Annotated in this window: 48 protein-coding genes; 18 read left to right on the top strand and 30 right to left on the bottom strand. The window is 41.3% G+C overall.

Translation table 11 applies throughout. The annotated features are described in order from the left end of the window. Positions 1 to 429 precede the first annotated feature (429 nt). The 5 genes from ABRT01_RS11205 to ABRT01_RS11185 all read right to left on the bottom strand — a co-directional run bounded on the left by ABRT01_RS11205 (position 430) and on the right by ABRT01_RS11185 (position 4,437). Positions 430 to 1,863 carry a hypothetical protein gene (locus ABRT01_RS11205; protein WP_367747172.1) on the bottom strand — a complete coding sequence of 478 codons (1,434 nt, stop codon included), beginning with the start codon at positions 1,861 to 1,863 and terminating at the stop codon, positions 430 to 432. Between the two features lie 209 nt (positions 1,864 to 2,072). Beyond that, on the bottom strand, positions 2,073 to 2,225 hold the full coding sequence (locus tag ABRT01_RS11200) for a hypothetical protein (protein ID WP_269409478.1): 153 nt from the start codon (positions 2,223 to 2,225) through the stop codon (positions 2,073 to 2,075). Between the two features lie 214 nt (positions 2,226 to 2,439). After that, positions 2,440 to 2,763 (bottom strand): hypothetical protein, encoded by a 324-nt coding sequence (locus tag ABRT01_RS11195; protein WP_367747170.1) that lies wholly within the window; start codon positions 2,761 to 2,763, stop codon positions 2,440 to 2,442. A 24-nt stretch (positions 2,764 to 2,787) separates the two neighbouring features. Next, on the bottom strand, positions 2,788 to 3,243 hold the full coding sequence (locus ABRT01_RS11190) for a DUF6884 domain-containing protein (RefSeq protein ID WP_269409480.1): 456 nt from the start codon (positions 3,241 to 3,243) through the stop codon (positions 2,788 to 2,790). A 204-nt stretch (positions 3,244 to 3,447) separates the two neighbouring features. Next, positions 3,448 to 4,437 (bottom strand): DUF2628 domain-containing protein, encoded by a 990-nt coding sequence (locus tag ABRT01_RS11185; RefSeq protein WP_269409481.1) that lies wholly within the window; start codon positions 4,435 to 4,437, stop codon positions 3,448 to 3,450. A 219-nt stretch (positions 4,438 to 4,656) separates the two neighbouring features. Between ABRT01_RS11185 and ABRT01_RS11180 the strand changes: the two genes are divergently transcribed. The 3 genes from ABRT01_RS11180 (at position 4,657) to ABRT01_RS11170 (ending at position 7,652) form a co-directional block, all read left to right on the top strand. Further along, the gene (locus ABRT01_RS11180; protein ID WP_269409482.1) at positions 4,657 to 5,193 is read left to right on the top strand and encodes a YceI family protein; all 537 of its coding nucleotides are present in this window, start codon (positions 4,657 to 4,659) and stop codon (positions 5,191 to 5,193) included. Positions 5,194 to 5,246: 53 nt separating this feature from the next. Further along, positions 5,247 to 5,492: a hypothetical protein gene (locus ABRT01_RS11175; RefSeq protein WP_367747167.1), complete on the top strand. Its 246-nt coding sequence runs from the start codon at positions 5,247 to 5,249 to the stop codon at positions 5,490 to 5,492. Positions 5,493 to 5,702: 210 nt separating this feature from the next. Next, the gene (locus ABRT01_RS11170; RefSeq protein ID WP_367747165.1) at positions 5,703 to 7,652 is read left to right on the top strand and encodes an aconitate hydratase; all 1,950 of its coding nucleotides are present in this window, start codon (positions 5,703 to 5,705) and stop codon (positions 7,650 to 7,652) included. A gap of 57 nt (positions 7,653 to 7,709) precedes the next feature. On the opposite strand, the gene ABRT01_RS11165 is transcribed toward ABRT01_RS11170, so the two are convergent. After that, a complete protein-coding gene (locus ABRT01_RS11165) occupies positions 7,710 to 8,831 on the bottom strand; it encodes a tetratricopeptide repeat protein (protein WP_367747163.1) in 1,122 nt (373 codons plus the stop codon). A 172-nt stretch (positions 8,832 to 9,003) separates the two neighbouring features. On the opposite strand from ABRT01_RS11165, the gene ABRT01_RS11160 reads away from it, so the two are divergent. Continuing rightward, positions 9,004 to 9,360 (top strand): thiol-disulfide oxidoreductase DCC family protein, encoded by a 357-nt coding sequence (locus ABRT01_RS11160; protein WP_269409489.1) that lies wholly within the window; start codon positions 9,004 to 9,006, stop codon positions 9,358 to 9,360. Between the two features lie 7 nt (positions 9,361 to 9,367). Here the strand turns inward: ABRT01_RS11160 and ABRT01_RS11155 are convergent, their stop codons facing one another. Then, positions 9,368 to 10,219, bottom strand: a complete 852-nt coding sequence (locus ABRT01_RS11155; RefSeq protein WP_367747161.1) for a VanW family protein — start codon at positions 10,217 to 10,219, stop codon at positions 9,368 to 9,370. Positions 10,220 to 10,549: 330 nt separating this feature from the next. After that, entirely contained in the window at positions 10,550 to 11,758 is a 1,209-nt protein-coding gene (locus ABRT01_RS11150; RefSeq protein ID WP_269409491.1) for an NAD(P)/FAD-dependent oxidoreductase, read from the bottom strand. 399 nt (positions 11,759 to 12,157) lie between these two features. Here ABRT01_RS11150 and ABRT01_RS11145 point away from each other — a divergent pair, with 399 nt between their 5' ends. After that, positions 12,158 to 12,829 (top strand): DNA-3-methyladenine glycosylase family protein, encoded by a 672-nt coding sequence (locus tag ABRT01_RS11145; RefSeq protein ID WP_367747159.1) that lies wholly within the window; start codon positions 12,158 to 12,160, stop codon positions 12,827 to 12,829. Positions 12,830 to 12,857: 28 nt separating this feature from the next. Here ABRT01_RS11145 and ABRT01_RS11140 read toward each other — a convergent pair whose 3' ends face one another. Then, complete coding sequence (locus ABRT01_RS11140) at positions 12,858 to 13,559, bottom strand: SDR family oxidoreductase (RefSeq protein WP_269409493.1); 702 nt, start codon at positions 13,557 to 13,559, stop codon at positions 12,858 to 12,860. 173 nt (positions 13,560 to 13,732) lie between these two features. Here ABRT01_RS11140 and ABRT01_RS11135 point away from each other — a divergent pair, with 173 nt between their 5' ends. Beyond that, positions 13,733 to 14,047, top strand: a complete 315-nt coding sequence (locus ABRT01_RS11135) for an ArsR/SmtB family transcription factor (protein ID WP_269409494.1) — start codon at positions 13,733 to 13,735, stop codon at positions 14,045 to 14,047. Between the two features lie 20 nt (positions 14,048 to 14,067). Further along, complete coding sequence (locus ABRT01_RS11130; RefSeq protein WP_269409495.1) at positions 14,068 to 14,991, top strand: cation diffusion facilitator family transporter; 924 nt, start codon at positions 14,068 to 14,070, stop codon at positions 14,989 to 14,991. Positions 14,992 to 15,232: 241 nt separating this feature from the next. Here ABRT01_RS11130 and ABRT01_RS11125 read toward each other — a convergent pair whose 3' ends face one another. From ABRT01_RS11125 to ABRT01_RS11115, 3 genes are all read right to left on the bottom strand, one after another. Further along, positions 15,233 to 15,868, bottom strand: a complete 636-nt coding sequence (locus ABRT01_RS11125; RefSeq protein WP_269409496.1) for a YcnI family copper-binding membrane protein — start codon at positions 15,866 to 15,868, stop codon at positions 15,233 to 15,235. 20 nt (positions 15,869 to 15,888) lie between these two features. Then, on the bottom strand, positions 15,889 to 17,511 hold the full coding sequence (locus tag ABRT01_RS11120) for a copper resistance CopC/CopD family protein (protein ID WP_269409497.1): 1,623 nt from the start codon (positions 17,509 to 17,511) through the stop codon (positions 15,889 to 15,891). Between the two features lie 211 nt (positions 17,512 to 17,722). Beyond that, a complete protein-coding gene (locus tag ABRT01_RS11115) occupies positions 17,723 to 18,118 on the bottom strand; it encodes a FixH family protein (protein WP_269409498.1) in 396 nt (131 codons plus the stop codon). Positions 18,119 to 18,382: 264 nt separating this feature from the next. On the opposite strand from ABRT01_RS11115, the gene ABRT01_RS11110 reads away from it, so the two are divergent. Continuing rightward, on the top strand, positions 18,383 to 18,772 hold the full coding sequence (locus tag ABRT01_RS11110; protein WP_367747154.1) for a hypothetical protein: 390 nt from the start codon (positions 18,383 to 18,385) through the stop codon (positions 18,770 to 18,772). 290 nt (positions 18,773 to 19,062) lie between these two features. Beyond that, positions 19,063 to 20,343: a uracil permease gene (uraA, locus tag ABRT01_RS11105; protein WP_269409500.1), complete on the top strand. Its 1,281-nt coding sequence runs from the start codon at positions 19,063 to 19,065 to the stop codon at positions 20,341 to 20,343. Positions 20,344 to 20,584: 241 nt separating this feature from the next. On the opposite strand, the gene ABRT01_RS11100 is transcribed toward uraA, so the two are convergent. Both ABRT01_RS11100 and ABRT01_RS11095 read right to left on the bottom strand, forming a co-directional pair. Continuing rightward, positions 20,585 to 21,142 carry a cysteine hydrolase family protein gene (locus ABRT01_RS11100; protein ID WP_269409501.1) on the bottom strand — a complete coding sequence of 186 codons (558 nt, stop codon included), beginning with the start codon at positions 21,140 to 21,142 and terminating at the stop codon, positions 20,585 to 20,587. 608 nt (positions 21,143 to 21,750) lie between these two features. Next, the gene (locus ABRT01_RS11095; protein ID WP_269409502.1) at positions 21,751 to 22,668 is read right to left on the bottom strand and encodes an aldo/keto reductase; all 918 of its coding nucleotides are present in this window, start codon (positions 22,666 to 22,668) and stop codon (positions 21,751 to 21,753) included. Positions 22,669 to 22,807: 139 nt separating this feature from the next. Between ABRT01_RS11095 and ABRT01_RS11090 the strand changes: the two genes are divergently transcribed. Next, a complete protein-coding gene (locus tag ABRT01_RS11090) occupies positions 22,808 to 23,425 on the top strand; it encodes a hypothetical protein (RefSeq protein WP_269409503.1) in 618 nt (205 codons plus the stop codon). Positions 23,426 to 23,833: 408 nt separating this feature from the next. Here the strand turns inward: ABRT01_RS11090 and ABRT01_RS11085 are convergent, their stop codons facing one another. Together ABRT01_RS11085 and ABRT01_RS11080 are read right to left on the bottom strand one after the other, a co-directional pair. Then, positions 23,834 to 25,444 carry an ABC transporter permease gene (locus ABRT01_RS11085; RefSeq protein WP_269409504.1) on the bottom strand — a complete coding sequence of 537 codons (1,611 nt, stop codon included), beginning with the start codon at positions 25,442 to 25,444 and terminating at the stop codon, positions 23,834 to 23,836. Positions 25,445 to 25,449: 5 nt separating this feature from the next. Further along, positions 25,450 to 26,358 (bottom strand): ABC transporter ATP-binding protein, encoded by a 909-nt coding sequence (locus ABRT01_RS11080; RefSeq protein WP_269409505.1) that lies wholly within the window; start codon positions 26,356 to 26,358, stop codon positions 25,450 to 25,452. A 145-nt stretch (positions 26,359 to 26,503) separates the two neighbouring features. Here ABRT01_RS11080 and ABRT01_RS11075 point away from each other — a divergent pair, with 145 nt between their 5' ends. Continuing rightward, positions 26,504 to 27,091: a TetR/AcrR family transcriptional regulator gene (locus tag ABRT01_RS11075; RefSeq protein ID WP_269412563.1), complete on the top strand. Its 588-nt coding sequence runs from the start codon at positions 26,504 to 26,506 to the stop codon at positions 27,089 to 27,091. Positions 27,092 to 27,233: 142 nt separating this feature from the next. Here ABRT01_RS11075 and ABRT01_RS11070 read toward each other — a convergent pair whose 3' ends face one another. Beyond that, on the bottom strand, positions 27,234 to 29,165 hold the full coding sequence (locus ABRT01_RS11070) for a fructose-1,6-bisphosphatase (RefSeq protein WP_269409506.1): 1,932 nt from the start codon (positions 29,163 to 29,165) through the stop codon (positions 27,234 to 27,236). 343 nt (positions 29,166 to 29,508) lie between these two features. On the opposite strand from ABRT01_RS11070, the gene ABRT01_RS11065 reads away from it, so the two are divergent. After that, positions 29,509 to 31,200 carry a thiamine pyrophosphate-binding protein gene (locus tag ABRT01_RS11065; protein WP_269409507.1) on the top strand — a complete coding sequence of 564 codons (1,692 nt, stop codon included), beginning with the start codon at positions 29,509 to 29,511 and terminating at the stop codon, positions 31,198 to 31,200. 46 nt (positions 31,201 to 31,246) lie between these two features. Here the strand turns inward: ABRT01_RS11065 and ABRT01_RS11060 are convergent, their stop codons facing one another. From ABRT01_RS11060 to ABRT01_RS11025, 8 genes are all read right to left on the bottom strand, one after another. Further along, positions 31,247 to 32,818 carry an FAD-dependent oxidoreductase gene (locus ABRT01_RS11060; protein ID WP_269409508.1) on the bottom strand — a complete coding sequence of 524 codons (1,572 nt, stop codon included), beginning with the start codon at positions 32,816 to 32,818 and terminating at the stop codon, positions 31,247 to 31,249. A gap of 211 nt (positions 32,819 to 33,029) precedes the next feature. Continuing rightward, entirely contained in the window at positions 33,030 to 33,632 is a 603-nt protein-coding gene (locus tag ABRT01_RS11055) for an alpha/beta hydrolase (protein ID WP_269409509.1), read from the bottom strand. 52 nt (positions 33,633 to 33,684) lie between these two features. Further along, positions 33,685 to 34,671: a ring-cleaving dioxygenase gene (locus tag ABRT01_RS11050; protein WP_269409510.1), complete on the bottom strand. Its 987-nt coding sequence runs from the start codon at positions 34,669 to 34,671 to the stop codon at positions 33,685 to 33,687. A gap of 78 nt (positions 34,672 to 34,749) precedes the next feature. Further along, positions 34,750 to 35,205: a MarR family winged helix-turn-helix transcriptional regulator gene (locus ABRT01_RS11045; protein ID WP_269409511.1), complete on the bottom strand. Its 456-nt coding sequence runs from the start codon at positions 35,203 to 35,205 to the stop codon at positions 34,750 to 34,752. A 475-nt stretch (positions 35,206 to 35,680) separates the two neighbouring features. Continuing rightward, positions 35,681 to 36,274 (bottom strand): DUF1541 domain-containing protein, encoded by a 594-nt coding sequence (locus tag ABRT01_RS11040; RefSeq protein ID WP_367747147.1) that lies wholly within the window; start codon positions 36,272 to 36,274, stop codon positions 35,681 to 35,683. Positions 36,275 to 36,384: 110 nt separating this feature from the next. Beyond that, positions 36,385 to 36,591 (bottom strand): copper chaperone CopZ, encoded by a 207-nt coding sequence (gene copZ, locus ABRT01_RS11035; RefSeq protein ID WP_269409513.1) that lies wholly within the window; start codon positions 36,589 to 36,591, stop codon positions 36,385 to 36,387. Between the two features lie 214 nt (positions 36,592 to 36,805). Next, positions 36,806 to 38,941 (bottom strand): type IA DNA topoisomerase, encoded by a 2,136-nt coding sequence (locus ABRT01_RS11030; RefSeq protein ID WP_367747177.1) that lies wholly within the window; start codon positions 38,939 to 38,941, stop codon positions 36,806 to 36,808. Between the two features lie 286 nt (positions 38,942 to 39,227). Further along, on the bottom strand, positions 39,228 to 40,259 hold the full coding sequence (locus ABRT01_RS11025; RefSeq protein ID WP_269409514.1) for a S66 family peptidase: 1,032 nt from the start codon (positions 40,257 to 40,259) through the stop codon (positions 39,228 to 39,230). 281 nt (positions 40,260 to 40,540) lie between these two features. On the opposite strand from ABRT01_RS11025, the gene ABRT01_RS11020 reads away from it, so the two are divergent. Then, a complete protein-coding gene (locus ABRT01_RS11020) occupies positions 40,541 to 41,953 on the top strand; it encodes an MDR family MFS transporter (RefSeq protein ID WP_269409515.1) in 1,413 nt (470 codons plus the stop codon). A gap of 300 nt (positions 41,954 to 42,253) precedes the next feature. On the opposite strand, the gene gntK is transcribed toward ABRT01_RS11020, so the two are convergent. Together gntK and ABRT01_RS11010 are read right to left on the bottom strand one after the other, a co-directional pair. Continuing rightward, positions 42,254 to 43,780: a gluconokinase gene (gntK, locus tag ABRT01_RS11015; protein ID WP_269412564.1), complete on the bottom strand. Its 1,527-nt coding sequence runs from the start codon at positions 43,778 to 43,780 to the stop codon at positions 42,254 to 42,256. A 10-nt stretch (positions 43,781 to 43,790) separates the two neighbouring features. Further along, entirely contained in the window at positions 43,791 to 44,012 is a 222-nt protein-coding gene (locus ABRT01_RS11010; protein ID WP_269412565.1) for a transposase, read from the bottom strand. Positions 44,013 to 44,434: 422 nt separating this feature from the next. On the opposite strand from ABRT01_RS11010, the gene ABRT01_RS11005 reads away from it, so the two are divergent. The 4 genes from ABRT01_RS11005 to ABRT01_RS10990 all read left to right on the top strand — a co-directional run bounded on the left by ABRT01_RS11005 (position 44,435) and on the right by ABRT01_RS10990 (position 47,347). Further along, positions 44,435 to 44,614, top strand: a complete 180-nt coding sequence (locus ABRT01_RS11005; protein WP_269409517.1) for a hypothetical protein — start codon at positions 44,435 to 44,437, stop codon at positions 44,612 to 44,614. A 483-nt stretch (positions 44,615 to 45,097) separates the two neighbouring features. Further along, positions 45,098 to 45,529, top strand: coding sequence for a MarR family winged helix-turn-helix transcriptional regulator (locus ABRT01_RS11000; RefSeq protein WP_269409518.1), 432 nt, complete (start codon positions 45,098 to 45,100; stop codon positions 45,527 to 45,529). Continuing rightward, positions 45,526 to 46,746 (top strand): MFS transporter, encoded by a 1,221-nt coding sequence (locus ABRT01_RS10995; RefSeq protein ID WP_269409519.1) that lies wholly within the window; start codon positions 45,526 to 45,528, stop codon positions 46,744 to 46,746. Before ABRT01_RS11000 ends, ABRT01_RS10995 begins: the two co-directional genes overlap by 4 nt. A 277-nt stretch (positions 46,747 to 47,023) precedes the next feature. Then, a complete protein-coding gene (locus tag ABRT01_RS10990) occupies positions 47,024 to 47,347 on the top strand; it encodes a hypothetical protein (protein ID WP_367747142.1) in 324 nt (107 codons plus the stop codon). Between the two features lie 95 nt (positions 47,348 to 47,442). On the opposite strand, the gene dacB is transcribed toward ABRT01_RS10990, so the two are convergent. From dacB to ABRT01_RS10975, 3 genes are all read right to left on the bottom strand, one after another. After that, positions 47,443 to 48,957 (bottom strand): D-alanyl-D-alanine carboxypeptidase/D-alanyl-D-alanine endopeptidase, encoded by a 1,515-nt coding sequence (gene dacB, locus ABRT01_RS10985; RefSeq protein ID WP_483308154.1) that lies wholly within the window; start codon positions 48,955 to 48,957, stop codon positions 47,443 to 47,445. A gap of 508 nt (positions 48,958 to 49,465) precedes the next feature. Next, the gene (locus tag ABRT01_RS10980) at positions 49,466 to 51,181 is read right to left on the bottom strand and encodes a GMC family oxidoreductase (protein ID WP_269409521.1); all 1,716 of its coding nucleotides are present in this window, start codon (positions 51,179 to 51,181) and stop codon (positions 49,466 to 49,468) included. 23 nt (positions 51,182 to 51,204) lie between these two features. Beyond that, complete coding sequence (locus ABRT01_RS10975) at positions 51,205 to 51,963, bottom strand: gluconate 2-dehydrogenase subunit 3 family protein (RefSeq protein ID WP_269409522.1); 759 nt, start codon at positions 51,961 to 51,963, stop codon at positions 51,205 to 51,207. Positions 51,964 to 52,077: 114 nt separating this feature from the next. Here ABRT01_RS10975 and ABRT01_RS10970 point away from each other — a divergent pair, with 114 nt between their 5' ends. Continuing rightward, the gene (locus ABRT01_RS10970) at positions 52,078 to 52,758 is read left to right on the top strand and encodes a hypothetical protein (protein WP_269409523.1); all 681 of its coding nucleotides are present in this window, start codon (positions 52,078 to 52,080) and stop codon (positions 52,756 to 52,758) included. Positions 52,759 to 52,936 lie beyond the last annotated feature (178 nt).

Genomic DNA, 52,936 nt, shown 5'->3' with positions numbered 1-52,936 from the left:
CTTTGAGCACCGGAGTGTACATAAAAGGTACATGAGGAGCGGAAAAGCAAGCCAACGAGCTTCAAAGGAAGGCCGACTAAAAACGGGCTTGCGCTCAGGCGTCGGCATACCCCTTTTGAAGGGGCATGTCATTTTTACCGGACTTTTTGAACATCCTCTATAAGCAGCAGCCTCGCTGGGTAACACTTTATTTATGATAATGTTCGCATATGTAAATGGTATTTATCAAGTAATTGGATCGCTTTTCTGAATATAATTGTGGGTTGGAAGTATGCCTCATAGAGAGAATGCCACAACGATGTTGACGTTACACCCGTTTTGGTTGATATGACTGTTCCCAAGAAATTGATGGATGTTTCCTGGCGGTTTATCAATCGGGTTATCACCAATTTCGATAAAATGCAGGGACAAAGGAACCACCCTCTGTCCCTACAGCAGGAGTACTGCAACTATGGTAGAGATGACGAGTCCGAGCATAACTGGCAAGAAGTTTTTACGAACGAGGTCCATGACGGATACACCACAAAATCCGGCAATGGCGATGAGTGAGGACCAGGCAACGATTGTTCCGCCACCAGTCCAGATAGCCCCCATTTGGCCAATAGCTGCAAGTGTGCTGGCATCCAATCCATCTTGTTGTAATGAAGCGGCTAGTGCACCTGTTAATGGCAACCCAGAAAAGCCAGAACCATCCAGTCCGGTAATAATCCCGATAATTAAGACACTAAATGCTGCAAGTAACGCACTATGCGGCAGGAATTCCTGTGTTGACTGCACAAGGTCGAATAAAAATGATGGTGGGTTTTTCTCGATTCCCAAAATACTTCCAGCAAAATCCGCACTACCAAGGAAGAAAAATCCCGCAATCGGAATAACCGGGCCCATCGCCTTAAACGCAAACACAAAACCATCTGTTATGTGATTACTAATATAATCCAATGCATGTTGTCTTCCAAAGGCGACTGTTGACAACAGCAATAATATAACAGCCACACCACCGATAAAAGCTGCCCCATCACCACCTTCAAATCCGCTCATTCTGCCTGAAGAAAGTTTCGTGAAGACCATATAAATGACGACACAAATCAATGCCAACGGAACAAGCACGGCAAAAATTTTACTCCACGCTGATAAATGTGTTGCATGCGGTTTATTCGTTGATTCCGTATCTATTTGTAATGCTTCCAGTTCTTTTTCAATACATTTTTGATCAAATTTATTATCCTGATTACGCATGTGTTTACGGTGGAGGAAATAGACGGTGACAATAGCAATTCCACCAGTTATTAGTGATAATATCAATGCCTGATCCGCTACAATACCTGTTTCAATTCCAGCTGATTTTGCAGATAAGCCCGGTGCCACCTGTACAATGTAATCAGACGAAAGTGCCATCCCCTGGCCAGCTAACGCAATCGCAACCGCGGCTGTCATGGCAGGCAACCCTGCTCGAACGGCTGCCGGAACAAGTAAAGCACAAATAAGCGGAACGGCTGGTGTTGGCCAGAAGAACAAGGAAATAACATAAGTGATGGCGACCAGAACAAAATAGGATACATGCCCATTAACCATCATCTTTTGAATCGGTTGCACCATCCGGCGATCCGCACCAAGATCATGCAACGAATGCAACAATGCGATCATAAACGTGATGATCAGGAAAATGTTAAACAATTCTTTAGCAGCAACCAGGTTCGCATGAAAGATGGCTGTAAATCCGTCAATGACATTCCCCTTATACACGAAGGCAACGATAAATGTCCCCAGTAAAGTCGGCAACACAACGCCACGTTTGAAAATCATGGTCAAAATAATTAATAACGTAAAGGTCCCATATAACCAATGCGATATTGTCAGCCCCATTGAACCCTTCCTTTCTCACTACATGTGCTATAGCCTATGCAGCAAAGCACATACAGGTGAGAAAAGCGAGATATGGAGATGGTCCAAAACTACCGCCAGCCCGCAACCCGAACCGTATCTACTTAAACACTCAGATGAACATTTAACGGCGATTTTGTGCCATTTGTCGGCGATTTCAATTCATCATACGGCGATTCTCACTTAATTCCTCAACCCACCTCGTCGTTTTCTTTGGATTTTTCCGATTTTTCAGCACATGAATAACATAATAATTTCCCGTCTATTTGTTCTCCATCAAAAAATCCATTCTCACCATATACGTTTTTCCCACATGATTGACATGATCCAATGAGTTCGCGCACGATTTACCCACCCCATCTATATTGTTCGTACCTCCTCTACTATAACAAATAATGGGAATATTATCATAACATCTGAACAATTCTTTTAAAGAAAAACCAAACTGCCTATACAGCGGTGAAACCATCATGACTTGCTTCTTGTTCACTACTCATCGGCAAGAACAATCATCCTAAGATGGGAAAACCCGTCAGCATAAAAACTAACAGGTTTTTCTCATTGATAAGTATTTTTAACTGGTAAAATTCCATTCGTGATTTTGGCGATGATGATGTTGAAAAAGACCACACCGAAAACCACAACCATAATAGCACTGATAAACTGTAAAATAATGCTGACAATATCATTTGGAATGATATCCGTTACCAAATTCATCCAATAATATAAGAAAACACCACCAATTCCTGTCAAGAGGATAAACGTCAGTACCACACCACTTATCTGTTTAACCGTTAGTTTACGCCATACCTCCTTGTGCTTTAAGGCCGCATAGACTGAATATACAATTAAAACAATCACCAACATTGCTGTACGATTCATATGCTAATTCTCCTTGCTATTTTGCTAGTGAATGGGTATCCCCTCTTGAATGGCTCGCTTTAAACCTTGCTGCATGTACCCGATCCCTTTATATTGTAATAGTGGAAACGTTGCGGGAAACGAGGCACCAAAACTTGCCTCAATCACTTTTTTGTATTTTTTCCCTGTTAAAACAATTAATTCATCATATTGATCCAGCTTTTTCATTTTCACCTGTGCTTGTAAACGTTGGGTGGAGATGATTTCGTCACTCTTTTGATTAAACGTTACATCATAAGGGCCGTCGACGATGTCATCCGGGAATAAAAATCCGTGCTTAGCCGATAAAACGACCCAATCATTGGTAAAAATTTCGGCATACCGGCGACACAATGTGTGAAATGTCCCCACGTATGCTTCTTTCGCTGTAACCGCACCAAGTTCCGGATGTTTATCCCAAACTTTCTTGATCCCACACGGAATAATACTTAATTGTTTCATAGCCATCCCTCGATTTTTTCTTGTCGTCCATGAAATTATAAAGTGAAACTTCAATCAGTGAAGGTTTTCTTTATCTCCTCACTTTTCATTCCCGGATTACCCTTAATTTCTTGAAGTGGGTATTACCGCCAGTTAATGCGGAAAATTTTTTGATTGTGGATAATTGGACAATGAGGATAAACCACGTCCGAACCGTCTTTGCGCTTACAACACATATCCTGGTTCATCCTGTTCGGGTACATATTCCCCATTCAAACCATTACGGAGGATATAGTCCAAAAAATCGTTCGTTTCCAACAAAGACAGTTCCTCATTATCTACTATAACGCGCTCAATACGAAATGCTTTGTCATCTTTTTCAGCAGCAAAGTCAATTTGAATCTCATGTCGCTCATTATCCATTTGTTTTTCCCCATTGTACCTCACAACGGCAGTATCGGAATCATCTGCCACTTCTTCCCATGAACCATGCTCAAATAGATCAGCAAATAATTCATCAACCGTTTTATCCGGTAATTCGTCAAAGGTACCATGTTGAATACTGCTAACTATATCAACCTGCTGAGGAATAAAGGATGTCGGGACGCCATAGACAAGTATCATTATCATAATCGCCAATAAAACACCTAAGAAGCTGGTTCCACCTTTTTGCTTCAACGCTGCCTGCTTTATTTCTGATGGCTGCTCTTTATCCCGAATTATGGAAATCTGTTTCATTGTATGTTTCCGATAAAGGTGGTTTCCATAAAGACCCAGAATCACCATCACGGCAAGGTTAATCTTATAATCAACTGGATCGTAAAATAATCCCGTAGTTTCCGTGGTATACTCATAACCTGCTAGATACAGAATAAAATCAATTGCTAAGAAAATAAGCGCAATCACAAATATTTCACGGTACATTTTTCGGTAGCCCAGCCAGAAAATGCTTAAGAAAAAAGCCGCAAAATTCCGGGAGAAAGAATTACCTTTGTCTTGCATTTGCTTCCATTTACCTGAATAAAAGGGATAATTACTTCCTACAAAATTTTGAACGTCCACTTTCCATAACTGCGAATCATTATTTTCCGTGCTATCTTGTGCTGCATCTGCAGGTGTAACTGTCGCCGCAAGCGAATCCTGTTTTTTTTGGCCGCAATTCGCACAAAAATTTGCATCTCGATCCAGCTCCGTGCCACAATTCGTACAATACACGAAAACCCTCCCTTTCCTTTTTTAACCACCGATAAGCAACCAATCAATCATATTATAGCATTTCCTGATACCATTTTACGATCACAATCTGTTTTTGTTTAAGGGACAGACTTATGTGGAAAAACTAATAGATAAGTTGACAATATTAATTTATCATTTTATACTTGGTGTTGAAAAGTAACCGATGTATTAAAAATCACTTAACCAGGAGGAATACAAATGGCAAAAACAAAATGGACAGTTGATCTAGCGCATAGTTCGTTGGAGTTTGTTGTCAAACACATGATGATTTCGAAAGCAAAAGGGGCATTCAACGAGTTCGAAGCAAACATAGTAGCAGATCCGGAAGATTTGACCGATGCAGAAATCGAATTTACCATTGATGTCAACAGCATTGATACGCGCCAACCCGACCGCGATGATCATTTGCGATCAGCCGATTTCTTTGATGTGGAAAATCACCCTAAAATGACATTCAAAGCTACCGACATCACTAAAAAGTCGGAAAATGAATATGACGTCACAGGTGATTTTACAATTCGTGGCACAACCAAACCAGTAACATTTTCCGTCGAATATGAAGGTCAGCACAAAGATCCGATGAGTGGTGATACAGTTGCCGGTTTTAGTGGAACAACTAAAATAAGCCGAAAAGATTTTGGTTTAACCTGGAACGTCGCCCTGGAAACCGGCGGAGTTCTCGTTGGTGACGAGGTAAAAATCAACATAGAAATCGAAGCACATCAAGCAGAATAAGCGTAGCACAGAGCCGGCCAGCCCGAAAGCGGTACACAAGGGCGGCTCTTCCCTTGCCCAAGCGGGACACAGAGACGGTTCCTTCGTCCCACCAAAAAATGGGAATCGCTGATAGAACACATGAAACCGCTGATAGAAGTGAAATAATCGCTGATAGAACACGCAAAACCGCTGATACAAGTGCAAAAGTCGCTGATAGAACAAACAAAACCGCTGATAAAAAATGCTATACAGCATCAGCGGCTCTACACTACTCCCGCCAACAAGGACAGGAAATTTACTTTCCTGTCCTTGTTTAATCTTTAATTATTCATTCAGACAATCCTCCAGTACTATACATAAGTAATGGGACGTTTGAAAAGCAGATATTTAAGGAATACACACAATAGAATGGTTGTACAAGAAAGCAAGCGTGCCAGTTAAATGATACCGGCTAAGAATGCCACGTCCTGTACGCTAGCCGCTAGGTGCTGAAGCTAACAAAAAGATATAGAAGGAGGAACATGATCATGGGATTGAATGTTGCACAAAAATTAATCCGGGATCATCTCGTTTCCGGAACGATGAACAAAGGAGAAGAAATCGGACTGAAAATCGATCAAACGTTAACCCAGGATGCCACAGGGACAATGGTGATGCTGGAACTGGAAGCGATGGGACTCGATTATGCCAAAACAGAAGCATCTGCACAATATGTGGACCATAACCTCATCCAGGTCGACAACAAGAATCCGGATGACCACCTGTTTTTGGAAAGTGCCGCTCAACGATTCGGACTGCATTATAGTCGGCCAGGCAATGGTGTCAGCCACCCTGTCCATATGCAGCGATTGGCAAAGCCCGGAAAAACATTGTTAGGATCGGATAGTCACACATGTGCCAATGGTTCAATGGGGATGCTTGCGATGGGTGCTGGTGGAATCGATGTAGCCATGGCCATAGCTGGAGAACCAATCTACATTAAAATGCCGGAAATCTTTGGGGTGAAGCTTACTGGAGAACTTCCAGATTGGGTTAGCGCCAAGGATGTCATTCTGGAAATGCTGCGACGCTATGATGTCAAAGGTGGCGTAGGGAAAATTATTGAATATTATGGTCCCGGGTTAAAGCACTTAACCGCTATGGATCGTCACGTTATTGCCAATATGGGTGCAGAACTTGGCGCAACCGCAACAGTATTCCCATCTGATGAAGCGGTAAGAGATTTTTTAAAAGCGCAAAATCGGGAAGATGATTGGATCGAGTTATCCGCAGACTCGGATGCTACTTACGACTTGGAGGATACAATTGATCTTTCCAAATTGGAGCCAATGGTGGCCAAACCGTCAAGTCCTGGAAACGTTGTAAAAGTTAGTGAATTAGAAGAAACACCGATATATCAAGCCTATATTGGTTCATCGGCAAATCCGGGTTATCGTGATTTTGCCATCGCAGCTGAAATGGTTAAAGGAAGAAAAATTGCACCGGGGTTATCATTTGATATTAACCCAACATCAAGGCAAATGCTAACAAATTTAGTACAAGAACTGCATATTGCCAGCCTGCTGAAATCCGGTGCCCGTCTCCATCAAGCTGGCTGTAATGGCTGCATTGGCATGGGGCAGGCACCCGCTTCCGGTCGCAACAGTCTGCGTACGACACCACGAAATTTCCCGGGACGTTCTGGAACCAAAGAGGACAGTGTTTACCTGGCAAGTCCTGAAACAGCGGCAGCATCGGCATTAACAGGAAAAATCACCGATCCCAGAACACTGAAGATACCCTATCCAAAAGTTACCGAGCCAACATCAGGTAACGTTGATGACCGGTTAATGGAAAAACCGCTGCCATATGCTGAGGCGCAAAAGGTCTCTCTTGTGAAGGGTCCAAACATTGTTTCGATTCCGGAAATGGATCAACTTCCTGATACACTAGAATTGCCGGTCTTATTACATGTCGGGGACAATATTTCCACAGACGAAATACTTGCTGGTGGTGCGCGGGTATTGCCATTTCGGAGTAATTTACCGGAAATCAGTAAATTTACGTATGAACAAATCGATCCAACCTATTATGACCGCAGCATGAAAGTTAGAGAAAAAGGTGGCCATGCGATCGTTGGCGGCTACAACTACGGGCAAGGCTCAAGCCGTGAACACGCCGCACTCGCACCACGATATTTGGGACTGCATGCGGTTATCGCCAAAGATTATGCCCGGATTCACTGGCAAAATCTTGTCAACTTTGGTGTATTGCCACTTACATTTGCGAGTGTTGCAGACTATGATCGCCTTGCACAAGGGGATGTGCTTGAATTTACCAATTTGCGGGACACGATTCAGAAGCAACAGGAATTTGAAGTGTCCGTAAAAGGCAGGAATGACAAAATCAAGGTACAGCATTCCTTATCCAAACGGCAGGTGAATATTCTCTTGCAAGGCGGACTCATCAACTGGATTCGGATGAAACAGCAATCTTAAAACGAAAAGCTGGCAGCCATGAAGGGGGCCAGCTTTTCTATCTTTGCACTTTGAAATTTAGCTATTGATCATTTTTACATATTTCTCTTCTATTTTGTGCTTCTTCTTTGTGTCGTTTGTTGCATCAAAAAATGCAATAACATCAGCATACGCATTTTCCAGCAATTCACGGTCACCAGTTTTCTCCAATTGTTCAATAGCCCGTTCATAATTAACCCCCGCACGATGTTTATCAGCTTTGGTCTTATGTTCCAGACAGTAAGCATACTGCATATATACCATTCCCAGTTTACGAACCGATTTATCATGTGATTTTTTGTACATGTCAATCGCTTGTTCATAATAAGGAACAGCTTCATCGAGCAATGATTGGTCAAAGTAATAGAAAGCCATTTCAATTAACGTCTCCGCATGAACAGCGGTGCCCGCCAGTTTGGAGTCGGCAATCAGTGGCAGCACTTCCTGCAAATAGCGGTATGCTTGTTCATCATCATCCCGGGTCCCATGAATCTTGGCCAGACTAACCATGCTATTAATTTTCATTTCGAGATGATCATCGGCTAAGTCCACTGCCTTTTGCAAATACATGATTGCCGGGTCATATTCATTTTTTGCAGAATACAACATCCCGATTTTAAAATGTAAATACAGAATCATATACTGGTCGCGAATATCGTCTTCCTGAAAATAGGTCAACCCCTGTTTGTAATACTTAATTGCTCTGGTGAATTTCTCCAGCTTCTCTTCTGATTCACCTAGTACTAAATAACCACGGGCAAGTTTCATCCGATCCGGTTCTTCTTCATCCTCCATCCGCTTCACTGCTTCAGATAAAATTCTCCTGGCCAGTTTATAATCACACATAAAGGCAAGTTCTCCATATATGACAAGTTCACTCCCCGACAAATCATTTGCTGACGCATACAATTTGTTCATGATGATAGACGCCTGCTTATACTCCCCTATTTGTGCATGACTGACCGCTTCTATCAACAATAACAATTGGACAAGTTGCGGGTCATCACCATATTTTTCCCGGTACTCAGCTGATTTTGCCAACACGTTGGGAAAATGGTCTTGTTTAATTTCCTTAAGAAGTGTCAGCAGATCGGCCTGATTGGTTTCATTTTTTACTTGCTCAAACTGTTCTTCCAAATTTAAAATATCCATATTTGCCATGGCGATATCTCCTATCCGTTACGTAAAAGTTTCCTATCTTTATTGTAACGTAAAATGTCGACTTATTACTCCTATCACCATTATTGTCATGAAATACTCAAGAATTAACTTCATCGTCAAACAGGAGATCCATGTTATAATGAAATAGAAGTAGAGATAGGAGGAATATACCATGGTCATTTATTACGATAGTTTTTGTCCGATGTGTACGAACAGCTCCATTCTTTGGAAAAAATTAGACCTGCATCATCGCCTAACCTTTTTCTCATTTCGTGATTTAGAAAACTATCCGCAAGCAATGGAAGAAAAATTGCATGTGAAGCATGATGGAAAATGGTTTGCCGGATATAACGCCCTTATTCAAATCGTCAAACAGCTGCCATTATTATGGATCATGCTTCCTGCCATGTATTTATTGAAGTGGATTGGGCTTGGGGACTTTCTCTATCAAAAAATTGCTAAAAACAGAAAGCTCATTCCTGTCAACCAATGCCGTGACGAATCATGTCCAATTCCGGATAGAAAATAATTTATGTTTATTGTTTAGGCGTATCCGCAGAATAAACCTGAATCGCCATCTGCCCGTCAATTGCCCTGGTTCTAATCAAAATTGGTTGATGGGATTTATTGGCAAACACAAAATCAGGTCCATACCAACTGACTGTCGCATCCCGTCCAGGCGGAACATATGGCACACTTCTACTGTGAGAATAGCGCTCTACAATCTCAATACCATTAATATCAACCGCATTATATAATGTCGAGGATACTTGGCAAATACCCCCACCAATATCTTCAGCCAATTCACCCTTTACAATCACTGGGGCACGCATATACCCTTTTTCTTTTGTCCGCTTGCCAACCACTTTGTTAAACGAAAAAGTCTCATCCGGAAGCAAAACATAATTATTAATCGCTTCAGCAGCCAACGCAATATTATGAGAACGCTCTTTATTGCTTTCCTGAAACCGTGTCACATAACTGCCAACTTTCTTTTCCCGGATGGTCGATAACAATTCACTATCCACTTTTGGGTATACCAGCCTTTTGGGAATCTCCAATGTGGTTGGCTTTCCCTCATAAAAAAACGCACGAAATTGCCGATTAAATTTTTCTCGATCCAGTACATACCCCGGCTTTTCCGGAATAATTTCGCCCCGATCATTAATCATTGCGTCAACGGGTTCCTTATCAATCTTTTGTGCAATCGTATCAAATAATCGATCCAGCTTTTTCTGTTCAATAAATGGTCCGTCCATAAAAGGAAACGAATAGTGATCCCGTGAGATAGTTGTTGAAATTTTATCATGATCGGTTACCGTTAATTCATTTGCCATAACGGTTATTGGTGTAAATACGAACAGTAAGGAAAATATAATTGATTTCATCGTTCAGCCTCCTGTACGTAGTATGGAGCAAAACGGGGTTTTCATGAGAGAATATTGGGATATAAAAGCAAAAAAGCCCCTCAACCATTCAGTCAAGGAGCTTTTTCAAATGATGTTTTGATGTTTTATTAACGGAAATCACGTGAATCTTCCATGCAACGGCTTGCACATGCATATCCAATGATTGAAGCAATTGCCGCTAAAAGAAAATATAATGTACCTTTTTTCATGCTCATGAGCCTCCTATTTTCTTCATAAAGTGAAACTTCATTCAGTGGTGGTTCCTTTTCTCCCCCACTGGGCTTTTATATTCTTATTGGCTTTTTACGACTAAAACGGACGCACTTTACCTTTTTTAAGCAACAATTTTGGACCGCCTTGCAAGAACAAAGAGCGGTTATCGATTACTTTTTTCATCGTAGCTGCTGATTTGCCGTATAATTTTGTACCAGAAAAGACAGTTCCCATCGCATCTTTTACGCCAAGTGATGCAACCGTACCTTTATCATCAAAGACAAAGTTTGTTAATGGTTGATGATGCAGAAGTGCTGCAATATTATCAGCACAAGTTGTGGCATGCTGCATTGCTGCCTGGGCAGTTGGCGGGAATGGACGACCTTCTTTTTCATTCATTACCCATGCACAGTCACCAAGAATGAAAATGTTATCCTCACCAGGTGCACGCAAATCACCATTAACCGTAACTTTTCCTTTCGTTAATTCAAAACCGGATTTTTTAAGAACTGGGTTACCTGTTACACCACCAGTCCAAACGATGGTACCTGCTTTAATTTCCTCATTATCATCACCAACAACAAAGCAATTCTTTTTACACTCTTTAATTGGTGCACCTTCCCGGAATTCTACCCCGCGTTCCTGCAAGGATTGTTTCGCATAGGCAACCAAGTCTTTATCGAAACCAGGCAGGATCGATGGTGCCGCCTCTACATTGATGATGCGTACTTTACTACGATCGATATCATATTTTTTGCATAGTTGCGGAACACGCTCAGCCAATTCCCCAACATATTCGATACCGGTGAATCCACCACCGCCGACAAGAATGGTTAAACTGTCGTCGTTTTTTTCTCCATTATTTTTATATTGCGCGAACTGATATTCCATATGGTCGCGGATTAACTGACAGGAGTCAATGTCCTGAATAAAGAAGGCATTTTTTTCCATACCTTTAATTCCGAATGTGTTCGTAACGAAACCAAGGGAAATGACTAAGTAATCATAGGAAATCTCACTATTTTCCAGGACAACCAGATTATCGTCTTTTTTCACTTCAACAACGTTATCATAAATCAAACGAACGCGATTTGGATTTATAACATCGCTGATCATGAAACGAGCCTGGTTATGATTAATCGTACCCGCTGCTACCTCATGTAACCAAGTAGTTTCATAATGATAATTGTGTTTATTGACAAGGATAATCTCTGCCTCATCTGCCCCAAGTTTTTGTGTTAATTTTTTTGTTGTCATCATGCCGGCATAGCCTGCACCAAGAACAACAATTTTTGGTTTGTTCATAAACTTGTCCACCTTTCATTTTTTGTAGCTGCAATAGAACATATAATTACAATCTATTTATGTAACAATACATCCATCATATCAAAAATTTTATAATTAGGCTAATGAAATTATATGCTAACTACAAAGGCGGAAGCGCCCGGTTAGCAACGTACAAACTGGAGCACTTCACAATGAGATAAAGGAAACACGGTGAGCTGAAAGCGAGCCGATGTTGACTTATCGTAGTGGAGAAGTGTGAAGTTTGCTAGTTGCTGGGCGCTGTAGCCAGACGAGGCCTGCCTTGGCATGAGCAGGATAGGGGCTAGATTTTATACATTTGCACCCTTGAATAAGGGAAAGTTTGCTATTTTAATTACACCAATAGTTTCAATTTATACCAATTTCGCGAGGTGGATGATGGAAAAATTATATATTAAAACGGATGATCCAGCGGTTGTTCCATTAAGCCAACAAGATCCTATCATGGGGAAATTAATTTCGATTATCGGCAACTTGGAAATCGCATTACGTCCAAACTATTTTCATTCGTTAGTCAGATCCATGATTGGCCAACAAATCTCCGTTGCGGCGGCAAGTGCCATTTATAACCGACTTGATACGCTCATGGAGCATGACATTACCGCTGAAAAATTATTGCTGGCAGATGATCAATCATTAAGTGAGATTGGATTATCCGCACGTAAGGTACTGTATTTGCGTGATCTTGCTGAAAAAGTGTCCAGTAACGTACTAAACCTCGAAGTGCTGGATGGACTGGATAATAATGAAGTGATCAAGCAACTTACCAGTATCAAAGGCATTGGCAAATGGACAGCGGAAATGTTTTTAATTTTTTCGCTCCGCCGAATGGACGTGCTATCACTCGATGACATCGGGATTCAGCGTGGAGCTAAATGGCTGTATCAGGTAGATAAGTCATACCGCCGGCAAATTTTAATCGATAAGGCTAGTTTGTGGGATCCACACTTTTCGATTGCCTCTTTTTATTTGTGGGAAGTCGTGCATCTAAACTTTGAAAAGCTCTATTCATCAATTGACGATATTGGAGATAGTCACCCGCCGCTTTAATGCGGTTAAAGCAGCGGTGATCTCCATTTTAAACAGGGCGGACGGTTATTTCATTCACATTAACATATGCCGGCTGTGTCACCGCATACACAATTGCCCGGGCAATATCCTCAGGCTTCAGTGGCTTGCGATCAGATGGAGCATCAGAGGAAATTTCTGTATCGACCATTCCAGGAGAAATATTCGTTACGCGCACACCGGTCCGAGCCAATTCCTTTTCCATACTCATGGACAATGCCCGCACAGCATACTTGGTGGCACTATATACCGCACTCGTTTTGGCGATTTCATGACCGGAAACGGAGCAAATATTGACAATATGTCCGGCTGAACGCTCCAACATACTTGGTAAGGCTGCATGAACGCCGTAAAGTACCCCCTTAATATTTACATCGATCATCGTTTCCCAAGCTTTGACATCACCTGAACGTATGCTTGAGGAAAGAACCGCTCCAGCATTATTAACGTAAATATCAACTTGTCCAAATTTTTCAACTGCCGCTTGAACCAAAGCATCGACATCACTTTGTTTGGATACATCCGTCACTACTGAAATGGCTTGTCCATCGCCCTTATCGTTGATTAATTTGGCGATATGATCCAACCTATCTTTTCGTCTGGCAGCTAGCACAACATTTACCCCTTCTCCGGCCAAATACTGCGCGGTCATTGCCCCAATCCCACTACTTGCACCTGTTACAATTGCCGTTTTCCCTGTAATATTTTCCATTTATGAAAACCTCCTTTTTTAGGATCAGTCCCCACCTCCCCCATGTTTTAGAGAAGTAAAGATCTGATCCCAATTATGTTATTTTCTTTTGACAAAGGGAAGTAACTTGCATACAATATTAGTATATGAAAATATATACATGTATTGATTATCAATCGAAATGGGGTATCAGGATGGAAAAACAGGAAAAAGCGTACACGGATCTTGATGAAGAAACACTTTTCGTCGTCTCACAAACTTTTAAGGCTTTAGGAGATCCAACGAGAATTCGAATTCTGCATTTGCTGTTTCATAAAGCGTGTTCAGTTAACGAAATTGCCAAGAACCTGCATCTGAGGCAATCAACCGTATCCCATCAATTACGTTTTTTGAAAAATTTACGGCTTGTGACATACCGACGGGAAGGAACGACATTGTATTATTCGCCTGATGATGAACATGTAATGGATATGCTGAAACAAACCATTGAACATGCTTGTCATAGCTAGTTTGGATGGGAGGCTTTTAGATGGGACACGATCACGGTCATGATCATACACATGGCGCTAATAAAAAGGCTTTAACAATTAGTTTCATCATCACAACGACCTATATGATTATCGAAGCGATCGGCGGATTTTTCACCAATAGTCTCGCTTTATTATCAGACGCCGGACATATGCTGAGCGATTCAATCTCATTAGGTGTTGGTGTACTTGCTTTCATTATGGGTGAAAAAATGGCCAATCACAGTAAAACGTATGGCTATAAACGATTTGAAATCCTGGCTGCCCTATTTAATGGAATTACATTGGTTATCATCGCCGGTTATGTGCTTTACGAGGGTATTCAGCGGTTTACTTCACCTGCAACGGTTGCCTCAACGGGGATGTTAATCATTGCTACCATCGGGTTGCTTGTCAATGTTACAGTTGCCTGGATATTAATGCGTGGGGACACGGAAGAAAATTTAAACTTACGCGCAGCATTTCTGCATGTTCTTGGCGATATGTTAGGATCAATCGGTGCAATCCTCGCAGCACTTTTGATCATGCTCTTTCAATGGGAGTGGGCCGATCCGCTTGCTAGTATGATTGTAGCAGTACTTATTCTGATCAGCGGTTTTCGTGTTGCCAAAGATGCCATTCATGTGCTGATGGAAGGTACTCCAAAAAGTATTGTACTTGATGATATCATTGCAACCATTGAGAGTGTTTCCGGCATCGAAAGCATTCATGATTTGCACGTATGGAGCATTACCAGTGGACAAAACGCTTTATCCTGTCACGCTGTCGTTGATGATAAGTTAACGATTCATGACAGTCAAGCTTTATTACGAACCATTGAACATAAGCTGGCACACAAAGGGATTGGTCATGTTACCATTCAAATGGAAAATATCAGTCACCCACATAACAACACGTTAATGTGCCAGCAACAGGATGAGCATTAAAAAGGAGCATCCCCATTACTGAAGGGATGCTCCTTTTTCGATTCTATCGTTTGGGCGTGACTTTCTTGGACTTTCGGAAATTTCTCTTGCGTCAGTATGATTCCCTATTTTGATTAGCGCCACCCGGAACATTTACTATATTCTAGTGATGATTTTCGTCCCGCTCGTTTGACTTTTCCTCGGTCTCGATCAACTTTCGCGTCCGGCTCGATCAACTTGCATCATACCCGATAGAACTACTTTATGCCCGTTTCCGAAATAAGCTTATCAGTGCTAACAAAATCGCTACTACTGATAAAATCACAGGTAACCAGCTGCTCGTACCGGATCCGGATGTTTGCTGGTCGTCAGCTGTTTCATGAGCCGTATCGGTCCCGGCTGTATTGTTCCCATGTGGTGAAACTGCATCTCCTTTGACTACCTTGGTTACAGAAGCCGGTTCATCTGCATCAGGTGCGCCATTCCATTCCACAACCGATCCATCATCATATGTCTGATACGCTTTCCAGCTGAATTCTCCGGGTTCACTCGGGTTGGCCGCAATAAATGGAAACTCGATGAATTCATTTGGTCCGATTCCTTTATCCGCTGCTGTCCAGGTCACCGATGTAATCATATCATTATCATCTTTTTTTAATTGGTAGTCCCAATCTTCCATCGGCTGAACAGAAATAAGATTGATTCCATCCGGGACCTCCAGCTCTACTTTTGTTGTATGAGCATCCTTTTCTACCGGAATCCGTACTGTATATTTTTCGTATGCATTTGTAGAACTTTCGCTTGGGTGCACCGTGACATGGGCTTCAGCGATTGGTGCTATAGCCAACAGGAAAATTACCGCCATAACAGGAATAGTCCATATCGTCTTGTTTTTCATGTAAAAAATCTCCCTTCTTTTCAACTATTGCCATTTCCCGCAATAAAAATATCATCCGTCCATTCTTTTTCCTCTCCATCGGGATATGAAGCAACGATATTAAGGCGCCAGGTTCCTGACATGGAGAACGGTAATGTCACAAAGTAATCACCGGACTTTCCTTTTTTCGCCGGGAACGGACCAGCTTTCATCCCATGATCCGGCATCGAAATTGCAATATTTATTTTTTCAGGCTTCTTTCCGTCTACATTGCCAATGCTGGCTGTCAAGATTTGTTCGCCACGCTGGAGCTTATCAATGTGGATTTGTGCCTCTACTTGATCTGCAGTTAACGTGCTATCATATGATTTGACCGCGACCGGATAGGCGGTTTGACTCATCCACACACCCAATAAGATGACAGCCAAACCAATTATCCATTCCACACGAACGACCTTTTTTGTCGTAAAGCTCCCCCGCTTTTTCCATGTTAACGTTTGGAATAATGCCAAACCCAGCATAACAATAGTGAAAATAACTTTTAGGAGCAACAACGTACTCCAGCCCATCCAATCAGTAATCACCGCCGTCCAGCCTGTTTGAAGAAAGACCATGATGATCCCGGATAAAACGACCAACCCGGATGCAACCATCATCTTATATACAAAAAAAGGTCTGAATTCCTTCCATGAAACATCTGTAGCCTGTTTTCGATGCCAATGGATAAGTAGAATCACATAACCGAGTGCACCAAGCCATAAAGCAATGGATAACTGGTGAATGATCCGGGGTATGACGGCAAGATAGGGGTTTTCGATTCCCCATACATGCCCTCCAAAGGCTGGAATAACAGCTAACGCGAACCACATAAATAAATACCAGCCATTAACCATTCCCGGAATACATAACAAAACAAGGAAAAATAGTTGGGTAAATAGCATAAGTACAAAAGGAAATTCCGTTAATATATCCCATCTTCCGTTAAATACCATTTGCACCAAACCCGGCGGAAGCTCCAGTGCATAAGTAATGAGTTCTCCAATTGTTGCCAGAACAAGCAAAATCATTGCGATAGTTCTGCCCCGTCCAAATAAACTGGTAAGACCAGGAAAACCTTGCCTTTCTGCCAGCCAGCCAAACCAGAATAGGCCAGCTCCAAGTAACAGCAAACCCTGTGCGATCGTCCGGGAAACAATCAGTGATGCCTGTCCCCCATTACCTGCAACAGATTTAACACCGCCTTCTGTCGCCTTCCCAACCGCAAAAACGTAGGAACCACTAACCGGATGGCCGTCCAGTGATACGACGCTCCATTTTACTGTATATGTACCTTCTTTTAATTTTGGCAGGGAAAATTCCAGAAGTGGAGCTCTCACTGATCCACCCCCATCCGGATTTCCGTTAAACACCGGTTTTGCATTCCAATCATAGATGGTAACTGTTGCTAAATCCTGTTCAACTGGCTCATTAAAACGCAATTTCAAGGTCGGTGGGGAATCCTCAGTAACTACCTTCTCCGCTGGCGTTGTTTCCAGTAAAGTAGAATGTGCCTCTGCGGCGGGGGTGTAAAGAAAGGCAAGTCCAAAGGCAAATAAAAGTACGATAAGCATGGCACAACGGTTCATCACCTTCTTATGAAACAAATAAGTTCCTGTATGATTCAATCAGACTCACCTTCCTTCCCTATTCTCGATCAACTTTCGCGCTGTCTCGATCGACTTTCTCGCAGTCTCGATCAACTTTCTCGCAATCTTGATCAACTTCCGCATACTCTCGATCAACTTTCTCGCACTCTCGATCAACTTTCCCGCACTCTCGATCAACTTTCTCGCCACATAACCTGTCCTTCACCAGATAAATTTCATCAATTGAGCTCTATTTCTTTTCAATCGTGATTGATTTTTTCGGCATCGTATGCAAACCTTCCGCGTCGACATGGGAATACATTTCAAAAACACCTTCATGATCAAACGTTACCTTTTTGGAATATGTTCCATCGTTATTATTGTCTGCGTCCACTTTGGTGCTATTATCTTCATCGCCTTTTTCCCAATATTCAAAAACAACATCATCTGCATTTTCAACCTCGTCCCCACCATAGGTTACTGTTGCTTGCAATTTTACTGGTTCTCCCACTTTTGCCGTTTCCGGAACCGCGAAATCAACATCAAGCATTTTTACCTCGTCCGAATCACTGTTATTATCATCATTGCCACACGCTGTCAGTACAGCCATGGTCAACAGTACGATCGCTAAAACATACTTTTTCATTTTAATTCCCCCCATGAAGCCAATTCTTTCATAAAGCCAAACAAACGTTAACATAAATGTACCAATAACGTATCGTTTAAGCAATGGAGATTGTGTGAACACGGGGCTATTCAAAGGAATTACAGGGTATGTACAGATTAGCTAGCTTTGAAATAAAATTTTGATCAAATTTATTTTAAATCTATTAACAACTAATTTCAAGTCATATTCCTCGCCTTTTTGCAATATGATTCACTATCAACTGTTTTTGTAGGGAGTGATAGTATGACTGATCAATCATTAATAACCCAGGAAACTTTGGGCAAATACTATAAACTTAATAGAAAGAAGAAGGAAATTGAAAAAGAAATGAATCAGCTGAAAAACTTATTTAACACGTACTTTGATCAACAGGTAGGCGCCAATACAAAGGGGGAAATTACCGATGGCGGTTACAAACTGCAACGACAAATTCGGACAACTGAAAAATTCAATGAGCAAATGACCGTTGACCGGCTGGAGGATTTAAAGCTGAATGATTTGATTAAAGTCGTGAAAAAACCGGACAAGGAAAAAATAAATTCGGCGATTAGTTTGGGATTATTGGACGAAAAGGATCTGGACGACTGTAGAGATACGACCTATACAGCGGCGATTACGGTTAGGGAAGTGTAAGAGAAGCGAATAGAAAAATGTAAATCTTCCAACCACAATTGTCCGGAAAAACAATTGACACATCACCAATATCCTGCAATAATAAATGCAACAAGTTTACACGGTTACCTTTAATTCAGTCCTGTGAGGCTGGCAAGGTGAACAGATACAAGTCTGTTATTGTGATAAAATATGAGAGCCATCTCTTTATTTCATCTTCCTAAAAACACCTTGCCATACATAGGCAGGGTGTTTTTTCGTCATCACACAATCAAAGCAACCGTAGTTCAAATTAAAAGGGAGAATAAGAAATGGCACATAAAGAAATCCAGGTTCATGAACGTTTACCTATCTTGCAAAGCTTACCATTAGGAATTCAGCATTTATTCGCTATGTTTGGCTCCAATGTCTTGGTACCGGTACTATTCGGCATTGACCCGGCAACCATTCTATTAATGAATGGCGTTGGCACGATTATCTATCTATTGATTACCAAAGGAAAGATCCCTGCTTACCTTGGATCCAGTTTTGCATTTATATCCCCTGCCTTCGTTATTTTAAACCAGTATGCAGGTATATCCGGATATGGTTATGTGCTTGGCGGTTTCCTCGTAGTTGGTATCATCCTCTGTGTGGTCGGCGGGATCGTCAAACTCATAGGCACAGCATGGATTGATATTATTTTTCCACCAGCCGCAATGGGTGCGATTGTTGCGGTGATTGGGCTGGAATTGGTCCCGACTGCAACGGAAATGGCTGGCTGGATTGCCCCGGCGGACGCTGATGCTGACTGGGCGATGGATCCGAAAGTTGCCCTTGTTGCATTGTTAACCCTGTTAATCACCATTATCTGTTGGGTTACATTGCGAGGCTTCTTAAAGATTATTCCGATTCTGATTGGTATTATCATCGGCTACATGATTGCCTATGCTTTTGGATTGGTCGATTTTACAAAAGTGCAGGAAGCTGCCTGGATCACGATGCCAACATTTTATCAAATGAAAATCGACTGGTCGGCAATTCTTGTTATTTTACCTGCCGCTCTGGTTATCATCCCAGAGCATATCGGCCATTTGTTTGTAACAGGTAATATTGTTAAAAGTGATCTAACGAAAGATCCCGGGCTCGATCGGTCATTATTCGGAAACGGGATTTCAACAATTGTTTCCAGTTTTATCGGTTCTACACCAAACACAACTTATGGAGAAAATATCGGTGTACTCGCGATTACCAGAGTATACTCGACCTGGATTATTGGGCTGGCTGCGATATTTTCTATTATTCTATCGTTTTGTGGTAAATTGGCCGCCCTTATCTCATCGATTCCGTCACCAGTAATGGGTGGGATTTCGCTACTATTATTTGGAATCATTGCCGCGAGTGGGATTCGCATGCTGGTAGAGGCAAAAGTGGATTATAGCCGCTCACAAAATTTAATCCTTACCTGTGTGGTTCTTGTCATCGGCATTAGTGGTGCTACCGTAAAGCTTGGCTCTGTCGAATTAACGGGTATGGGGCTGGCAACGATCGTAGCAATTATTCTTGGTTTGTTCTTTAAATTGCTGGACGTGTTGAAACTATCGAATGAATGATACAGAAAGAATTGTACATGGTTTACAGTTCACCAAGGAAAGATTTGAAAAGTTGTATCAATGTTTAAGATTAACATCTAGCCGCATTTTCTCTTTGAAAAAAATGCGGCTGTTTTTAAAAATAGTTTTGTCTTTTTATAATTACAAAGCTGACTGTAAATGTATCGGTGATTTTTTAACTTTGCCTCTTTTAAATTTTCATGATTCACGTTTGATTGGGAATTCACGGGCTGATTAACATTTATCGATAATCGTTATGGTTGGGTTGAAACAAATCATCACTAGCATCCCTGACCACTGAAAAATGCTCCACGTTGTAGTGCCCGTGAAGAATTTCATTATGATGGCTGATGATCTGTTCGGCAGTCAAACTTTGGGAATCTGTCGTTGAATGCCCATCACCTACCAGGGTCACATCAAAACCATTCACGGTTGCTGTTCTGACTGCCGTATCAATACAGTGCTCAGTTTTACAGCCCATAACTACGAGATGTTCGGCACTATTATCTTTTAAATAATCCAGTAATGAAGTGCCATGAAACGAATTCGTCGCCTCTTTATCAAACACGATTGACGTCCGGGGAGTATCGATATCTTGATGGATTTCGAATCCTTTACCTTTGCCTTCAGCAACATCCTTATCTCTAACGAAAACAACTAAACAATCTGATGCCAGAGCCTTTTTTATCACTCTATTAATGTTCTCCAACAGCATTGCCTTATTGAAAACGCCCTTCTCGTTAACATTACCATTAATTAATTCCTGCTGTGCATCGATGACCAACAATGCTTGATTCATTTGAAAACCCCTTTTTCATCATATTTATTACGCACTCAATTTTCTCCCCCGATTCCAGATGCATGATGTTACTTTAATAACTTATTCGTTATCAGACCTTCCCCCGGTATCTCTATAAATTTCCTGTTATCTGGTTGGCACGGCAATTATCAATTAGTCAGGGAAGAAACAGGAAAATCCGATGCAGTGGAAAACAACTATCCCATTATTAATTGGGGATCTTCATCCATTACCTCCAAGCTGTTAAAATCTTTGAGTATTTACATGTTTTGGATGCCCTGCGCTACCTTTTATTAGGTTTCGGATAGTATTCTGTTCAACTTGGACAGCATTTTTTAATTTCAGCTAGTAATCTATTCAACCCGGACAGTATTTTTTGACTTATCCCGTATTTTTCCTTTCAATCGGGCGTTATAACCCTTCTCTCGGCCGATTACTCGCTGTTTTCCTTTCAAATCTACCGTGACAGCTCTTCTCTCGGTCGATTCCCAACAGTATTTCCTAAATGACTCAGGCTCGGAGATAAGAATATTATTACAGACCGTTACGCACAATAAGAAGCCCATTTTTGATAGAGTTTAATCAAAAACGGGCTTTTTTCATAAACCCTAAGGCAAAACATTTCCTGCTGCACGATACAGTTCATACCATTCTTCCCTTGTCAGGTTAACATCAGAAGCTTTTGCGATGTCTTGTAAACGTTTCGGATTCATTGTCCCGACAACCGGTTGGATGCTGGCTGGATGCCGCAAGATCCATGCAATCGCAATCGCGGAATCCGTTACCCCCTTTTTCTCAGCGAGTTCTTGCAGTTTCGCATTGACTTTCGGAAACGCCTCATTGCCAACAAAGGTTCCTTCGATCATTCCGTGCTGAAACGGGGACCATGCCTGGATCGTGATATCATGTAGGCGACAATAATCGAGAACACTGCCTTCCCTGACAATCGCCGGATCGTGCTGCATGTTCACATGAAGTCCCGCATCTATCATCGGCGTATGTACAATACTTAATTGCAACTGGTTTACGATAATATCTTCCTTCAGCTCTTTTCTCAATAGTTCCATTTGCATCGGGTTCTGGTTGCTGACTCCGAAATAGCGAACCTTCCCGCTTTCCTTTAACGCAGAAAAAGCCTCAGCCAACTCTTCCGGTTCAACAAGAGCATCCGGGCGATGAAGCAGCAGACTGTCGATATAATCGGTTTTTAAGCGCCGGAGACTACCTTCAACAGATTCGAGAATATGTTTTTTGGAAAAATCAAAAAAGCCGTCGCGAATCCCACATTTCGTCTGTAGCTTCATTTTTTCCCGAACATCGTCATTCATATCAATCGCTTCCGAAAATACTTCTTCTGACTCTCCTCCGCCATAAATATCAGCATGGTCAAATAAATCGATCCCTACATCCATGGCATTTTCAATCACATAGGATGCCTCTTTTTTACTGAGTTCATGCATACGCATACAACCTAAGGAAATTTCGCCAACCTCTAAGGCACTGTTACCTAATTTGATCTTTTTCAAAAAAGCACCTCTTTTCGTCTGAATAATTATATAGTAACATGTTTTCTTTATATGGACGAATGCCTCAACTCACGAAATTTGTAACAAAAACAAGCACTAGGTGAATAAAATGGGCAGTATCTGAGAAAGGAGGATGGGCATGACTTATTACAATAATGAACAATCGTTTATGGAGAACCGTCAGAATGGTCCTTGGGTGTGTTTCCCTGTACAGGGTCAAGAAGGTACGCAACAAAACGGTGGAGGGTTGGAAGGTACAATTAATATGTCGGATGGTTCTCAACAATCAGTTGTTTGCTTTCCTTCACAACCACAAGCTGGTGATCAAGGACAAGGCGGTGGCAGCCAAGGACAACAAGAAGGTAACCAGGGGCAAGGCGGCATCCCAATACCGTTTGGTCCAGGCGGATCTCAAGGGCAGCAAGGTGGCGGTCAAAACCAAGGTGGTATGCCAACACTTCCAGGTATATTTGGACCAGGGGGAGGTCAGGAACAACAAGAAGGCGGCCAGGGGCAAGGCGGCATGCCGATACCGTTTGGACCAGGTGGATCTCAGGGGCAACAAGGTGGCGGTCAGGAACAAGGCGGTACACCTATGTTTCCAGGCATATTCGGACCCGGGGGAGGGCAAGGACAACAAGGTGGCGGCGGCCGAGAACAGGGCGGCACACCTATCCCACCGTACATGTTTGGCTATCCCCAAGCAACTATTCCCTATTATATGTGGACCCCGGTTAGATATGGATATTACTGGTAATGCATTGCCCAAATTGAAAATACTGTAAAAGCAGCCGGATCGGTGATGACCCGGCTTTCTTACTGCTTACCAGGAAATTTAAAAATTAAATGCTTGTGGATAACTTTGTAATCAGGATGAGCCCCGTCCGGCTCCAGCGCCCAGCAGCTAGTGTGCTTCCTTCACCTTCGTACGATAAGTCAACATCGACTCGGGGTAAAGGAAGGCCGACTAAAAACGGCCTTTGCGGCCAACGTCGGCATACCCCTTTTGCAGGAGCATGTTTCCTTTATCTCCTACGGTTCAGTCCAGCACATACGCTGCTAACCGGGCGCTTACGCCTTTGTTCTTTTTTACAAGGTCTCCATTAATCAAATAATATCTATCAATCCGTTAATGAGCGATCAGCTTTTTCCAAACATCCAAAAACTATCCAACAATATCACGCTTATTATAACCCATCGATCCAATGATAGTTAATACAATAGAACTCAACGTTAAACCCATCAACGCCAGAAAATTCATATCATCGACGGGAATTTGCGGGATATATGCAAAAACGGAAATATGATTCATCCACTCCGGAAAATCAAGCAATTCACCAAGATAGATGACAATGAAACAATAGACTACATAAAGCCAAATCAATTCAGCATATTTCGGGATGATCCCGATTAAAACAATAACAAGGCCAACCACAGTCCATATCGCCGGTAAATAAACATAGGCGGATGCAAAAGTTGTACCAAAAGATAAACCTTCATCCATCACCACTACGCCAGCCGACCATAATCCTAATGCAACAAGTGATTGCATGGTAAAACTAACTGCAACCGCCAGCAAACAATACGTTCCCAACACACGCGTTCGAGATACCGCACGACTATATATATTTTCTGTGAGATTCCTGGTTTCCTCTCCTTTTAATCTTAATCCTACCATTATGACGGGAATGAGGCTTATCAATGACATAATTGCCATTAATAATGTGATAAACTGTTCAGTCATCGTAGCATCTGACTTCATGTCTACAAATGCCTGCACCAGTTCGATATCGGAAAAATATGTCTCCAAATCACCCAATATCGCTCCAAAAGATGCACTGAGCGCCAACAGCCCAATTGACCAAGCGATGATATTTGTACGCTGTAACCTTAGCGTAAGGCCGATTGGTGTTTGTAAAAAAGCTGAGGCATGCGTTTTACCTTTTCGTGCCGATATAAATCCCGACCCTAAATCACGAATGGCATGTAAGCAGAAGGCAACCACTCCAAACACGATGGCAAATATGAATAACAATATAACCGGTAACCAATCATTATCGCTGAAAACGTCAGACCTGACAGTCCAGCCAAGTGGTGATATCCATGACAGTGTATCACTGCTTACATCTCCTATTGCGCGAACAAGGTAAGCTATTATTAAAACCATGAAAGCACACATCGTGGTTCCTCTTGAAGTTTCTGAGGTTTGGGCAAACACTGCAGTAAAGGCAGCAAACAGAAGTCCTGTTGCACCCAAAATGAAACCATACAAGAAACAACCTTCAATATTCATACCCTCTATCCCTAGCGATGCTAAACCAATCCCTGTCAAAATCGCCAGTAAAACATTGGTTGCTACGACGCCAATCATTACTGCGCTTAAACTGGATAGGCGGCCAACTGGTAGAGCCCGAATCATTTCCAAACGACCATCCTCTTCATCGCCACGGGTAGCACGTGTTACAATTAAAATATTCATGATAGCAACTGCAATTGCTGTAAAAAGTAACATTTCATTGGCAAACATCGCACCGATTGAATGTAAATAATCCTCCATGTCATAACCCGGTCCGAGCATCGACACCATTGCTGGATTATCCATTGTTAGAAAAATAGCTTGCCTTGATTGCTCATCCTTGTAAATGCTTTGATAAGCAGCGGCAACCGACAAGGTAATTCCTATCAGGCTAATGAGCCAAATAAGAATTTTAACCCGTAGTTGTTTAAAAATGAATACGGTTAATTGCTGTGTTCCGTTAAAATAACACTTGTTCATAATGACTACCCCTCCACTCTGGCATTGATGTGCGGAGTTTCCTGATAATGCCGCATAAATAAATCCTCTAATGTTGGTGGGGCGCTTTCTAATTTTAAAATACCAAATTTGCTAATGTACCGGATTATTGCATCCATTTCCTCTGTATCCACTTGAAATGTAATCTCTGAATCTTTCTCTTGCAAATGATGAATCCCCTTTTGTTCAGTAAGAGAGGCAATTGGTTCTTTTGTTTTTATCGTTAAATTGGTACGGGTTAAATGTCTCAGTTCATCCAATGTTCCTGTTTCAACCATCTTACCTTGGCGAATAATCCCTACCCGGTCGCATAATTTTTCTACCTCCGATAAAATATGACTGGAAAGCAGTACACTTTTACCTGCTTTTTTGGCATCTAATACACATTCCTGGAAGATATTTTCCATCAAGGGGTCGAGCCCTGAAGTTGGCTCATCTAAAATATAAAAATCCGCATCCAATGCGAATGCAGCTATTAAGGCAACCTTTTGTCTATTCCCTTTCGAATACGCCCTGCACTTTTTCGTTGGATCAAAATCAAACTTCCTTATTAAGTTTTGCCGTTTTTTATGATCGGTACCTCCATTCATTTTGATAAAAAGATCAATCACTTCCCCACCCGTAAGATTCGGCCATAGATTCACATCACCTGGCACGTAAGCAATACGCTTATGAATATCAACCGCATCGTTCCAAACATCTTTACCAAAAATTGTAGCCTTTCCCTGTGTGGCCTTTAACATACCCAGTAATATTCGAATGGTTGTTGATTTCCCTGCTCCATTCGGCCCTATAAAACCATACACCTCCCCCTCATTCACCTCCATACTTACACCATCCAATGCAGTAAACTTGCCGAACCTTTTTGATAAATGACTTGCTTTTAAAATAGGCATATTTCTTTCTCCCACCCTCAATTATGAAATATTTTGATCTATATAGTTCATAATATACAAAAACAATCTTCTTGGCAACAGTTTATGAACTATTTTTGTTGTTTTATTACATAAATTTTATTAAACTTACATTGAGGTGAATGAAGTGGATGGTTTTGAAAAACGCAGAATACAAAAGAAAAACGATATATTAAAGGCGGCATTAGCCTTATTTATGGAATACGGTATACAAAAGGTATCGATTGCCGAGATAGCCAACAAGGCACATGTATCTCAAGTCACTATCTATAATTACTTTGAAAGCAAAGATAATTTGGTTCGTTTCGTCTTTAAGTTTTATGTCGATCAAGTATGGGATGAACAGAAACAATTCCTGAACAGTGACCTTCCATTTAATGAAAAAATAAAAAAGATTATATTTGAAAAAAGTATGGCAACCAAACAGATGAGTGAACGGTTTTTTCAAGATTTTATGAAAGATTACGCCAGCGGACAAAGCTATGTTGAAGAAATATACAAGAATGAAGCACTGCCGCTCCTTATTCAATTTTTCGATGAAGGAAGGAAACAGGGCTATATTGATTCATCAATTTCAAATGAATCAATCTTATTTTATATGCAGATGTTTCAGGAGTACCTACAACGTGAGGAGGTTGCTAAAATGGCGCTTCCCATAGCAGAGGATCTTACCAAGCTATTCTTTTACGGCATCGTTGGAAAAGGAGAAGATTAGGAACAGTTGCGTGTAGTCCTGTATTTTTTGTGCAAATGGCATTGGATATTCCAGAAACTTGTCCCCTTACTTAACATGCAAGATAACCCAGAAAATAACAGCAAAAACAAGCCAGATGAAATTTTCACCCGGCTTGTTTCTATTAATTAATATAACGGTAAGCCATAAGTTCATGAAGCATTTCAATTTCCTCTTGGAGCTTGGCACCAATGTTTGTTTCCCTAACTTTTTTCCGTTCCAATTCTTTATCCACAACCCGGCGGACAGATAAAACATCTGCACCATTTAATAATACATCCGCTTTAGAATTAAAGTGCTGATGTGCAACCAGCTGCATGCCGAAAGAGTTGTACAATAACGTATACCCAGCGATTCCGGTAGTTGATTGATATGCTTTTGAAAAACCGCCATCAATGACAATCATTTTTCCATTCGCCTTGATTGGATCTTCCCCATCGATTTCCTTTACCGGTGTGTGTCCGTTAATAATATGACCCTGGCTTGGATCCAGATCGAATTCCTTAAGCACTTTCTTGCACATATCGATGTCTTCCCGTAAGTAATAATATGGATTTTTCTTTTCTTTATGCGATGCTTTATCTTTAATAAAATAGCGCTCGAATGTGGTCATTGCCCGTTTGCCAAATAATGAGGAATATTCTCCTGTCCACAAATACCAAACCATATCAGTAGCAAGATCATCCGTTGTTTCTTTATCCGCAAAGGCTTGCCGCAAATATTTTTCAAACTGATCAAGTAGTTCACGGCCTTTATAGGATTGTCCTTCAATCTCCATTTCTTCCATATTCCCTTTTTCATCAACGGGAATACAGCCATGAATCAAGAGATTTCCATTATATTTTAAATAAAGACTGCCTTTTTTCATTAAAAAGTTCATATGTCTCTTGAGCTTCTCTGATTGCTGAACAGAAAGTAAAAGCTTATTGATTACTTCCTCTTCCTCCTTGAGCAGCTTTGCTGGATTTGCTGGATCGATCGTGGAGAAGCATGTATTCTCTAATGGATAGGTTTTTCCATAGATTGTCACTTCCTCGTTCTCATAATCCACTTTTTCCAATACTAATCTTTCTTCCATATTAAAAAAGGACCGTCGTTTAATAATCGGGCTTTCCAGTTTGAATTGAATAATAGCAATTGCTTGATGAATTTTTGTAATTTGTCTCATTTCCTGCTCTGAAATTTCCTTATCCGAATGCTTCTTTGGTCGAAAAGCAGGATTATCATCATAATATTTTTCGGCCAGGTTCAGTAATGGGCGCAGATTAATCCCATAAGCATCCTCAATAATATTCAAATTATCATAGCGGGCACAAATCCGCAGAATATTTGCAAGGCATACTTTTGAACCGGCATATGCTCCAATCCATAGGACATCGTGATTTCCCCATTGAATATCGACAGAATGATATTGAATTAATGTCTCCATAATTTTATCCGGTTCCGGCCCACGATCATAAATATCACCGACAACATGCAAATGATCAACAACGAGGCGCTGAGTTGTATACGATAAGCCAATAATTAATTTATCTGCCTGTCCGAGGGAAATAATTTGTTGAACAATTTTTTCATAATATGTTTTCTTGTTGTTATACTCATTACTTTTATAAAGCAGCTCCTCGATAATATACACGAACTGTTTTGGTAACGCCTTACGAAGCTTGGAGCGAGTATATTTAGAGGAGGCATAGGAAATTAAATCAATCATTTGCTGAATTTTAGCTGTATACCATTCATTTAACTCTGCTTTGGAATTGTATTGATTGATAATCAGCTTTAATTTCTCCTCGGGATAGTAGACAAGGGTTACAAATTCTGTAATCTCTTCTTCTGACAAACTATTTTGAAAAATATCCGTTATTTTTTCTCTTACCTTACCCGAACCATTACGTAAAACATGCTGAAATGCTTGGTACTCCCCATGCAAGTCACTGACAAAATGCTCTGTACCTTTGGGCAACTCGAGAATGGATTCTAAATTAATTATTTCTGTTACTACTTTTTCTTCGCTATCGAATTTCTCTGATAATAAATCCAGGTACTTCGTATTCAACCGTCCATATCCCCCTTTAATTATGTCACATTACTTTTTAATTAGTATAACACTTTTGTCGGCATTTTGCAGTAGATTTTTTGTGGATAGCTCCACCTGTTTATCATAGTCTTTTATATACGCACGCTCAGAGGCCGGGGGTTACCAACTAGTTAAATACGTGGCAAAATTTATCGGCGGTTTTCTGACTCTTTACGGCGATTTCTGCACTTTTATCATCTGTTCCCAAAATATAGTAGGATAAGGTGCCTGTCCCCCTTGTCCTATCCCACAGAAGAAGTATATAATTTCCATCTTCCTACACAATAAAGGTGACAATTATCCTATAGAAGGAATGATGAGCATGACAGATGAATTGAGCAGTAATAGGAATGTTGCCCAGCATTTGATTCAGCAACTTACGCAATGGGGTGTCAAACGAATTTATGGTGTAATTGGTGACGGCATTCTATTTTTATTGGACGAATTGGGAAATCAGCAGAACATTCAATACGTTGCTTGCAGGCATGAAATGAACGCAGCATTGATGGCCAGTGCGGAGGCCAAACTAACAGGAAAAATGTCGGTATGCACTGCAACTTCTGGCCCCGGTATTACCGTGCTGCTTAATGGGTTGGCTGATGCTTGGCGGGATAAGGCTCCTGTTCTAGTGATCACCGGGCAAGTACAACGGACACAAATTGGTACGGGGGCTGTCCAGGATATTAATCAGCAGCAGTTGATCGCACCGCTTGCTGAGTATTCTTCCCTGGTCACGGATAGCCATTCCTTTCCTAAACTACTAAATATCGCCATGAAAACAGCACTTGGTAAAGGCGGTGTGGCACATCTATCTGTACCGAAAGATATTTGGACATTGCCTGTGAATGGCGATTTTTATCCGCTGCCAACAAAAACATTACCACAACCCCAACCAATGGATATCCAGCGGGTGGCGAATGCTATTAACAAAGCACAACGCCCCATCATTCTTGCTGGTCGCGGCATTCAGTACGCGCAGACAGAGGCTATTGGATTTGCGGAGAAACTACAGGCTCCGATAATGGTAACGATGCCGGCAAAACCATTTATCGCGAATGACCACCCACTTTTTCTGGGAGGTTTGGGCCAGGCTGGAACAGATATTTCAAGAGAATTGCTGGAACAGGCAGATTTGTGTGTGATTCTTGGGGCGACCTGGTGGCCGCATGATTATATTCCAGCTTCCATCCCAATCATACAATTGGATGCCACACCGGAAAACATTGGACGCAGTCACCCAGTCAAAGATTCATTAGCCGGTGATCTGGCGCAGATTATTCCCACATTAACGGAACAAATCGAAACGAATACCAATCAAGCCTATGTTCAAGAAATTCAGGAAAAAAAGCAACGTTGGAATCAGCAAATTCAATCAGAAATCAAGGAAGAATCAGATCAGATTTCCCCTGCCCGTGTTTTTGCCGAACTGGGTCAGTGCATCCATCCGGGAGCGGTAATGGCTGTAGATACAGGGGATCATACACTTTGGCTGGAACGGATTTTCCAATACCGTGGACAGGAATTGCTCGTTTCCGGTACATGGCGCACACTTGGTTTTGCATTGCCAGCGGGTATTGCAGCACAATTGGAGCACCCCGAGCGCCAAGTGGTTTGTATCGCCGGCGATGGTGGTGTTGCCCATTCAATCATTGATTTGATTACAGCGGTTACCTATAAACTTCCACTAACATTGATTATCATCAATAATCATGCCTATTTTATGGAAACGAGCCGTATGGTTGTTGAAGAGCTGAACAAGGATGGATCACAAATACCGAATCCGGATTATGCAGCAATGGCAAAATCAATGGGTGCAGAAGGAGAACGGGTAGAAAAAAATGAGGAGCTGGTTCCGGCCCTTCATCGCGCATTACAATCCAAGCAGACGTCAGTTGTTGACATTCACTGCAGCGCTTCTATCCTACCTCATACGAAGATTTTAAAAGGAATGAATACGCTCAATCGGTGGGATGAGCCCATGCCTGAAGATTTCCCTAATCATGTAAAAAAATAATCATACAAAAAAACCTTCCAAAATAAGGAGGTTTTTTTGTATGCAATCAATAGCCTGAGTCCTCTGAAGTAAGATTATCGATCATATAATAATCATATTGCTTAAGTGGTGTTTCCGCGGGACCTTCGACAACTTCTCCAGTATACGTAAATCTCGAACCATGACATGGGCAATCCCACGTCCGTTCGGCATCGTTCCATTCTACCTCACACCCAACATGGGTACAGGTTGTATCAACGACATAAACGTTTCCTTGTTCATCTTTATAGGCACCTTTTCTTTCCCCTTTTACGGTGATAGCCGCTCCTTCACCATTGGATAAGTCGCGAATCTTTTTGTCTGGGATGCCCAGTTTACCTTTGATTAAATGACCGGCAACCTTCGCATTATCAACTAAAAAGTTTTTCAGGCTTGGATCGGCATGAAAGCGTGATGGTGTATATAAGTCGTGATAAGGATTCTCTTTGCCCATCACCGTGTCTTTTAACAGTAATGCGGCAGCAGTTCCATTGGACATACCCCACTTCCTATAACCTGTCGCAACCAAAACATTCGGCTGATCAGACGTTACATTGCCGATATAAGGAACTTTATCCAAGGTGACAAGATCCTGTGCCGACCAGCGATAAACAATTTCATCCAGTCCAAATTGTTGTTGGCCAAAATCTTCCAAGGCCTGGTAATGTTTCATCGTATCCTCATCTTTACCGGTTCGATGACTTTCCCCGACAATCAGTATCATATCCTCCCCGTCTATTTTGACAGAACGAAGGGAGCGGGTTGGCTTACCGGCACTAATATACATGCCACCGGGAAACTCCTTCTTCGGTTTGGCCGCCAAAATATAGGAACGATCCGCATACATTCTGGCGGAATAAAACCCTGCTCCTTCATAAAATGGAAAGTGTGAACAAGCCAGTACATAATCCGCTGCGACCTCCTGCCCATCCCGTGTCAAAACTTTGGTTTGTTTGCCCGTCTCCACATTTACCGCTGTCGTATGCTCAAAAATGTGTCCACCCTTTTCTTTGATGACATTAACAAGGTGGGTAAGATATTTTATCGGATGAAACTGTGCCTGATTTTTCATCACCAGCCCATTTTCCACCTCTATATCAACAGGAATGGTCTCAATCAGCTCGCCATCAATCCCAAGCTTTTCATAGGCCTTTGCCTCTTTTTCCAGTTTGTTTGCATATTCATCCGTAGTGGCGTACATATAGGCATCCTGTTTGCTAAAGCCACAATCAATGTGCTGTTGCTCCACCGTTTCTTGAATAAATTGAAGTGCCTCTATATTGGCTTGATAATACTTTTTTGCCTTTTCTTTACCAATATTTTGGATCAATTCATCGTAAATGATATCATGTTGGGCCGTGATTTTCGCGGTGGTATGTCCGGTAGTTCCGTGTAATAATTTATCAGCCTCAAGGAGCGCAACCTTGTAACCTTCATTAATGAGCAGATAGGCGGACGTGATCCCAGTGATCCCTCCCCCAACAATGACCACATCAACCTGCATATTTTCCTCCAAACGAGGGAACTTTGGCAAATCAATTGCATCTGTCCAATAGGATCTGGACGTCTCTGGTATTTTCCCATTTTCATTTCCCGGCATAAAAATTCCTCCTAGTATGTTTATACGGTTAGGTTTTCCCTTGAACAAGGTGCTATACATAGGAGTAAAAAACAAGAATGATGCCAGAGAATTCTACAATATACTGATTTCATATTTCTTGTTTTCGAGATATTAGAAATGATTCTGGTATCAATTTTTGTGATTCCCTTCCTTATCATTTTCCACCACTTATTTTATACAAGGTGATTAATTAAACATGCTTATACCACGCACTCGCAGCCTCCACTTCATTTAAAGTCAACTGATGTCCGCCATTTTTCCAATGAAGTTCTACCTTGGCACCTGCACCTGCCAACAAGGATTTCAATTCCTCCGCTTCCTGTGGCGGGACAATAGGATCATGGGTACCAGCAGCAATAAATACGTTTTTATCTGATAAATCTGGTAACTGCATACCTTTCCTTGGAACCATGGGATGATGTAAAATTGCTCCCGACAATGCATCCCGATCATGGAACAGTAAACTTGCTGCGATATTAGCACCATTGGAATACCCTAATGCAAGAATATGGCCACGGTCAAATGCATAGTTCTCAGCCGCTTCATCCAGAAATTCATTTAATTCTTTTGTACGGAATACTAAATCTTCTTCATCAAATACACCTTCAGCCAATCTCTTGAAAAAGCGTGGCATTCTATTTTCAAGGACATTTCCCCTTACACTTAAAATATTGGCATCTGGATCAATTTTATCTGCAAGAGGCAGAAGGTCATGTTCGGTGCCTCCAGTACCATGCAACAATAGCAATGTCGGTTTTGATGGATCATTTCCTTCTTTAAAAATATGTTTCATCCATTTCACTCCTCTCTATTTAACCCCGATTGGGATCTGTCATCCGATTATTTTAGTCCTCATATTCTTTGACAAATTCCTTTGTACTTCTAACTGTGTTAATGAGACGAACCAACTTTTCAATTTCATCGCGCTTTGATTCAAAGAACGGTGGTAATGACAATTTTTCTCCAAGTGTTTCGTACGGTTCGTCACCCATAAACCCAGGACCATCTGTCGCAATTTCAAACAAGATTTGCGGATACACATTTGTATACAATGATCCAAAATAATACCGTTCTACATAACCAGAGTTTGGCAAACGGAATGACTGCATTCGCTTCATCCATTCATCCAGTCCTGTACGGTCATTCACACGGAAGGCTGCATGGTGAACCGTTCCATAACCCTGCTGTGCACGTGGCAGAACAGCATTATACTCCACAATAACCTGTGCACCATTTCCGCCTTCCCCTACTTCGAATAAATGGAACGAACCCTCTTTGGCAACTTCCTTAAACAATAAAACTTTCTCCATTAATTCTTTAAAGTAATCTATATTATCGACACGGACAACAATGGGTCCTAATCCCGTAATCGCAAATTCTAAAGGAATGGGGCCTTTTTGCCATGGCGTTCCTGCTGCGACACCTTTATTGTTTTCATCAGAGATTAACTGATATTGTTGGTCATCAAAGTCGACAAATGAAAGTGTCTTTTTCCCAAACTGCTCTTTTATCCCCGTGTGTTTTACTTGAAGACGATCAAAACGTTTCACCCAATAATCCAGGGCTTGATCGTTCGGCACACGGAAGGATGTTTTGGCAATCTCATTTGTACCATGAACCCCTTTTGGAATGCCCGGAAAATCAAAAAACGTCATGTCTGTTCCCGCGCTCCCTTTGTCATCCGCAAAAAACAAATGATACGTTTGAATATCGTCCTGATTTACTGTTTTTTTAACTAGTCGCATTCCTAAAACATACGTAAAGAATTCATAGTTTTTTTCTGCACTGCTTGTAATTGCTGTTACGTGATGTATACCTTTTAAATTTTCCATAATGAAATCCTCCAATGCTTATTTAAAAAAATTCTTATTTCATATATTATGAATTCGAGATAGTTGGGTGTAATAAAATTATAAATTCTGTGCATGATATCCTAACTTTTTTAGTTGTTCAATCATCACCTTTTTTTCATTACTATCCAAGCCCGCACAGATTTCATTTAGAGCCAATTGATGCTTAGGAAAAACATCATCCATTAACTCAGTACCGGCTGTTGTGATTGCCGCATACGTGACACGTCGATCCTTGGGACAAGGTTTTCTTTTTAATAAATTTTTCTTCTCCAGCTTATCTACTACATACGTAATACTGCTACTCGCAATCAATACCTTTTCACCAATTTTTTGGATTGGCTGTTCGCCTTTACTGTAAATGAGCTCAAGTACAGCAAATTCAGTCGGGTTTAATCCCAAACATTTTATATCTTCTTCGACACGCTTGTTTATTGATTCCAAAGCCCGGGTCAAAACAACAAATAGCTTCAAAGACAATTCTTCCTCTTGTTGAATCTTATCCACACATACCATTCCTTCCCTTATTTATCTCGAATTCGAAGCAATTATATGGCCAATCAGTTGATTTGTCAACAGCCTCTTACCAGGTTTTGTATAAAGTGAAATGGTAACCTTTCAAGCTGATCCAGGACAGGTTATTCCTATTCGCCATTTCGATGAAAAGAAATAACTGTTATACGGGCAGAACAAAAAATAATCCCTCATGCGCTTTAGCGGGCCTTGAGGGATTATTTTCACCTTCTGCCTAGCCCCTCTTGCTGGGGTTTGGTCTTATTGTAGCCGCGCCATGTTGGAAGCATGGTGCGGTTTTTCATAATATATGACTTTCTAATTACTGTATACCACAATATTGATATTTGTACACTCCATATTTATTCCTCCGAAACCCAATTGATGTTACTTGCTGTGTTGCCTTACATCATAGTCTTCACATCCACAGCAGGAGGCATTTCTCGTCCTATAAGAATGCTTATCGTTCCCTATGAATTTATTTCACCGGTGAAAGTTCTTCTTCCGTCACCCATTTATGATTTTCCACTTCCTTACCAGTCTCCGTATCCGTGTAGCTCACCATATAAACGGTTGTTTGTTCTGCTGAATCAATCGTAGCGGTGGCGCCATCCATTCCTTCCATATGATCGGCAGTTAATTCTACTTCATCTCCAGCTTCAAATGGCTCTTTTCCGGCATTTTTAATCTCTTCATGAATAACCCATTTATGATTCTCTACTGGCTCTCCACCAGTCGTGGGGGTATAAGAAACGGCATAAACAGTTGTCTCAAATGCCCCAGTAACGGTTGCTGTGGCACCATCCATTCCTTTCATGTGGTCCGCATACATAACTGCTTGACTCCCGACTGGGTAGGTTGGGTTTTCTGCAACAGTTAAATCTTCCGGAACTTCACCTGAACTTGAATGATCCATACCGGAATGGTCCATTTCTTCTTCCATGGAATCAGACTTTCCTTTATTCATATCTGCATTATCTTCGGGTGACGTTTCATCATTTCCTGTACAAGCCGCCAAAACAAAAACCATCATTAAAGAAACTAACCCAATGAGTGATTTTTTTATTTTCATTATCACTTACCTCCACCTGAATAAATTCCTACCATGGCTTATTTTTTATCATGCCTTCAATCTTTTACATATAAGTACTGATTTCCGTATACCAGCTTTTCATTCTTATATTAGGCTACAACATCATAGCCTTGTTCTTCAATAACTTCTTTCATGGCATCAACATTAACGCTTGAATCATCAAAGACAACATCCACACTGCCCGCTTCCAAATTAACTTCAGCTGCCGATACACCAGCCAATTTATGTACTGCACCCTCAACTGACATGTTGCAATGACCGCATGACATACCTTGAACATTTAACGTTTTCTTCAACTTTTTCCCTCCCTTTTTAACCTCCTTAACCTCCTCTATCCTACCATACCCCTGTTAGGTATTGTCAAGTTTAAATATTATACTGCCTTTTACAATGCATGTGCTCATGTAACTTTCCGGAAGCAAAATGTTCGGTACTAATTATGACAAGCATAAACCCAGGAGATGATGCTGTCCCCTGGGGTACCCTTTGAAATGTGTTTTTATCACTCGGCTACTTCCCAAAATCCATTTTCCAACTATAATACGCCTTATCCGGGTTTTTCTCATACTGCAAATAGGCGTTAAATTTATTGCCCTTTTTACTTGTTAAGCCTTTGACATAGGCGCGTTTATTTTTCAATAATTGCTTGACCATCGTCTTAGTTGCTCGTTTTTTCATCGTTTGCAAGTACTTATCATCCTTCCAGATGACAAACTTGCAACCGTTTTTCCAATTACTGCAGCCAAATCCTTTTTTGCCCTCAATGACTTTCCCACCGCATTCCGGGCATGTGCCCAATACTTCCAGCGTTTTCGATGGGGATGACACTTCATGAATCACCACATCTTGATCCGCTTTAATGGTTGCGACCGATTTGTTAGTAAATCCAAAAATAACCTGCAAGAATTCCTGTTTCTTCATCTTGCCTTTTTGAATATCTGCAAGTGCCATTTCCAGCCGTCCGGTAAATTCCAGATCAAACAAATCTTTTACCGGAAATGTTTCAACAAGCTTTCGTCCCAGTTCCGTGCATGAAAGGTTTTTTCCCTTCCCGGAAATATAGCCAACATCCTTTAATTTTTTAATGGTTTCCGCCCTGGTTGCTGGGGTTCCAATGCTAAATCCGGTTAAAATTTGTTCCACTTCTTCGTCCCGATAATTTTTCCCGCACGTTTCCATGACCCGCAATAGTGTTTTTTCTGTGTGTTGTTTCGGCGGTTTGGTCACATGCGAAGTAACCTTGGATTCTAGTAAACTAACTTGCTCACCTGCTGTAACATTTGGCAATAGATTCTCCTTGGATTGAATGCTTTCAACCTTTTTCCAACCTTCCACAAGTTGAACCCTTCCTTTGGATGCAAAATACCCTTTTGTCGCCTCGATTTTGGTCGCCAGTTTCGTTTCTTCATATTCCGCCACCGGCATAAATTGCATGATAAAGTGATTTTTAATGGCTGTGTACACGATTTGTTCATCACCAGACAGCCGTTTTGGTTTCACATAAGTCGGTGTAATCGCACTATGACTTTCCACTTTGGCATTGTTAAAAACCCGCTTCGATTTGTGGAACTTTATCTCGTCTTTATAGGGCAGATCCTCGGCTAACGTTTTCAGAACCTTGGCTGTTTTGCCGACTAGACTTTCCTCCAATGCAACACTCGATGTTCGTGGATAGGTAATATATTTCTTTTCATATAAGGTTTGAGCAACTTTTAACACCTTATCCGATGTCCAGCCCTTGAATTTATTGGTGATATACCCTTGTAAATTGGACAGGTTAAATAAGAGCGGGGCAAATTCCTTTTTCTTTTCTACTTGTTTGTCGGTGATTGTCCCTTGTTTTTCCTGAATCTGCTGGCGGACTTGCTCAAGATACGTTTTATCCTTGAATTTTTCTTGTTTTTCCTCGATATATGTACCTTCGTATGATTGATTGCTGACGGTTTGGAATGTCGCAGTTAGTTTAAAATAATCCTCGGGTTTAAAGGTTTCAATTTCCTTGTCGCGATCATAAATAATTTTCAATGTCGGCAATAACACTCGACCAATATTGAGCGCCTTTCCCCTTCCCTTTTGATATTTTAGTGTAGCAACGGAGGTCAAATTAATACCAATCACCCAATCCGCCCATTGTCGGGATACGCCAGCATCTTGTAATGGGCGCATGGTTTTATTCGGTTGCAAATTTTCAAGTCCTTGAAGTACTTCATCGAGTGTCCATTCATTTAATAATAGACGGTATACAGGCTTTTGTGGTTTGGCCCGGTAAATAATACTATCACCAATTAGCTGCCCTTCCCGATCATAGTCACAGGCGGAAACGATCCTATTGACATCGGTTCGCTGCATTAACCGGTGAATCACCTTCAGTTGTTTGGCTGCCCCTGGATCTGCCTGCTCTCTGTTTCTTGGATTTCCCTTCACCTTATACTTAAAATTTTCCGGGATAAACGGAAAATTCTCCAGCTTCCAGCGCGCCATTTTACTGTCATAGTCTTTCGCATCATAGAGTTGAACCAGGTGACCAAACGCCCAGGTAATAATATAATTTGTTCCTTGATAATATCCATCCTGTTTATGCTTTATGTTTAAGGCATCTGCAATGTTTTTTGCTACGGATGGTTTTTCTGCTAAAACTAATGTCAGTCCCAATTTTTCGTTAATCTCCTTTATTATATAAGGTAATAGTATTGATCGACTTTTTTAAGGTTGAACAAGCACTTGGGATTTTTAATAATCATAAATCTCCTCTTCCAATGTACAGTAGTTTGCTGATCATTTTTCGTACTCTTCCCTTTGGTGCTTAACCCCAATAAAACAATCCAGCCAAATAATTATTTATCTCTCTTTTTCATTGTTTATAACTTTGGTTTCAGACAATGGAGGATGCTTTTCCTTCATATCCTGTTGCTGTGATCTTCAATAAGCTACCCTATTCAACGCCATTTTCCAAAATCGAAAAAGTCTTCATGCTACAATTAATTTCTGCGATCGCACCATATGGTAATATAAACTTTGGCTCCGTATGACCGAAATTCAAGTTATAAAGAATCGGCAAATTTTCCAAATCATACTCTCTCATAACCTGTATAATGACCCCTTTATACGCTTCATAATATTGTTCATCCTGAGGCTTTCCAAATATAATTCCACTTACCACCTGCAAAATGCCTTGTGCAGCATAGTTTCGTAACCACCTTTTTATAAAGCCGGGATCCGGTTTTTCCTCCGAGGTTTCAAAGAAAATGATACTTTTCTTCCAGTATGATAGTTCAGGCCAAATTTCTGTTCCTTTCGCGAATTCTAAAGTCTCGATACAACCACCTATTAACCTTCCTTGCACAACTTTAGAACCTTGAAGCACCTCATAACCTGAATTTTGTTGCATTGTACGCCGTTTGTATTTATTCACTTCATCCCATTCCAAAAACTCGCTTGTCCACTTTTTAGCCGGTTGAATGTCACCTATGATCTCATTTGAAAAAAGTGTCCATCTTATCATTTCAACCGTATATGAATCCATCTCAACATTTTCAGCAAAATCTGTCAAAACCGCAGGGCCGTAAAAAGATGAAACACCCGCCTTGTGACAAAACAAATGAGAAATCGTAACATCGCTATACCCCATAAAAATCTTCGGGTTATCACGAATCACATCAAAATCAATATAAGGAAGCAATCGAATACTATCCTCACCGCCAATATTTGCAATGATTCCTTTAATGCTCTTATCCTTAAAGGCCGTCATCAAATCCTCTGCGCGTAACTGTGGGTTTTCATAGAGGTAATTTGATCCCTTTAAGCTATTTGGCATTGGAACAACCTCAAGACCAAAAACGGTTTCCAATCTTTTAACACCTTGATCATAGCGCCATCTAATATTTGAATCACCAGCCCCGCCCGAAGAAGGGCTTACTGTTGCTATTCTATCCCCTGATCTTAATTTTTCTGGTTTTATTAACAACCGGGATCACCTCTCTGGAATTTTCCTAATGTACATATTCTCTATTTTAACTTATCGCTACTTAACAAATACGACAGATGTTAGGATTTTTCTTCTTTATTAATCAATTTTGCAGGATTATGTTCCCCATAAATTGTTGTTGAGCCAAAAGTTTCTAACAAATAAAATAAATATCATTTTTTAACGAAGCAAAGCAAAACATCTAATTCGACATGCTCAAACTTTTTCTGTAGTATTATTTGTATTCTATTAATCTTAAAAGGAAGTGGGGGCACCGAGAATTGCAATCTTTTAATAAAAAGTCAATCATTATCCTACTCCTTGCAGGTGGATTCATTTCTATTTTAAATCAAACCACGATGATTACAGCTATTCCACCAATTATGAACGAAATGCATGTGAGTGCCAACACCGGTCAATGGCTGACTACCGTTTTTATGCTTGTCAACGGCGTGATGATTCCTGTCACGGCGTTTTTGATTGAACGGTTCACAACGAGACAGCTATTTATCACCGCAATGAGTGTGTTTGCTGTTGGAACAGCGTTTTCCGCCATCGCCCCGAATTTTGGTACGCTATTGTTGGGCCGAATTATTCAATCCACTGGTGCGGGGGTTATCATGCCGCTAATGCAAACCGTATTTTTGTTGATTTTCCCTGTCAAGAGTCGCGGGGTGGCAATGGGGCTCGTGGGGCTAGTGATTTCTTTCGCTCCTGCGATTGGTCCCGCTTTGTCCGGCTGGATCATTACGAATATTTCCTGGCGGGCTATATTCCTTATTATACTGCCAATTGCCATCATTGAGATATTGGTTGCTACCAAAGTCATGAAAAATGTGACGGAGTTGACGTATCCGAAACTTGACATGTTATCGATTATCTTGTCATCCTTTGGTTTTGGCGGATTTTTATATGGCTTTACGAGCGCGGGCAACAATGGATGGGGGAGTATCATCACCATTACCACTCTAGTTGTTGGTGCAGCAGCATTGGTTCTTTTCATTATCCGTCAATTGCGTATGAAAGTTCCTATGCTGGAATTCCGGGTGTTTAAAAACTTTATTTTCACATTGTCTGTGATTCTCCCCATGATCGCATTTATGGGACTGATCGGTGCCGAGACATTAATTCCGCTCTATATGCAAAACATGCGTGACTTTACGGCAATGGAAGCAGGTATCGCCATCTTGCCAGGCGCACTCGTGAATGGGATGATGTCTCCGATTACAGGTCTCATATTTGACCGGTTCGGAGCGAGATGGTTATCGGTCATCGGGTTCACGATTATTACGGTTACCACCTTTGCCTTTTCCAATCTGAGTGTTGAAACGTCCATGTTCATGGTCATGTTGTTGTACGCCATTCGGATGTTCGGTATCTCCATGGTTATGATGCCTGCAACGACAGCCGGATTAAACCAGCTTCCAAAAGAACTGATTCCGCATGGTACGGCGATGACCAATACCATGCGCCAGGTTGCAGCATCGATTGGAACAGCTATTGTGATTACAGTCATGACCACAACGGGTGCAGCGGCCGAACATAAACCGAATATACCATACCCAATGATTCATGGCGTAAATGTCGCCTTTATGATCATTACAGTACTCTCTGCAATTGGTATCGTGCTAAGCTTCTTCATCAAGAAAGGCAATACGTCCGTTGAGGAGCAATCTCGAGTTCCAGATGAATAATAACCGGGAAGTTGCTGGGGCGTTTCATGAAGAAGGTAATTCGCCAAAAGGGTAGAATAATGAGGGGAGGAACAAGGAGTTATCGGTGCTGATAAGCTAATTGTTCCTTCTCCCAACCCCCCTTGTCCACATATTTATTTTCCGGCATATTTTTTAGGTCGTTAAAGACTTTTTTCCCCATCCAAAGGTTCTTCTCCGTTATTGATTTGCGCCTCTACTTGCGCTAACTTTTCGTATAATTCCAACTTTGTCAAGGATTTTTCATTGGTTTCCATGCTCGTGACAACTATACTCCCATCATCAATATTTTTCCTTTTGATATGCTGCCAGTTTTTCATATTCTGATTCCAAAACGCGGGAAATGCTAATAAAAATGGGCATGAGTTTTCTATATGCTTTAACATGTTCCGGATTTGGTTGATGTTTATAGGTTGCACCAACAAGTTCTTCTACCACATCAAATGAATCAATTTTACCCTGTGCGTACAACCCTAACAGGCATGCGCCCAAACAAGAAGACTCGTAACTTTCCGGAATAATGACATTTTGGTCAAAAATATCTGCCATCATTTGCCGCCATGTTTTTGATCTGGCAAACCCACCTGTTGCTTTGATCGCCGTCACTGGTGTATCCATCACTTCCACCAAGGCCAGGAACACAGAATATAAATTAAAGATAACCCCTTCCAAAGCTGCTCTTACCATATGTTCTTTCTGATGATTCAGGGTTAGGCCAATAAATGAACCGCGTACATCCGCATTCCATAATGGTGCCCTTTCGCCTGCTAAGAACGGATGGAAAAGTAAGCCGTTTGCCCCTGGTTCCACGCGATCGGCAATTCTCGTTAACACTTCATACGAGTCGACACCAAGTCGTTTCGCAGTCTCCACCTCACTTGCAGCAAATTCATCACGGATCCATCGCAATACCATCCCGCCATTGTTAACCGGTCCACCAATAACCCAGTGGTCTTCCGTTAAGGCATAACAAAAAATACGCCCCTTTTCATCGGTATGCGGTTTGGGGATAACGGTACGAATTGCGCCACTTGTCCCGATCGTTACGGCAACCTCGCCTTTTTTGATGGAATTTACACCAATATTTGACAGCACCCCATCACTTGCCCCAATGACAAATGGCGTTTCTGGAAGAATCCCCATTTCCTCTGCGAACAGTTTGTGGCAACCGGTCATTATTTCTTTTGTAGACACAAGTCGTGACAGTTTATCCTCTGAAATACCGGCAACCTCAAGCGCCTGTTGATCCCATTTCAGCGCTTTCAGATTCATTAACCCCATCGCAGACGCAATCGAATAATCAACCACGTAATCGCCAAATAATTGATAGAAGATATACTCCTTGATGCCGATATACTTTTTCGTTTGTTTGGCCAGGTCAGGTTGATCATGTTCCATCCAGGCAATTTTACAAAGCGGCGACATTGGATGAATCGGCGTACCGGTTCGCCTGTAAATATCCTTGCCGTTTAAATCTTCCTTGATTTTTGTGGCCCAATGTGCACTTCGATTATCTGCCCAGGTAATACATGGAGTTAAAGGTTGATCATTTTTGTCCATGGCAATGATACTGTGCATCGCGCTGCTGAATGAGATAAAAGATAAATTTTCCGGGTCTATTTCGGCATTTTTCATCACGTTGCGGATGGATAAAAGCACCGCCTGAAAAATTTCTTCCGGATCCTGTTCAGCAGTTGCTATATCAGGTGTAGACAATGTATAGCCATTATTTTCGTTCGCGACAATTTCCCCTGTTTCCCGGTATAAAACCGCCTTTGTACTTGTTGTACCGATATCTACCCCGATCATGTATTTATGTTTATTCATAAGACTCCCTCACTTTTCGCATCATTTCCTTACTGTTCCACAGCTTTTCTATCTTATTTTTATTGGTTACCATACGACGGATGTCAAGATCCTCCACAGCAATAATGGAATAGTCTTTTGCCAAATGGTAACTTAATTTATGTAAAAAATCTCTTCTTTGGTTTGCTACCTTTTCATGAATGGAACGGACCTTGATGACTTGTTTTACATATATGCAAGTATACTATTTCATACATCATTAGGCGAATTTTTCATTAGTTTCACGGAAAATCCTTACTGATATTAACAAAGCTTGAGTATTGAATTGTTTGAAAAACTTATATATTGATCGGGTGCGGGTGGATATGAACTGGATAATCAGAAAATCGATCACGCGGGTAGGGGCTTCGACCGAATAATGGTTAACATCGACCGTGTGGGCTGCTATATCGACCAAATAAACGGGGATTTCGACCTGGTGAATCGCTATATCGTCCAGAAAAACCGGAACATCAACCGAACGGGCTACTATATTGACCCAAAAATGATAATATCGACCGGGGTAGAAGATTTTTTAATGTGGGTAACAATATAATCTCTATGTCATAATTTGATTGTTTACAACAAAGAATAAAAACACGATTGGAGGGATAAGTATTGGATAAAAAAATGAATAAAAAGAACGGACAAACTCGAATAGATCATGATGTTGTTGCACCGGGAATCGATGAAGAAGATTCGTATGGCGAAGATGCTACTCGATCAGAAGTCGAACATAGCGATTCAACAAAAGTCACCAGGCTGATTTATGATGAATATGATCCGAGTGAACCATAATTACTTAACACATGGTCGGAATGGAGGGGTCTCCTTTTGAAAGACCCTTCCAATTTTTATGTGAACTTTTGCATTGTCGTACCTTTCTATTGCAACCCGATTTTTTTCTCTCTTATCCGCCTCACCTTCCTTTCTTTTAAACATGACGGCTATACTCTCAACTTTTTCTCGGATTTTTTCCTTTCCTATCCCTGCTCTCGGCTGATTCTTCGTGTTTTTTCATTGCAATCGACCGTGATAACCCTTTTTTTAAAAAGATTTTCCATATTTTCCAGTCATCTATTAAACGCATTCGCTCGGTTTATCACCTGTAAATAGATGAAATTGACGCTTGGAGGCTACCACCCTTCCATTGATTTTAAATAAGCGTACTTTCCTTAATAAAATCAGAATTTACTCCCCTCTTTACAAATCAATGTAAAAGGCGTAATATAAGCTAGGTTAAATTATTTACCTAGGTAAGTATTATACAGGAGTGAGGTTATGAACAGTAATATGAATCGCGATTTATTTCACTTATTAAACCAGCGCTACCGTTACATTGCCAAAGAAATGAATAACCTGCTGCGTGAATATGGCTTATATGCATCCCAGTGGTCGATTATTTACTGTCTTGAAAAATTTGGTTCGATGACACAAACAGAAATCTGGAAATATTTAAATGTTGAGGCACCGACCGTTACGAGAACAATTACACGATTGGAAAATAACGGCTGGATCATTCGTACACAGGGTAACGACAAACGTGAACGTGTTATTGCACTAACAAGTGATGCCAAAGATAAATTTGCGACCATCCATCAGAAAATGGATCGGTTGGAAGAGAGCATGCTGGCTAGTTTTACATCGGAAGAAAAAGCGGATTTACAACAACTATTATTAAAAATAAATGCTACAGGAGAGGAATTGGATTGAATAAAAATTATCAGGAACCAATTTGGACAAAAAGTTTTATTGGAATTTCCGTAACCCAGTTTATGGTATACTTGACGTTTTATGCCTTGTTAACAACCTTGCCAATCTTCGTCATTAAACAACTGGGTGGAACGAATGCACAGGGTGGACTAGCAGTCACATTAATGCTGATAACCGCCATCATTGTGCGACCATTCTCGGCCAAATTTTTGGATTGGGTTGGAAAGAAAAAAGGGCTCATTATTTGTGTAGCCATCTATACTGCAACAACGTTTGTTTACATCTGGACAGATCAATTCATGCCATTAATGTTATTGCGACTTTTTCACGGAATTTCATTTGGGGTGATTTCAACCGCAACCGGAGCAATAGCAGCCGATGTTATTCCGGAAAAACGTCGCGGGGAAGGACTTGGTTATTTTGCCATGGCAATGAATCTGGCAGTTGTTGCTGGTCCATTCATTAGTTTAACTTTACTGCAATTTGTATCGTTTCAAGTACTGTTTACAACACTTAGCATACTAATGATTGGCGGTATCGTCTGTTCCCTGGTAGTCCATGTTGCGCAAAATACGAATACACAACAGGAACAAGTTAACAAAAAGTTTTCGTTGCACGATATGATTGAATTAAAAGCACTACCAATTTCATTAATATGCAGTTTGGCGTCTCTGGCATATGCAAGTGTGCTTTCCTTTGTTTCTGTTTATTCGGAGTCTATTGGGCTTGCATCTGTTTCGAGCTATTTCTTTTTAGTGTTCGCGATTGTCATGATCATATCGCGGCCATATTTCGGCCCATTATTTGATACGAAGGGACCTAAATATGTGATTCTGCCATGTCTATTGCTTTTCGCGGTTGGTCTTGCTGCATTAAGTATTACACACAACGGCTGGATGCTGCTTTTATCAGCGGCTTTAACCGGGCTTGGTTATGGAACCATCCTGCCAAGTTTTCAAACGATGGCGATTCAAGCAGCACCGAGTCACCGAAGCAGCCATGCAACAGCAACATTTTTCATGGTGTATGATACCGGAATCGCGGTTGGATCATTTATCTGGGGCTTTGTCGTAAGTGGTTTCGGATTCCCAAGTCTATATTTGTTATGTGCCCTATTAGTTGTTGTTACCACGATCTTATTTATGGTTCATCAATCATGGCAGCATAAGCATCATACGCCGCAAAGCAATGAATTATCTGCCAACACGAGTAGCTGATATGCACGACCATTCCTGCCAACTTTGCTGCTAAACTTTTTACACTAAACTGGGTGTAAAAAGTTTATCGGCGGTTTTGGTGCTTTTATCAGCGACCTTTACTATTTTTACGGCGATTTGGCACAATTTATCGGCGATTTTTCCACTTTTATCGGCGGTTTACTTTTTCCAGACAGCAGTTGTGAGTCTTTTTTTGATAAATATACATAACTAGCGCAAATTCGTAAACCATAGTAACTGTGAGCATCTGCTCTAAAAAATCGTGGGAGGTTTTATGATGGCAAATCAAAATCAAAACCAGAATCAACAGCAAAATCAACAGCAGGCGCAGCAAGCACTGCAACAGGCTCAACAAGCGCAACAAGCAGTGCAGCAGGCACAATCTAGTGCAAATCCGCAGCAAGTGCAACAAGCACAACAACAGTTGCAGCAAGCCCAGCAACAACTACAAAATGCACAAGCTAATGCCGGTGCCCAGCAAAACACACAATTGCAGCAGGCACAACAGCAAGTGCAACAAGCATTGCAACAAGTACAACAGTCACAGCAGCCGCAATCGCAGGCTACTCAGCAACAAAATAACAATAATAGTTTCCAATAAGCTTGGGGAACTATCGAAAAGCGTAGTTGCTTGTTACGAATCAGCAAAAAAAGGGAATCGCACTGATTCCCTTTTTTTGCTGTCTATTTGTAGATTCAACCATGATCAAAAATAATTTGTACCAACTTATCCTCTATCTCCGGCCCTTCTTCCTCATCCAGCAAATTATTCAACATAATGGAAAAGATAAGTTTATCACCAGCTTTTGTTTCCATATATCCTGATAATGTGCTTACTCCATCAATCGTTCCCGTTTTAGCACGTACCTTCCCCTGTAAATCTTTCATCCGCTCACGTAATGTGCCACCCGTCATTTTTTCTTTTTCACCGGCAACTGGTAGCGCATTTAAATAGAAAGAAAACCAATCCTTATTTTGCACCTGATATAGTAATTTCGTAATTTCATGAGGCTGGATCAAATCAACGTGGGAGATTCCTGAACCATCATGGATAATCATAGAATCTTTATCTAAACCAAAATCGTCCAGCTCTTTTCCCATCACCTCCAGCCCATTCTCCCAGCTGCCTTCCCGTTTCTTTTTCTTCCCCATTTCCTTTACAAGTACCTCTGCATGCGTATTATTGCTCAATTTCATAAACGGAACAAGCAAATCCGACAGTGGCATGGATTGGCGGGAAAAAAGCTTCTTCGTCTTGGCAGGCGTTTTACCGCTCTTTACCTCTCCTGTCCAGGAAATATCATTCTTTTCCAATGCCTGCTGAAACAAATTCAATGCATAGTCCGTTGGCTCCCAAACTGCCATCCATTCACGGACATCAGCGGATCCAACAGGAATGGTTCCGTTGATGATAATCGTATTCGATCCATGTTCCCGTTCAACGGTAATATCCGCTTCCTCCCCGGCAGCAACCGTTTCTGCCTTATTGACAATTTGTACGTAATCGGTCGCGGGTTTGATTGAAAATGTCGGCTTCACACCAACAGCACTGCCCGGACGAACATTAACAATCACAGTTCCGGCATCATAATCCTTGTCCGGCGAAACAGTTAACGCTGATATTTGGGCACCGTAGTAATACTGTTCATCATTCCAAATTAAATCCGGAGAGAGACGGTCATCATCATACCATGAATCATCACCAATAATATCGCCTTCAATGGTTTCGATCCCCCTATTCTTTATTTTTTTGGCAAACGTCCCGAAGTCGTCAGGAAGTAGGGTTGGATCCCCTTTTCCCTTTAAATAAAGATTGCCTTGAAGTTTGTTTCCTTTCTCCGTACCATCTGTTCGCAACTCAGTGGGAAAAGTATAATCATCGCCTAGTGTAGAAAGAGCGGATGCGGCTGTTAAGAGTTTCAGATTGGATGCCGGTCGTAATCTTGTATCTCCCAAATGCTCGTACAAAATGTTGCCCGTGTCAGCGGAACGAATGCTTATGCCAACGAGCGCGCCGTCCAGGAGGGGTTCCTGTTGAATCAATTTGTCTAACGGCTTTTTCAAGGAACTTGTTTCGTCCGATCGGGTTTGTTGTTTCATTACACGCATCTCCTTTGCCTTCGATACAAATTCTTCATCATAGTTTGAAGATATCGGTGATGCAAGCATGACTAAAGCCAGAAGCACAAGCCCACAAACACCAAATTTCATATATCGCACGTTTTCACCTCATCATATTTACCTGCTATGAAGTATTTCCACATTCGTTGGTCAAATTCCTCTTTTATATACTGGGATCCGTATTTTTAAAATGGATGAAACGAATTGTGGTCAAACGACTACCTGAAACAATCGTGATCAGGCAATGAAAATAATTAATGTAGCAAAGGAGGTTAGTGAAATGACTTCGGGATTTGAACGACATTTGGATTTGATTGAAAAAAGAGATGAGGAAACTGGAGAAAAAATAGGAGAGAAGAAAAAACAATTGAAGTAACCAAAAACCTGATAAAGGACGGGATAAGTATCGAATTAATTGCTAAACACACCGGACTGAATGAAAGTGAAATCAAAGAAATTGGAAGGTAAATATTTACTTCCGCCTTCTATTTTGAAGGCGGAAGTTACCACAAACCAAAGATAATCATAAATGTGCTCTGCTCTATAAAATTACTGAGGTGTAGTCTAAATTAAAACCCAATCGGTACCCCTGTCAGGTTTAAACAAGCATACCACCATTCTTATTATACTTCAGGATACCTTCTGAAGCCCGGTAAGCCATTGCACCAACCGTCCCTGTCGGATTGTAGCCACTGTTATGGGCAAATGCCGATGCGCCAACCACAAACACGTTATCCATGTCCCACATTTGTGAGTAATTGTTCACTGCAGATGAGTCAGGGTCAGCACCCATGATGACACCGCCTGTATTGTGAGTGGATTGATACGTTGTGATATCATATGGTCCCAATTCATCCATGGAATCAATCTGATCGGCACCCATTTCTTTTAAAATCTCGCTAGCCTTACTAGCAGTAAACTTGGCCAATTCGCTGTCTTGATCCTCAAAATCAAAAGTCATACGGATGAGCGGATCACCAAACGTGTCTTTGTACGTTGGATCGAGATCAAGATAGTGATGTTTGTAAGGCATACTCGCACCCATTGCCCCGACTGATAACGTCTTGTTCACATACTCAAGCGAATTTTTCTTAAAATCTGCCCCCCAGGTCGGAGAGCCCTTTGGAATTGGATTGTTCTCGATTGGTCTCGCCCCGGGTTGGGTTAGTGCAAGGTAGCCGCCATGAATAAAATTCAAATCGGAATGATCAAAATTATCCCCATTAAAATCATCAATAGCCATGCCCAGAGCACCAGCACCAGCAAAGTTATTAAATTCCTGATCTTTAAAAAAACCGGTAGCTGCACCCTTAATAACTTGATAGGCGTAGTTTTTTCCAATTACACCGTTTCCTGTCGCGGGATCATAGGGACGACCTACTTTTGAGTTAAGCAACAATTTTACATTATTAAACACATAGGAGGTTACCACAACAATATCTGCCGGCTGTTCAATCTCTTCACCTGTTGTCGTATCGGTATAAAGCACTCCTGTTGCTTTCCCGCCCTTATGTACAATCCGTCGTACCCAGGAATGTGTCCGTAAGTCAAATTTTCCTGTTTTATTGGCAACTGGAATAACCGTTACAACCGGATCAGCCTTTGCCCCATATTCACAGCCGAACCGCTCACAAAAAGAACAGTATTGACATGCAGACCGGGCAATGCCATCCGGGTTCGTATAGTTTTCCGACAAATTCGCCGATGGGATCGTATACGGATGGTATTTTAAATTTTCGGTAGCCTTTTTAAATAAGTCCATTTGCTTGGAATGCTTCATAGGTCCGGTTGGATATTTATCCGAACGTTTTCCTCCTAATGGATTTTCTTCACCGGAAATACCAGCCATCTTCTCGAATTGATCAAAATAGGGCTCGAGTTCATCATAGGTAATCCCCCAATCTTGAATCGTCATATCGGCCGGAATTTTGTCCTTTCCATAGCGATCAATTGTTTTACTGCGGATTTCGAAATCATACGGCAGAAAACGAAAAGCTTGTCCATTCCAATGCACGCCTGCCCCGCCAAGTCCTTCCCCTAATAGAAACGAGCCATATTGTCGCATCGGCAAGGCACGCATTTTTTCATTACTTCTGAATGTTAAGGTTTCCTTGGATAAATCCTGCATTAATTCTTTGCGAACGGCATAACGTAATTCATCATGCACCATATAATAATCTTCTGTATGTCGCTCTTCACCCTTTTCAAGGCCAACAACCTGAAGACCTTTTTTAGTTAACTCAGAGGCAATAATCCCGCCGCCCCAGCCAACTCCAACAATAACAACATCTGTTTTTGGCATCTTTTTCGCCATATTTAGCCACCTCTTCTCTTCTATTACATATGATCGCGGAGACTGCTTGGCTCGATTTTCTGAAAATCTTTTTCAATGACATCCATGTAACCCATTTGATCCCCTGGGTAGTTTCGCATTCGCCACGCATCCATATTAATATTTCCACCATAAAGGGGATCACTGTATAATCCCTCTAATGTCATACTCCTTAATAATTCAAAAAATCCACTTGGTGAAACCGTGCTTAATTTTATCTTGTCTCCTTCAAAGCCCTGTAACATTTTATCCATTTGTTCATCGGTCAGGTCTTTAAACTTTTTTTTGTGTTTTTGTTGGCTTTGGTTGTCCAGTTCACGCAAACCAATCCGGAATATTTCCCGGCGTTTCAGTCGGCCTTGATACCCTTGAACCTTCTCACCATGATAAAACGGTGGCTCCATATAATCCCTGGCATTAAAACCATATGAACCAGCCAATTGATGATCAATATAGTACGGCACGCCAAGATCTTTTGCACCCGGCCCGCGATCATCCTTTGGAAAGATCCGTTCGGTTGCAGCTTCAACTGTTTGAAACTCGGCTTTCGTTAAATACATTAAGGCGTGATTATAATTTTTTCCTTTTTGGTTTGCCGTTTGGTTTTTCACTTGGTTTCTATCATTATCAGTTGTACCCCATGGGATCAGACTGCCGACGACGCCGCCAACGGCCAGTCCACCAACAGCTATCCCGGAATTGCGTAAAAACTTTCTCCTTGATACATCTTTTTCCTGTTGGTCCTGATTATTGTCATCTGCCAATTAAAAAACCTCCTTCCCGTTTATTCGTGCTTATTATGTCACCATAATTAACCACTCATGCATGAAAAAAAACGGGGCATGATAAGTGAAACTATAAACATGGAGGTGTAGTGGATGAAAACAGTTTGGAAAGGACCCATACTGATGCTTTTTCTTGGTATGATCCTTATTGTTTCTGCGTGTCAGAACGATCAGGGAGCTGCCGATGCCAATGAGTTGCAAGATGGAAAAACCATGGACGTTGCCGATCATCATCAAGGAGATGTAAATAACCCAGATATTATCCCCAGTGAGATTAGTGATAAGACAAGTACAACCAATCGGGATGGCACGACTTACTCGGGAATGGGAAACAGCATTTATGGTTCAATCGGAAGTTCCGGAATTCATGAAGGTGGTGTGTCATCGTATTTTGAATCCATTTTAAAAGGACAAGGTATTACCGGTGTGAAAGTATTCGTAATTGATGATTCCGTCGTCTTGGCAAGAAATACGAAAGAAACAACGAGCCATGAGTACGACCACACGCAAAACGACGTGTTAAGCGGCACCAGGGGGATGTCTGGTCATGGAGAGCCACCAGCAGGAGTAAACAAAGATCGGGATAAAAGCTACGATAATCTTGATCAAGCCAAGGAAGAGATCAACGACATGTTTAATGGAGATGTGAAGATCCTGACAGTGACCAACCCAAAAGCAGTTGATCTGATTAATCGCATCAAAGATGATATTCAGTCATCATCTTTTTCGACCGCTTCCAAAGATGTACTAACCTTATTGGAAATGGCGAAATAATGGAAATAACGGGGTCAGTCCTACACCGCATTAGTGGAGAACTGGCCCTAAAATATTTCAAACCTTATTACAACTGCCCTTACCATTTTCATCCATGATTCATTTACTATTATATAGGATGTTCAAAAAGTCCGGTAAAAATGACACTTCGAATTTCGTCGTTGGCTTGCTTTTCCGC

Origin of the sequence: Lentibacillus sp. L22, assembly GCF_040812445.1 — a bacterium.
Taxonomy (GTDB): domain Bacteria; phylum Bacillota; class Bacilli; order Bacillales; family Amphibacillaceae; genus Lentibacillus_C; species Lentibacillus_C daqui.
This window is presented reverse-complemented; position numbering and strand designations above follow the sequence as displayed.

Coding starts and splice junctions, on each gene's coding strand:
- ABRT01_RS11205 (WP_367747172.1), bottom strand. CDS start 1,863: ATGGGGCTGACAATATCGCATTGGTTATATGGGACCTTTACGTTATTA.
- ABRT01_RS11195 (WP_367747170.1), bottom strand. CDS start 2,763: ATGAATCGTACAGCAATGTTGGTGATTGTTTTAATTGTATATTCAGTC.
- ABRT01_RS11190 (WP_269409480.1), bottom strand. CDS start 3,243: ATGAAACAATTAAGTATTATTCCGTGTGGGATCAAGAAAGTTTGGGAT.
- ABRT01_RS11180 (WP_269409482.1), top strand. CDS start 4,657: ATGGCAAAAACAAAATGGACAGTTGATCTAGCGCATAGTTCGTTGGAG.
- ABRT01_RS11170 (WP_367747165.1), top strand. CDS start 5,703: ATGGGATTGAATGTTGCACAAAAATTAATCCGGGATCATCTCGTTTCC.
- ABRT01_RS11165 (WP_367747163.1), bottom strand. CDS start 8,831: ATGGCAAATATGGATATTTTAAATTTGGAAGAACAGTTTGAGCAAGTA.
- ABRT01_RS11160 (WP_269409489.1), top strand. CDS start 9,004: ATGGTCATTTATTACGATAGTTTTTGTCCGATGTGTACGAACAGCTCC.
- ABRT01_RS11155 (WP_367747161.1), bottom strand. CDS start 10,219: ATGAAATCAATTATATTTTCCTTACTGTTCGTATTTACACCAATAACC.
- ABRT01_RS11150 (WP_269409491.1), bottom strand. CDS start 11,758: ATGAACAAACCAAAAATTGTTGTTCTTGGTGCAGGCTATGCCGGCATG.
- ABRT01_RS11145 (WP_367747159.1), top strand. CDS start 12,158: ATGGAAAAATTATATATTAAAACGGATGATCCAGCGGTTGTTCCATTA.
- ABRT01_RS11140 (WP_269409493.1), bottom strand. CDS start 13,559: ATGGAAAATATTACAGGGAAAACGGCAATTGTAACAGGTGCAAGTAGT.
- ABRT01_RS11135 (WP_269409494.1), top strand. CDS start 13,733: ATGGAAAAACAGGAAAAAGCGTACACGGATCTTGATGAAGAAACACTT.
- ABRT01_RS11130 (WP_269409495.1), top strand. CDS start 14,068: ATGGGACACGATCACGGTCATGATCATACACATGGCGCTAATAAAAAG.
- ABRT01_RS11125 (WP_269409496.1), bottom strand. CDS start 15,868: ATGAAAAACAAGACGATATGGACTATTCCTGTTATGGCGGTAATTTTC.
- ABRT01_RS11115 (WP_269409498.1), bottom strand. CDS start 18,118: ATGAAAAAGTATGTTTTAGCGATCGTACTGTTGACCATGGCTGTACTG.
- ABRT01_RS11110 (WP_367747154.1), top strand. CDS start 18,383: ATGACTGATCAATCATTAATAACCCAGGAAACTTTGGGCAAATACTAT.
- uraA (WP_269409500.1), top strand. CDS start 19,063: ATGGCACATAAAGAAATCCAGGTTCATGAACGTTTACCTATCTTGCAA.
- ABRT01_RS11100 (WP_269409501.1), bottom strand. CDS start 21,142: ATGAATCAAGCATTGTTGGTCATCGATGCACAGCAGGAATTAATTAAT.
- ABRT01_RS11090 (WP_269409503.1), top strand. CDS start 22,808: ATGACTTATTACAATAATGAACAATCGTTTATGGAGAACCGTCAGAAT.
- ABRT01_RS11085 (WP_269409504.1), bottom strand. CDS start 25,444: ATGAACAAGTGTTATTTTAACGGAACACAGCAATTAACCGTATTCATT.
- ABRT01_RS11080 (WP_269409505.1), bottom strand. CDS start 26,358: ATGCCTATTTTAAAAGCAAGTCATTTATCAAAAAGGTTCGGCAAGTTT.
- ABRT01_RS11065 (WP_269409507.1), top strand. CDS start 29,509: ATGACAGATGAATTGAGCAGTAATAGGAATGTTGCCCAGCATTTGATT.
- ABRT01_RS11060 (WP_269409508.1), bottom strand. CDS start 32,818: ATGCCGGGAAATGAAAATGGGAAAATACCAGAGACGTCCAGATCCTAT.
- ABRT01_RS11055 (WP_269409509.1), bottom strand. CDS start 33,632: ATGAAACATATTTTTAAAGAAGGAAATGATCCATCAAAACCGACATTG.
- ABRT01_RS11050 (WP_269409510.1), bottom strand. CDS start 34,671: ATGGAAAATTTAAAAGGTATACATCACGTAACAGCAATTACAAGCAGT.
- ABRT01_RS11045 (WP_269409511.1), bottom strand. CDS start 35,205: ATGGTATGTGTGGATAAGATTCAACAAGAGGAAGAATTGTCTTTGAAG.
- ABRT01_RS11040 (WP_367747147.1), bottom strand. CDS start 36,274: ATGAAAATAAAAAAATCACTCATTGGGTTAGTTTCTTTAATGATGGTT.
- gntK (WP_269412564.1), bottom strand. CDS start 43,780: ATGATCGGGGTAGATATCGGTACAACAAGTACAAAGGCGGTTTTATAC.
- ABRT01_RS11000 (WP_269409518.1), top strand. CDS start 45,098: ATGAACAGTAATATGAATCGCGATTTATTTCACTTATTAAACCAGCGC.
- ABRT01_RS10990 (WP_367747142.1), top strand. CDS start 47,024: ATGGCAAATCAAAATCAAAACCAGAATCAACAGCAAAATCAACAGCAG.
- dacB (WP_483308154.1), bottom strand. CDS start 48,957: ATGAAATTTGGTGTTTGTGGGCTTGTGCTTCTGGCTTTAGTCATGCTT.
- ABRT01_RS10980 (WP_269409521.1), bottom strand. CDS start 51,181: ATGGCGAAAAAGATGCCAAAAACAGATGTTGTTATTGTTGGAGTTGGC.
- ABRT01_RS10970 (WP_269409523.1), top strand. CDS start 52,078: ATGAAAACAGTTTGGAAAGGACCCATACTGATGCTTTTTCTTGGTATG.